27 protein-coding genes and 1 pseudogene are annotated in these 42,923 nt (G+C 61.5%); 13 read left to right on the forward strand and 15 right to left on the reverse strand.

What is annotated here, in order from left to right; all coding sequences use genetic code 11:
* Nucleotides 1-130: pseudogene (locus tag AOG28_RS18780) on the reverse strand (type I glyceraldehyde-3-phosphate dehydrogenase); the annotation flags it as partial.
* Here AOG28_RS18780 and AOG28_RS16615 point away from each other — a divergent pair.
* From AOG28_RS16615 to chrA, 4 genes are all read left to right on the forward strand, one after another.
* A complete protein-coding gene (locus AOG28_RS16615; protein WP_326998980.1) occupies nt 83-535 on the forward strand; it encodes a metalloregulator ArsR/SmtB family transcription factor in 453 nt (150 codons plus the stop codon). The pseudogene AOG28_RS18780 and the gene AOG28_RS16615 sit on opposite strands and share 48 nt — an antisense overlap.
* A gap of 114 nt (nt 536-649) precedes the next feature.
* Complete coding sequence (locus AOG28_RS16620; protein ID WP_054557265.1) at nt 650-1,699, forward strand: ArsJ-associated glyceraldehyde-3-phosphate dehydrogenase; 1,050 nt, start codon at nt 650-652, stop codon at nt 1,697-1,699.
* A 1-nt stretch (nt 1,700) separates the two neighbouring features.
* Entirely contained in the window at nt 1,701-3,020 is a 1,320-nt protein-coding gene (gene arsJ / locus AOG28_RS16625) for an organoarsenical effux MFS transporter ArsJ (protein ID WP_054557248.1), read from the forward strand.
* A gap of 262 nt (nt 3,021-3,282) precedes the next feature.
* On the forward strand, nt 3,283-4,560 hold the full coding sequence (gene chrA, locus AOG28_RS16630; RefSeq protein WP_082388938.1) for a chromate efflux transporter: 1,278 nt from the start codon (nt 3,283-3,285) through the stop codon (nt 4,558-4,560).
* A gap of 146 nt (nt 4,561-4,706) precedes the next feature.
* On the opposite strand, the gene AOG28_RS16635 is transcribed toward chrA, so the two are convergent.
* The 7 genes from AOG28_RS16635 to AOG28_RS16665 form a co-directional block, all read right to left on the reverse strand.
* A complete protein-coding gene (locus AOG28_RS16635; RefSeq protein ID WP_054557249.1) occupies nt 4,707-5,912 on the reverse strand; it encodes a GAK system CofD-like protein in 1,206 nt (401 codons plus the stop codon).
* A gap of 188 nt (nt 5,913-6,100) precedes the next feature.
* Entirely contained in the window at nt 6,101-6,775 is a 675-nt protein-coding gene (locus AOG28_RS16640; RefSeq protein WP_043336120.1) for an HAD family hydrolase, read from the reverse strand.
* Nucleotides 6,768-7,955, reverse strand: coding sequence for an ABC transporter ATP-binding protein (locus AOG28_RS16645; protein ID WP_082388940.1), 1,188 nt, complete (start codon nt 7,953-7,955; stop codon nt 6,768-6,770). Before AOG28_RS16645 ends, AOG28_RS16640 begins: the two co-directional genes overlap by 8 nt.
* Complete coding sequence (locus AOG28_RS16650; RefSeq protein ID WP_234368161.1) at nt 7,955-8,935, reverse strand: ABC transporter permease; 981 nt, start codon at nt 8,933-8,935, stop codon at nt 7,955-7,957. Before AOG28_RS16650 ends, AOG28_RS16645 begins: the two co-directional genes overlap by 1 nt.
* Entirely contained in the window at nt 8,919-9,767 is an 849-nt protein-coding gene (locus tag AOG28_RS16655; RefSeq protein ID WP_054557250.1) for an ABC transporter permease, read from the reverse strand. Before AOG28_RS16655 ends, AOG28_RS16650 begins: the two co-directional genes overlap by 17 nt.
* Nucleotides 9,767-10,600: an alkaline phosphatase family protein gene (locus tag AOG28_RS16660; protein ID WP_054557251.1), complete on the reverse strand. Its 834-nt coding sequence runs from the start codon at nt 10,598-10,600 to the stop codon at nt 9,767-9,769. Before AOG28_RS16660 ends, AOG28_RS16655 begins: the two co-directional genes overlap by 1 nt.
* 92 nt (nt 10,601-10,692) lie before the next feature.
* Entirely contained in the window at nt 10,693-11,781 is a 1,089-nt protein-coding gene (locus tag AOG28_RS16665) for an ABC transporter substrate-binding protein (RefSeq protein ID WP_235507071.1), read from the reverse strand.
* A 640-nt stretch (nt 11,782-12,421) separates the two neighbouring features.
* Between AOG28_RS16665 and AOG28_RS16670 the strand changes: the two genes are divergently transcribed.
* Nucleotides 12,422-13,192 (forward strand): UTRA domain-containing protein, encoded by a 771-nt coding sequence (locus AOG28_RS16670; protein ID WP_082388941.1) that lies wholly within the window; start codon nt 12,422-12,424, stop codon nt 13,190-13,192.
* Nucleotides 13,193-13,344: 152 nt separating this feature from the next.
* Here the strand turns inward: AOG28_RS16670 and AOG28_RS16675 are convergent, their stop codons facing one another.
* Complete coding sequence (locus AOG28_RS16675) at nt 13,345-13,902, reverse strand: LabA-like NYN domain-containing protein (protein ID WP_082388942.1); 558 nt, start codon at nt 13,900-13,902, stop codon at nt 13,345-13,347.
* 205 nt (nt 13,903-14,107) lie between these two features.
* Nucleotides 14,108-14,296, reverse strand: a complete 189-nt coding sequence (locus tag AOG28_RS17935; protein ID WP_082388943.1) for a hypothetical protein — start codon at nt 14,294-14,296, stop codon at nt 14,108-14,110.
* 330 nt (nt 14,297-14,626) lie between these two features.
* On the opposite strand from AOG28_RS17935, the gene AOG28_RS16680 reads away from it, so the two are divergent.
* The 5 genes from AOG28_RS16680 (at nt 14,627) to AOG28_RS16705 (ending at nt 19,326) form a co-directional block, all read left to right on the forward strand.
* Nucleotides 14,627-15,712, forward strand: coding sequence for an NAD(P)-dependent alcohol dehydrogenase (locus AOG28_RS16680; protein ID WP_052384834.1), 1,086 nt, complete (start codon nt 14,627-14,629; stop codon nt 15,710-15,712).
* Nucleotides 15,713-15,860: 148 nt separating this feature from the next.
* Entirely contained in the window at nt 15,861-16,724 is an 864-nt protein-coding gene (locus AOG28_RS16685) for a PA4780 family RIO1-like protein kinase (protein ID WP_054557253.1), read from the forward strand.
* A gap of 523 nt (nt 16,725-17,247) precedes the next feature.
* Entirely contained in the window at nt 17,248-18,264 is a 1,017-nt protein-coding gene (locus tag AOG28_RS16695; RefSeq protein ID WP_054557255.1) for a substrate-binding domain-containing protein, read from the forward strand.
* A 285-nt stretch (nt 18,265-18,549) separates the two neighbouring features.
* A complete protein-coding gene (locus AOG28_RS16700) occupies nt 18,550-18,963 on the forward strand; it encodes an arsenate reductase/protein-tyrosine-phosphatase family protein (RefSeq protein WP_054557256.1) in 414 nt (137 codons plus the stop codon).
* A gap of 27 nt (nt 18,964-18,990) precedes the next feature.
* Entirely contained in the window at nt 18,991-19,326 is a 336-nt protein-coding gene (locus AOG28_RS16705; protein ID WP_279833316.1) for a metalloregulator ArsR/SmtB family transcription factor, read from the forward strand.
* Between the two features lie 89 nt (nt 19,327-19,415).
* Here the strand turns inward: AOG28_RS16705 and AOG28_RS16710 are convergent, their stop codons facing one another.
* The 4 genes from AOG28_RS16710 to AOG28_RS16725 form a co-directional block, all read right to left on the reverse strand.
* Nucleotides 19,416-19,916 (reverse strand): DUF1456 family protein, encoded by a 501-nt coding sequence (locus tag AOG28_RS16710; RefSeq protein ID WP_054557257.1) that lies wholly within the window; start codon nt 19,914-19,916, stop codon nt 19,416-19,418.
* Nucleotides 19,917-20,032: 116 nt separating this feature from the next.
* The gene (locus tag AOG28_RS16715; protein WP_054557258.1) at nt 20,033-20,797 is read right to left on the reverse strand and encodes a YiiX/YebB-like N1pC/P60 family cysteine hydrolase; all 765 of its coding nucleotides are present in this window, start codon (nt 20,795-20,797) and stop codon (nt 20,033-20,035) included.
* Nucleotides 20,798-20,885: 88 nt separating this feature from the next.
* Nucleotides 20,886-21,992 carry an endonuclease/exonuclease/phosphatase family protein gene (locus AOG28_RS16720; protein ID WP_054557259.1) on the reverse strand — a complete coding sequence of 369 codons (1,107 nt, stop codon included), beginning with the start codon at nt 21,990-21,992 and terminating at the stop codon, nt 20,886-20,888.
* 95 nt (nt 21,993-22,087) lie between these two features.
* Nucleotides 22,088-23,017, reverse strand: coding sequence for a DMT family transporter (locus AOG28_RS16725; protein ID WP_054557260.1), 930 nt, complete (start codon nt 23,015-23,017; stop codon nt 22,088-22,090).
* 395 nt (nt 23,018-23,412) lie between these two features.
* Here AOG28_RS16725 and AOG28_RS16735 point away from each other — a divergent pair, with 395 nt between their 5' ends.
* The gene (locus AOG28_RS16735) at nt 23,413-24,279 is read left to right on the forward strand and encodes a cation diffusion facilitator family transporter (protein WP_235507072.1); all 867 of its coding nucleotides are present in this window, start codon (nt 23,413-23,415) and stop codon (nt 24,277-24,279) included.
* A gap of 241 nt (nt 24,280-24,520) precedes the next feature.
* Here AOG28_RS16735 and AOG28_RS16740 read toward each other — a convergent pair whose 3' ends face one another.
* Nucleotides 24,521-25,903, reverse strand: coding sequence for an NAD-dependent succinate-semialdehyde dehydrogenase (locus tag AOG28_RS16740; RefSeq protein ID WP_054557262.1), 1,383 nt, complete (start codon nt 25,901-25,903; stop codon nt 24,521-24,523).
* Between the two features lie 362 nt (nt 25,904-26,265).
* Between AOG28_RS16740 and AOG28_RS16745 the strand changes: the two genes are divergently transcribed.
* Complete coding sequence (locus tag AOG28_RS16745; RefSeq protein WP_054557263.1) at nt 26,266-26,706, forward strand: arsenate reductase/protein-tyrosine-phosphatase family protein; 441 nt, start codon at nt 26,266-26,268, stop codon at nt 26,704-26,706.
* Between the two features lie 285 nt (nt 26,707-26,991).
* A partial coding sequence (locus AOG28_RS18360) for a VCBS domain-containing protein (RefSeq protein WP_054557264.1) occupies nt 26,992-42,923 on the forward strand: 15,932 nt, incomplete at its 3' end.

A 42,923-nucleotide genomic window follows, 5' to 3' on the forward strand; every position in this document is an offset into this window, starting at 1 on the left:
GGCTTGAGAATGCCGTGCGCTGACCATCGAGGGTGATGGAATCCGCGTCGCTGGTGATACCGGCGCCCGGCGACCACTGGCCATGCACGGAATCGAATTCCAGCAGATGAGCGAAGGTCGCGGCATCGCCATGAAACCGTCAACCAATGACGTTATTGATGGAGTGGGAGACATGGCGGCCTGCCTGACACCATTGCAGGTCTTCAAGTGTCTTGCCGAGGACACTCGCCTGACCGTCGTGCAGCTGTTGGCGCAGATGGAAGAGTTGTGTGTCTGTGAACTTATCTGGCTGCTGGAGCAGCGCGCCATGCCCATCTCCCAACCCAAGGTCTCGCGGCATCTCGCCCAGCTGAGAGATGCTGGCCTGCTGACCAGTCAGCGGCGTGGCCAGTGGGTGCACTACCGCCTGGCACCTGACCTGCCGGCCTGGTGCCATCAGATTCTCGCGACTCTCTGTCAGGCCAACGCCCGCGAGGTGTCGCGCTGGGTGGCGTGGCTGGAGACGATGCCCAACCGCCCTGTGCGCTGCTGCTGAGCGCACAGGCCGTAGAACGTTAGCCGAATCTTTTCGAACACTCTCAAGGAAATGCCCATGTGTCCTGCTCATAGCGCTCCGTCCTATTCCTCGTCCATCAGCGTGCCGGAGGGCATGCCGGCCCTGCGCGTCGGTATCAACGGCTTCGGGCGCATCGGCCGTCTCGCCCTGCGCGCGCTGTGGAAGCTGCGCGAGGATATCGCGCTGGACGTGGTACGTATCAATGACCCGGGTGGCGATGCCGCGACCTTCGCTCATCTGCTGGAATTCGATTCCGTGCATGGCCAGTGGTCGCCGGGCGCCGGTATCACCAGCGACGCGGATTCCATCACCCTCGATGGTCAGCGCACGGCATTCTCAAGCCAGCGTGAGATCGGTGATACCGACTGGTCGGGCTGCGATGTGGTGATCGAGGCCTCCGGCAAGAAGAAGAGCACCGAGGTGCTGAACGCCTATCTCGAGCAGGGCGTCGCGCGGGTCGTGGTCTCCGCGCCGGTCAAGGAAGAGGGCGTGCTCAACATCGTCATGGGCGTCAACGACCACCTCTACAACGCCGACGAGCATCGCATCGTGACGGCGGCCAGCTGCACCACCAACTGCCTGGCGCCGGTGATCAAGGTGATTCAGGAGCAGTTCGGCATTCGTCATGGTTCCATGACCACCGTGCACGACATCACCAATACCCAGACGATTCTGGATGCGCCGCACAAGGACCTGCGCCGCGCGCGGGCCTGCGGCATGAGCCTGATTCCGACGACGACCGGCTCCGCCAAGGCGATCAGCGCCATCTTCCCGGAGCTGGAAGGCCGCTTGAACGGCCACGCCATTCGCGTGCCGCTGGCCAATGCCTCCCTGACTGACATGGTGTTCGAGCTCAACCGCGAAGTGACGGTGGAAGAGGTCAATCAGGCGCTGCAGAGCGCGGCGGAAGGTGAACTGGCCGGCGTGCTGGGCTACGAGACACGTCCGCTGGTGTCGATCGATTTCCGTACCGATTCCCGCTCCAGCATCATCGATGCGCCCTCGACCATGGTCGTCGCGGGCACCCAGCTCAAGCTGTACGCCTGGTATGACAATGAGTGGGGGTATGCCAACCGCACCGCAGAGCTGGCGCTGAAAGTGGGCCTGGGTGATCTGGCCGACGCCAGCACACAGGAGCGCTGAAATGCTTGCCCGCCTGCGAGAGCTGCCCCATGAGGTGCGCCAGTACCTGCTGGTGACGGGGAATTACTGGGCCTTCACGCTGACGGATGGGGCACTGCGCATGCTGGTGGTGCTGCATTTCCATTCACTGGGCTATTCGGCGCTGGATATCGCGCTGCTGTTCCTGTTCTACGAGGCCTTTGGTGTCGTCACCAACCTGGTCGGCGGCTGGCTGGGGGCAAGGCTCGGACTCAATCGCACCATGAATGCCGGGCTTGCGATGCAGCTGGTGGCACTCGGCATGCTGTTGGTGCCGGAGCCCATGCTGACGGTGGTCTGGGTGATGATCGCCCAGGCGCTGTCGGGTATCGCCAAGGACCTCAACAAGATGAGCGCCAAGAGCGCCATCAAGGTGCTGGTGCCGAAGGGGCAGCAGGCGGCGCAGTCGCAGAGCGCACTGTATCGCTGGGTCGCGCTGCTGACCGGTTCCAAGAATGCCCTCAAGGGCCTGGGCTTCTTCCTCGGTGGCGCGGCGCTCAGTCTCATCGGCTTCCAGGGCACGGTATTGGCCATGTGGCTCATGCTGGCCGTGGTGCTGGTGCTGTCACTGCGCAAGCTCTCGGCATCGCTGGGGCAGAGCAAGGCCAGCCGCAAGCCGGCGTTTCGTGAGATGTTCTCGACCTCGCGGGCGGTCAATGTGCTGTCGGCGGCGCGCATGTGCCTGTTCGCAGCACGTGATGTCTGGTTCGTGGTCGCCTTGCCGGTCTATCTGGCCGAGGTACATGGCTGGAACTTCTGGACGGTCGGTATCCTGATGGCTGCGTGGGTGATCGGTTATGGCGGGGTGCAGACCCAGGCCCCGCACATCACCGGGCCGATCGCGCGTCGCTTGAGCGGTGATGCGGGCGTGCGCTGGATGACCGTGCTGCTGGCCGGCGTGCTGGCGCTGTTGCCCGCGCTGATGGCGAGCATGTCGCTGGATGCCGAGCTGGGTGGCGACAGCAGTGCGGCCATCCTGCTGGGGCTGGCACCCCTTGAGTGGTTAATCATCGGTCTGCTGGTGTTCGGCGTCATCTTCGCCGTCAATTCCAGCTGGCATAGCTACCTGATCGTGCGCTTCGCGCGCAGTGAAGGCGTGTCGATGGATGTCGGCTTCTATTACATGGCCAACGCCATGGGGCGTCTGCTGGGCACGTTGCTGTCCGGTTGGCTCTATCAGGCCTATGGTCTGGAAGCCTGCCTGTGGTGGTCGGCGGCACTGGTGGCGGCGAGCGCGGTGATGGCCATCGCATTGCCCTCGGACACGCAGCATGCCTCCACTCAGGAGACGTCGGCCAACTGAAGCCTTCGCCGGGCATCTGACGCCTAAGCCCTTATGCAGGAAGCCCTCATGTAGGAAGCCCGTCCCAACCATGGGGCGGGCTTCCTGTCATCTGGCGGCGATAGTCTGGTGGGTGATGCAAGGGGCGAGAATCAGGACATTGCGCATTCACCTGATGTCACCGTAGCGTCAGCAAGTGAAAATTCTTTCGTATAGCTCTCACATAAGCCCCTCGCTGGATTCCTGATCGTTATCCTTTCCTTTCCGCTCCAAGAGAAACGTCATGTCACATCCGGATGAAACTGCAAGGCGTGAGCGCGACCACGCGACGCCTGATGCTGCGCTTTCAAGCGACAAGGCGCGGCGCAGTGAAGTGCTGCGCACCTTCCTCACCTTGGGGCTGACCAGCTTCGGCGGCCCGATTGCTCACCTGGGATACTTCCACGATGAGCTGGTACGCAGGCGAGGCTGGTTGAGTGACAAGGCCTACGCCGAGCTGGTCGCGCTCTGTCAGTTTCTGCCGGGTCCGGCCAGCAGCCAGGTCGGTTTCGCACTGGGCATGGTGCGTGGCGGTGGCGTGATGGGCGGGATACTGGCATGGATCGGCTTCACCTTGCCGTCTGCGCTGGCGTTGCTGGTATTGGCGCTGGTGGCGGGCAGCCTCGAAGGGCCGCTGGCCACTGGGGTGATCCACGGCTTGGAGCTGGTGGCGGTGGCCGTCGTCGCCCAGGCGATCTGGGGCATGGCGCGCAAGCTGTGCCCGGATTTGCGGCGTACCTGTCTGGCGCTGTTGGCCATGCTGGGCCTGGCGCTGGCACAGAGCGCCTGGACGCAAGTCGCCTGGGCGCAGGTCGGGGTGATCGCGATGGGCGCAGTGCTCGGCAGCCTGCTGTGTCGTGATGACAAGGCGGCATCCGTGCGCCAGCAAGCCCAGGCCGCGGGGCTGTCACTGCCGGTCTCGACGCGCCTGGCGCGCTACTGCCTGATCGCGTTCTTCGTGCTGTTGATCGGCCTGCCGCTGGTGGCCTCCGGCAGCCTGGTCGATATCTTCTACCGTGCCGGGGCGCTGGTGTTCGGGGGTGGGCATGTGGTGCTGCCGCTGCTGGAGGCCTCCACCGTCGAGGCGGGCCAGATCGCGGCCGATACCTTCCTCACCGGCTATGGCGCCGCCCAGGCAGTGCCGGGGCCGCTGTTTACCTTTGCCGCCTGGCTGGGGGCCGGCATGGCGCAGGTGGGCGGCGGTTCGGCATTGCTCGGTGCCGTCATTGCGCTGTTGAGCATCTTCCTGCCGGGGATTCTGCTGCTGATCGGTGTGGCGCCTTTGTGGGGGCGTCTGCGCGCCCGCGCCGGGGCGCGCGCTGCGCTCGCCGGTGCCAATGCAGCCGTGGTGGGCGTGCTGGGCATGGCGCTCTATGACCCGCTGTGGACCACCAGCGTGCTGAGCCGCACGGACCTGGTGATCGCTCTGGCCGCCTTCATCGCTCTGACGCGTTTCTCGCTGGCACCCTGGAAGCTGGTGCTGGGGATGGTGATTCTCGGCGCGGTGCGTGGCGTGATCTAAGCCCCGACGTCGTATCTGACAAAAGAACGCCCCCGTCTGCTGTTGGCAGGCGGGGGCGTTCTTGTTCTGCAGAGCAGTTCATGCAGAGCAGTTCATGCAGAGCAACTCATGCCGAACATTTCATGTCGAGCGGCTCGCGGTTGGCATCACACCAGCGACAGCAGCGCGGTGACCAGCAGCTCGTTGTCGTAGTAGGGCGCGCTCTGCTCGCTGATCAGGCGGGTGTCGATCACGGTGATGCCCATGCGCTCGAGCGCCTCGATGCAGGGGCCGCCAGGGTAGTCACCGCGCTGGCTGTCGAGAAGCACGATGTTGAGCAGGTTCTCGGTGGGACAGTCTTCCATGCTACCGGTGAGGTCAGCACACAGGGTGTCGAGCAATACGCTGACCAGCTCATCCATGCGCTTGCCGGTCTGCTCCGGGTCCGGGCAGCAGTTGGGGATGTAGACCTTGGGGCAGGGGTTGGCCAGCACCGCGCGCCCGACGCCCTTGGGCAGCAGATTGGCGAGCACGCTGGAGTAGAAGCTGCCGGGAGGGAAGCAGATCAGTTCGGCCGACTCGATCAACTGGCGATTGTTGGCGTGCAGCTCCGGTACCACGGGGACATGGTGGTCGCCCTCTGCCGCGGCCAGACGCATGCGCGCGATGGGTGAATCGAGAGGGGCGACTTCCTTGCCGGTGATGCGGTGCTGGCCAATGATCTCGCGGCCATCTTCCAGCGTTACCGCCAGATGGCAATCGGCATTGACCACGGCGCGCACCGTGCCGCGCACGTGCACCAGCTTGGAGAACAGGAAGATGATCTGATCCAGCTGCTGGTGATGGTTCAGATAGCCACCGGCAATGATCAGATTGCCGATGCTGGCGCCGCGCAGATCGAAGCCTTCCGGCATGGCGTCGATGAGAAAGCCCAGCTGATGGCAGATCAGGGTGCGCATCGGTTCCGCGACCGCCATGGTCAACGGATGACGTCCGGCCGCCAGTTCGCGCAGCGTGGCGTGCAGCATCTCCGGACGCGCTTCACGCGGCAGGCGGTGGGTAAACAGGCGATAGATATCGGGATGGCCCAGGACGCTGTCATCGGCCAGCGCCATCAGGCGAGAACGCAGATCGCCGATGGCGGGCATCGAGAAGGCGTCGCGCAGTTTGGCCGAGCTGCCACCGGAGTCGAACGGCGTCACCAGATGGATGCTGTGGTGGGTATAGCGGGTCAGGGTGCGCGAGACCCCGGTCAGCGCGGTACCGCCACTGAAGAACAGCACGCGCGGGCCGACTTCGGGGGCTTTCAGATAGCGCCTGACGCGCATGGGATCGGGTACGCGTGCGGTCCGACTGACCCTGACCTTGGCCATTGCATGGCTTCCTTTATGCTTGCATTTTTGGCATAGAGTGCCTTTTTTTATGCCCAGCGTCGCCTATTATGGATTTTCTCTCAATTCCAGCGCAGGAACTCTCGACTCCAGTTCAGTCTCTCAATTCCAGCCCAGCGTCTCTTGTTGCCAGCGTCTCTTGTTGCCAGCCTGGTTTCACCCGGTTTCCTTCATTGCCAGCGTAGTGTCTGCCAAGCGCGCTGTTGCGCCAGGCTGGCGAGGGTCGGATCCGGATGGACGGCGAAGGGGTGATCGACGAATTCCAGCAAGGCCAGATCATTGCGTGAATCCGAATAGCCCCAGCTGGGCAGCCCGGCGCTGTGGCTGGCGTGTTGCTGCTGCCACGCCTTGAGTGCCGCGAGCTTGCCCTCGCGGAAGGTGCGAATGCCACAGGCCCGCCCGTTGTAATAGCTTTGCTCGGTTTCAAGGGCCGTGGCCAGGGCCGCGTCCAGCGCCAGGCGCTCGGCGAGGGGGGCGACCAGATGCGCCGTCGAGGCCGAGATGATCACGACCTGATGATTCTGCGCGCGGTGCCAGTGGATTCGCTCCAGCCCCTCACGATACAGGCGCGGCATCAGCTCGGCATCGAGAAAGCGTGCCACCTCGGCATCGACCTCACTGACGGCGCGCCCTGCCAGCGGGGCCAGCAGGTGGGTCAGGTGGACCTCCATGTCGAGTTGACCGGCCGCGTAGTCCAGCATCTGTTGTGCCCAGATCGCGCGATATTCCTCGCCATCGGCGATCCAGCCCTTTGCGATCAACCAGTCGGTCCAAAGCCCCGTGGCATCGCCCTCGAGCAAGGTGTCGTCAAGATCGAAGATGGCAAGCCCTGTGATGTCATCCATGGGACACCTGCGACGTGGCGGCGGTCTCGTTACCGCCCAGCGCCTGAACTTCATCCAGATCGGCGTGCAGCACCACGCGCAGATGGCGCGGCAATAACTGCCGAGCGCTGCGATTGAGGACATCGACATTCAGGCGCAGCCCCTGACAATCCACCTCGTAGCGCACGATATTGCCGAGCAGCTGGTGGCGGCGGATCACGCCCGGGCAGCCGGGGCCGGCATTGTCCGGCAAGGGCTGGGTCGGGAAGTTGGCATATTCATCCTGCTGTCCCTGGGGGCTGGTATCCGGTTGCAGATACAGCGCTTCCGGGCGCAGTGCCACGCGCGGGCTGTCGCTTTCGTAGCCGAGCAGCGGGCGCGCCACCTCGCGACCGATCAGGTTGTAATGCCCCATGAAGCCTGCCGCCGTGGCATCCACCGGGCGGGTATACAGCGACTCGGCATTGCCCTGTTGCAGGATGCGCCCCTGATGCATCAGGAAGATGCGGTCCGACAGCAGCAGCGCCTCCTCCTGATCGTGGGTCACGAACAGGGTGGTCAGGCCGAGGCTCTTCTGAATGTCGCGGATCTGATCACGCAGATGGCGACGGATACGTGCATCGAGTGCCGACAGCGGCTCATCCAGCAGCAGGATCTGCGGCTCGACCACCAGCGCGCGTGCCAGTGCCACGCGCTGACGCTGGCCCCCGGACAGTTGATGCGGGAAGCGCTGCGCCTGATCGGTCAGCTCCACCAGTCTGAGCACCTCGCTGACACGCCGCTCGCGTTCTTCCGGGCGCACCTTCTTCATGCGTAGCCCGAAGGCCACGTTGTCCGCCACGCGCATGTTGGGGAACAGCGCATAGTGCTGGAAGACCATGCCGATGCCGCGACGCTGCGGCGGCAGTGGCGTGATGTCGTGACCATCGACGATGATCTGGCCGGCATCGACATCATTGAGCCCAGCAATGGCGCGCAGCAGGGTCGACTTGCCGCAGCCGGAGGGGCCGAGCAGGGTGATGAATTCCCCGCGCGCGATCTCGGCATCTATCTCGGCGAATACCTGGGTCTTGCCGAAGCTCTTGGCCAGGCCATTGAGCTTGAGGTAGTGCTGGTCGGCGGCGCGTTCGCGCAGGGCGCTGGTCAGAAGGCCGCCGGCGCTCTGGCTATCGAATGTGGTGGCGGTGTCGATGGCAAGCATCAGCGGTCCCCTCGGGATGCGGAGTCTGACGACTGGTGGTGGGTGTGGCGCGGCTCGGATTCGGCGCTCGGCACCGGGCCGGGCAAGCCGTCGGTCATGGTGGTGGCCAGCGCCTCGTCGGGGTCATCTGCGGGCATCTCTTGCTCGGCGGGCTGACGATTGCCGAGCCAGGTCAGGATCAGCGTGAATACGAACAGGGTGATGACCAAGGCGCTGGTGAAGTGGCCGCTGGCGCCGCGGATATTGTTCAGATAGACCTGCAGGGTCTCGAAGCGGGTGCCGACCAGCATGTTGGCGAACACGAATTCGCCAGCCAGGAACGAGAAGGCCAGGAAGACGGCAATCTGGATGCCGACGCGAATATTGGGCAGTACGACCAGGAAGAACGCCTTGAGCGGACTCGCCCCCAGCAATTGAGCGGCCTCCATCAGGGACGCCACGTCCAGTGCGCGCAGGCTGTTGGCCAGGGCGCGGTACATGAAGGGCAGCACGATGGTGAAGTAGGTGGGGATCAGGATCCACGGCGTGCCGACGATGGCCAGCGGGCCACCCGCATAGAGCTGCAGCAGGCCGACCGATGACACGATGGGTGGCACGGCGAAGGGCAGCAGGATCAGCCCATTCATCACGCTGTCCAGGCGCGGATAGCGTGTGTGGGCGAGAAACACCACCGGCACGATCAGTAGCAACGACAGTGCCAGCGCGCCGACGGCGACCAGCAGCGAGCGCCCGAACGCCGCCAGAAAACGCGGTGTGGTCCAGAGCTCCAGAAACCATTTCACGGTCAGGGCATCGGGGGTCAGGCTCGCGCCCCAGCGTGTCGCCAGGGCGTAGAACAGCGTCGCGATCAGCGGCAGTGCCAGCAGTGCGAAGACACTGGTGACGATGAAGGTGTAGATATTCACGCGGCGCAGGCGCGCCATCAGGCTGGGCAGTAAGGGCTTGCCGTGGCGATAGGGCAGTTCAGCGGGAAGTGACATGGTAGCTCCTGCGCATGAGCCATTGCTGAATCAGCGTGACGATGACGAGGATGACGACCAGCACCAGGGCCAGCGCGCTGGCCAGTTCCGGCTGCAGGAACAGGTCGCCGGAGACCAGATTGGCGATGCGGATGGTCATCAGGTTGTAGCTGGTATTCACCAGCGCATAGACGGTGGCGTAGGCGCCCATGGCATTGGCGAACAGCACGGTGAGCGTGCCCGCCAGTGACGGCCACAGCACCGGCAGGCCGATGTGCTGCCAGTAGGCGAGGCGATTGGCGCCCAGCAGGCTGGCGGCTTCACGCCACTCCGTCTTCAGGGTGCTGAAGGCGGGATACAGCAACAGGATGCCCAGCGGAATCTGGAACCAGGTGTAGATGACGATCAGGCCGGTGCGCGAGTAGAGATTGAAGTCCTCGAGCAGACCGAAGCGCTCCAGCATCAGGGTCAGCATGCCGTTGGCGCCCATCAGGATGATAAAGGCGAAGGCCAGCGGGACACCGGCGAAGTTGCTGGTCATGTTGGTGAAGGCGATCATCATGCGCGTCAGGCGCGGGCCACAGCGGTGCATGCTGTGACAGGTCACGGCGGCGATCGCCAACCCCAGCACACTGGACATGAAGGAGATCTCGAGGCTGCGCCAGATGGCCTGTCGAAAGAAGGCCGAGGAGGCGATCTCGTGAAAGTTGGCCAGCCCCCAGCCCGTGGGGGTCTTGAAGGCGCTGATCATCACCCACACCAGCGGCGCGATCTGGAAGGCGCCGAAGATCAGCGCAAACGGCAGTAGCCACATGACGGGGCTGGTCAGGCGGCGCTTGAAGGCGGCAGACATCACTCGAGGCCTCGCGTGGCAGCATGACTCGCCAGCAGCGACGGATTGCTCGCCTTGCTGTGCTCAAGCCCCAGCAGTGTGGCCAGGGTGCCGCAGAGCTCGCGTTGCTTGAGGTTCGTCGCGGCGCCGTTGGCGAAGGCGCTGCCGAAGGTCCACAGCGGCACGCGACGCTCCTCTTCCAGCAGGCCGGAGTGAGAGCGGTCGGCATTCATGCCGTGATCGGCAGTGACCATCACCTGATAGCCGGCCTCCAGCCATGCCGGCAGGTAGTCGGCCAGGGCGATGTCGGCATGCCGTGCGGCATTGCGATACTGCGGTGTGTCGCCGCCATGACGATGGCCGGCATCGTCGATGTTCATGCTATGCACCAGCAGGAAATCCGGGTCGTGACGCAGGCGCAGCATTTCGGCGTCACTGAACAGATGGTCATCCGGATAATGATCCTGCCAGTAGAAGATGCCCGCCTGGATGGCGGATTCCGGATTGTCGAGCCAGCGATGGCGGGCCGGCACGAAGGGGGCCGCGACATAGAGTTCACTGACCCAATGATAGGCGGCGGCAGCCGTGCGCTTGCCCTGCTGGCTGGCAAGGTCGAACAGGCTGATGCCGCGTGAGCGACGCACGATACCGTTGTTGACGATACCTGAGTCGACAGGCAGGTCGCCGGTCAGCAGGCATTCATAGAGCGGGCGCGACATGGCCGGCAGCTCGCAGTCCAGTGATTGATACTGGCCACGGCCGGCCTCGACCAGGGCACTCAGATAGCCCATGGCATGATGACCCACGGCGTGGTTGAGGCCGTCGAGCACGACAAGAATGACACGCTGAGACATGGTGACTCCGTGAAGCTCAAGACGGCACCGCAAAGGCGATGCCGTCTGTCAGGATGGTGCGCGCTCTGCTCGCGTGAAGCAGAGGCCGGGGATCACTGCTGGTGGATCAGTACCTGGGACTGCCACTGACGCGGCAGCTGTTTGGCACTGGCTTCCCAACCCGAGAAGTCCTGTACCGGACGAGCATTGGCGTACTGCTCGTTGGGCAGCAGCTTGGCGGCGATATCCTCGGGCAGGGTGAGGTGCTCGGCGCGGATCGGACGGGCATAGCCCTTGGCCAGATTCAGCTGACCGGCATCGGAGAGGATGTACTCACGGGCCAGCTTGGCGGCATTCGGGTGCGCGGCATGCTTGTTGATGATGGTGGCGTAGCCGGAGGTGACGGAGGCATCAGACGGGATGACGACCTCGAAGGTGTCGCGGTTGATCTGATCGCGATAGTTCAGGGCATTGAAGTCCCACAGCAGGGCGACTTCGACTTCGCCTTTCTCAAGGTTGGCGATGCTCGGCTCTGCCAGTGACAGACGGCCCTGGCGCGCCAGTTCCGCGAAGACTTCCAGGCCCGGTGTCAGATCGGATTCCTTGCCGCCATTGGCGAAGGCTGCGGCCAGAATGGCGTTGTTGGCCTGGGAAGCCTTGCCCACCGCGCCGACGGACACCTTGTAATCACCCTCGGCGAGATCGGCGAAGGAGGTCGGGCGCTCATCTTCACTGACCAGCGTCTTGTTGATCATGAAGGAAATGGTGCCGGTGTAGCCCAGTACCCAGTGGCCATCCTTGTCTTTGGCCCACTCCGGGATCTGCTCCCAGGTCGTGGTCTTGTAGGCTTGGGTCACGCCTTGCTGCACCGCGATCGGACCGAAGGCGAAGCCCACGTCACCGATATCGGCGGTGGCGTTCTCACCCTCGGCCTTAAACTTGGCGACTTCCTCGGCGGAGCTCATGTCGGTATCGCTATGCGCGATGGAATACTTCGACTCGAGGTCTGCCCAGGTGTCCTTCCAGTTGGCCCAGCTGTCCGGCATGCCGACGCTATCGACACGGCCTTCGGACTGAGCGGCCTCGAGAAGGTCAGCCGGCATGTCGGCGGCACTGACGGAGGCACTGCCCAACAGGGCGGCCATGCAGGTGGAAACCAGCAGGCCGGTGGAGCGGGATGAGGTAGTGGCAATCGACTTCAAGGAGATTTCCCCAGTAGGTGATGAACATTCGCTGCGCAGAAGGTAAGGCGTGACGGGCATCAGGCATCCTGTCGACACGCTGAGAGCACGTCCGGGTGCTCAGGTCATTGCTCAGGCCAGTTCTCGGATCTTTGATCAGACCAGTGCTCTGCCAAGTGCTCAGGCAAGTGTCGAGACAGCTGAGCTGTGTGGTCTAGTTCAGTTCGAAAGGCGCGATCGACTCTAGCGCTCGCCTGTGACAGTTGCGTGTCGTCAACATGTCGTTGTCATGGCATGGGGTGGCGGCTCTGCCTCTGCCTCCTTCATACCTTCTCCGTGCCTTCTCCGCGCCTTGCCGCGGGCTTCAGTCCTCGCTATCTTCCACAGCCATAAGTGTGCAAGGCATGGGCGTGCAAGGCATGAGCCAGCGTGTGATGACTGGCCTGTCGTGGCAGCCAGACCTGCGCTGTCACCGAGTTGTCACGCCAATGCCACTATTCTCCTCATGCGTGTCTCGAAAAGTCGCACTGAGCTTTGCGGGGCATCTGAACTAGACCACAGAAATCGCTTCGCTCTGACCCTTTCCATCCTGGACGCCCTGGATGTCATGCAAGTGACTCGCCAGAAATTGCTGTCTTTCGTTATCTTTCAGGAACTTCGCATGCCTTCATCTTCGCTTGAGCCCCAGAGTGACGCCGCTTCATCGGCAACTCCTGACGCGGATGTCCCCGTGGCAGGGCTCAAGAGCAGGCTGCTGAACCATCTTGAGGCAGCGCCGCTGCGCGCTTCACAGCGCCTGCCCTCCGAGCGCGAGATGATCGAACGCTTTGCCACGACGCGGGTCACCCTGCGCGACACCCTGCTGCAGCTGGAGGCGGAGGGGCGTATCTATCGCGAGAATCGGCGGGGCTGGTTCGTCTCGCCGCCACGACTGCGCTATGACTTGCTGGCGTGCCTGCCATTTCGCGACATGGTCGAGTCACAGCAGCGGGTGGCCAGCACCGAGGTACTGGCGGCAGGAGAAGTCGCTGCCAACGCGGTGATCGCGCGGCGGCTGGGGATTGCGGAGGGCTCAGTGGTCTATCGCATCACTCGCGTGCGGCGTATCGATGGACGGCGCGTGCTGCATGTCTGCCATCACCTGCGACGTGACTGCTTCCCGGGCATCCTCGATTTCGACCTCGGAGCCCACTCCCTGACCGATCTCTATCGGCACGAATACGCCATTCGTGTCAGCCGCGTCAGCTTCGAGCTGGCTTCCACGGTGTTCGACGCTGAGGCCGCCGCCGCGCTGAACGCCGCGCAGGGCAGCCCCGCGCAGCGCATCACTCGCATCAACTTCGATCAGAATGGCCGCGCGGTGGACTGTGATGATGAACACTGGCGCCACGATGCCATCGAATTGACGCTGAGTGCCGCACCACAGAGCTAGTTGGCAAGTTCGCGGTAAAGCCTGAATGCCTGGCAAGCCGTTGGTGGCCCAGACGAAAACACCCGCACATCCTCTTGTTTAGTGGAGGGCGTGCGGGTGTTTCTTGTGCGACAGACAGGATTCGAGCGCGGTTGAGACGCGATCGATCGGTATCAGCGCATCAGCAGGCTTGCATCGACTTCGCGGAAGTGATGGGCGCTTTTCATCAGGGCGAGGGCGGTGAGGGCTTCGACGCCATAGACGCGGGTGGTGATGGCGTGGCGGGTGGCGACATGGTCCAGCAGCAGGGCGAAGTCGCCATCGCCAGAGGCGAGGATGATCTCATCGACCTCGGGGGCGGCTTCCATCACGTCGATGGTGATGCCGACATCCCAGTCGCCCTTGGCCGAGCCGTCGCCGCGTTGGATGAAGGGCTTGAGTTTGACCTCGAAGCCTATCTCGCGCAGGCGCTGCTGGAATTGCTGCTGCTTGGGGTCGCCACGGTCGATCGCGTAGGCGTAGGCATGCTGAATCGAGCCGAGGCGCTCGAGCTCTGCCCACAGGCGGCGATAATCGAACTGCCGACCGAAGGTATCGCGGGTGGTGTAGTAGATGTTCTGCACATCAATGAAGACGGCCAGGCGTGTGCGTGCCCCATCCGCGTCGCGAGTGCCATGCTCGCTGTGCTGGCGGGAGTCGAGGGAGCTGTCGCGCGAAGTAGAGGCTGGCATGGGTGTCGCCGTGGCGGGAGGGGCAAGGGCAGGCAAGAGGTGATTTTCCTCTCCCCAGAAAGAAGCCGGCCGCTACCTGATGATGCAGGGCAGCGGCTGGAGGTCTAGCGATGAACAACGCTCTCACCGGTCAGTAACTCGATGGCAGACGCCAGTTGAGAGAGGCGAGCAGCGCGTTCGGGCACCAAGGCTTGATGGGCAAGCCTCAGATCTTGGCAGCAGGGTTTGACGGCTTGGTCGGCTTGACGCCAATGACCTGGCCGCTGACACCGGATTCAATCACATCCACCTTGCCACCACGGTCCAGGAAGGCCTGCATCTGAGCTTCAATCGAGGCTGAGGTTTCGACAGCAGCCGGTGCTTTTTTCTTTGCAGCAGTACGAGTATTCGCCATGCGGGACTCCGTTCCAAGACGTGAGGGGTGAAGATGCATGATAACACAGTGGCAACTTTGCTGCTTGATGGCGTCAATTTGGAATCAGAAGCAAGATGTTTTGCGTCGCTTTCCCTTGTGTCTGCAAGCCTCGCGCAGCTTGGTGGGGCGCTGTTGCGATCTGACCAACACAGTGATGCAGAGCAGCCAAGCCATTGAAAAGTCGGGCTGTCGGCAAGAAGTCAGTGGGCATGATCGCGATTGCCGCATGGCATGCGAATCCTTTTACGGGCGCTGAATCATCTTTGATGACCAAGCTGTCCGACGCTCAGCCAAGCAAGGAGAGACTCCATGACAAGCCCTTCCAACGGTGATTTTGACGGCCAGACTCGCGCTTATGCGGTGGCATCCGAAACGGCAGACCTGGCGCCCTGGAACTTCGAGCGTCGCCAGCCGCGACCGGATGACGTGGCCATCGAGATTCTCTACTGCGGTGTCTGTCACTCGGATCTGCACGTCGGCCGCAATGACTGGGGCTTTTCTCAGTATCCGCTGGTGCCGGGGCACGAGATCGTGGGTCGGGTGACCCAGGTGGGCAATGACGTCAGTCAGTACAAGGTGGGCGACATGGTCGGCGTCGGCTGCATGGTGGATTCCTGCCGTGAATGCAGCGCCTGTCAGAAGGGGCTCGAGCAATACTGCCTCGACGGCATGACCATGACCTACGGCAGCCCGGACCGTCACGACGGCAGCCTGACTCAGGGCGGCTATTCCGACAAGATCGTCGTTAGCGAACGCTTCGTGGTCTCCATCCCGGACAAGCTCGACCCGGCAGTGGCCGCGCCGCTGCTGTGCGCGGGTGTCACGACCTATTCGCCGCTGCGTCACTATGGCGTGAAGTCCGGCGACAAGGTCGGGGTGATCGGCATGGGCGGCCTGGGCCACATGGGCATCAAGTTCGCCAAGGCGATGGGCTGTGAAGTGACGCTCTTCACCCGCAGCGAGAGCAAGGTCGAGGAAGCGCGCGAGAATGGTGTCGATCATGTGATCGTCTCGACGGATGACGAGCAGATGGCAGCCGCCACCGAAACCTTCGACTTCCTGCTCGACACGGTGCCGGTGCCGCATGATCTCAACCCTTACCTCAATACCCTGAAGTACGACGGCACGCATATCCTCGTCGGCCTGGTGCAGGAAGTGGACCCCGCGCTGCAGGGCGGCAACCTGGTCATGAAGCGCCGTGTACTGGCGGGCTCGTTGATCGGTGGCATGCCGGAGACCCAGGAAGTGCTCGACTACTGCGCCGAGCACGACATTGGCTGCGATATCGAGATGATCGACATCGACACCATCAATGATGCCTGGAAGCGCATGCAGGAAGGCAAGGTCAAGTATCGTTTCGTGATTGACATGCAGAGCCTCAAGAACGCCCAATAAGCGCTGGCGCTGCTGCTGCCGAGGCAGTCTGTCAGTGAATGCTGAAACCCCCGCCAATGACGCATTGGCGGGGGTTTTGTCGTAAGGTATGTCACAAAATTGCTACAGGGTGATTCCCGATGTATCGCAAAACGCGTATAAGAACGCGATGAAAACGCCAAAGAGAATCCAGCCGCTCATAGATGACGGTCTGGTCGATGAAGTGCTCCGCCCCTTGATGAGTGGCAAGGAAGCCTCGGTTTACGTCGTGCGCTGCGGAGAAGAGATTCGCTGTGCCAAGGTCTACAAGGATGCTGCCCAGCGCAGCTTCAAGCAGGCTGTGCTGTATCAGGAAGGCCGCAAGGTACGTAACAGTCGCCGTCAACGGGCGATGGAGAAGGGCTCCGGCTTCGGACGCAACCAGCAGGAGGCCGCCTGGCAGAATGCCGAGGTTGATGCGCTGTATCGTCTGGCCGATGCCGGTGTGCGCGTGCCGCAGCCGTTCGGCTGCTTTGATGGCGTGCTGCTGATGGAGCTGGTCACCGATGACGACGGCAATGTGGCACCGCGCCTGAATGATGTCTCGATGTCCGCCGAGCAGGCGCGGGAAGACCATGCGCTGATGATGCAGTACATCGTGCGCATGCTGCATGCCGGCCTGGTGCATGGTGACCTGTCCGAGTTCAACGTGCTGGTCGATGACTATGGCCCGGTGATCATTGATCTGCCGCAGGCAGTCGATGCCGCGGCCAACAACAATGCCAAGAGCATGTTGGCGCGTGATGTCGCCAATATCACCGCCTACTACGCGATGTTCGCGCCTGAACTGGCACAGACACGCTATGCCGACGAGATCTGGGCATTGTTCGAGGCCGGCGACATGGACCCGGATGTCGAGCTGACAGGCCTTTATGAGGACGACGCCGAAGCGCCGGACGTGGATGCGCTGCTCGAGAACATCATGGCGGCCATGGAAGAAGAGCAGGAGCGCAAGGCGCGCCAGAAGAGTGCCGAAGAGGGCGATGATGACTAGCAGGAACCTTTAGCTGCTAACTGCTGGCCGCTAGCCGCTAGCCGCTAGCCGCTTGCCAGGCCTTGGGCTCCCGCCAGAAGCGCAGAGGAAGGGCTCGCCAGTGGCAAGCGAGTGATGCCCTGTCACGCACGCTGCCGTGTCGATGGCCTGATCTTCCCACGAGTGACTGGGGAGGTCAGGCCATTTCTGTTGGGGCCTTGTCTCGGCCGAAGGTAAAGCAGAGAGGCGACAGGAGAAGGAGAAGGAGAAGGAGAAGGAGAAGGGATAGAGAGGCAAGGCAGCCCGCGACAGGATACTCAGCGGAGATGTCACGCGACTGCAATAAAATGATGCTCATATATGCCAATGCGTATTTGTCGACATGCCTGTCATCGAGATACGTGTTCAGCATGCCGAGGGGGATTCTCATCACTGGCATGTGGCGATTGGCAAAGTGTCGCGCCAATCGGGGCGGCGGAGTCGTGAGGGATTCCGCCACCAAATATATGCTTATTCATATAGATGAATGCATCGGAGCACCGCAATGAATCGCCCTCTCAAGCAGCTCGCTTTCGTGATCGCCTCTGCGGCTATCGTGTCCAGTGCACAAGCACGTGACCAGGTTCGCATCGTCGGTTCCAGCACCGTCTATCCCTTCTCGAGCTATGTGGCGGAAGAATTCGGTGTCACCACGGATCATCCTACTCCGGTCATCGAGGCCACGGGTTCCGGTGGCGGCATGAAGCTCTTCTGTGAAGGTGCCGGCAGCAACACCCCGGATATCACCAACGCCTCGCGCCGCATGAAAGCCTCCGAATTCGAGCGCTGTCAGGAAAATGGCGTGACCGACATCACCGAAGCCTTCATCGGTTATGACGGCATCGCCTTCGCGCAGTCCAACACCAACGACCCTGCCGCCTTCACGCTGGAGCAGATCGCACTGGCGGTTGCAGCCCAGGTGCCGGTCGATGACAAGCTGGTGGCCAACCCCTATACCCGCTGGAACCAGATCGATTCCAGCCTGCCGGACCGCAAGATCACCATCTATGGGCCGCCCAGCACTTCCGGTACGCGCGATTCCTTTGAGGAGCTGGTGCTGGAAGCCGCCACCGAAGAGATGGACGGCTATGGCGGCGAAGGCTACTCCAAGGTACGCAACGATGGCGTCTTCGTGCCGGCCGGCGAGAACGACAACCTGATCGTGCAGAAGCTGTCGGAAGACACCGAGGCCTTCGGCGTCTTCGGTTATTCCTTCCTCGAGGAGAACGAAGACTCGCTGAGCGGCGCGACCATCGACGGCATCGCCCCGTCTCCCGAGGCCATCTCGGAAGAGACCTACCCGGTCGCACGTACCATGTTCTTCTACATCAAGAATCAGCATGCGGACGAAGCGCCGGTCATGTATGACTACGCGGATCTGTTCATGAGCGAGAAGATGGTCGGCAACCTGGGCTATCTGAAAGGCATCGGCCTGATTCCGGCGCACGAAGAAGCGCGCAAGGCGGCGCGTCAAGCCGTCGTCGACAGGAAGACCCTGACGCTTTCGGACCTGCAGGGCTGATGACGTGAGCCACGCGGTGCGGCGGTCGAGTGCATCGTGAACGTAGCGAGTGGCGGTCTTCGCGGGCTGGCGTGGTGTGCCTGGCAGTTGCCGGTCACTGCGCTGGCCCGTTCGCGTCTGTTGCAGGGTCTGTTGCAGGTGTTGTTACAGGGTTTGTTGCAGAAAGTGATCTGAAGGTGGGGCGCCGAGGCCTGAAAGGCTACTGACATCAGTTTGTTATACAAGCGCGGTACTTCTGATATGCGACCCTATGGTAAGGTAAAATTGCAGCTCTGGAGATGAGTCATGTCCAAACAGCGAGTGCTTTTTCTGTGCAATGCCAATTCTGCCCGCTCCCTGATGGGAGAGGCATTGCTGCGTAACATGGCGGGGGACGAGTTTGACGCCTTCAGTGCCGGTGTCGCGCCTGATGCCCCGCAACAGCATGCGTTGGGCGCTCTGGCGCGCGCCGGGGTGGATAATTCAGGTCTGGCGAGCGAGTCGATCGATCGCTACCGCTCTCAGTCCTTCGATTCCGTCATTGTATTGTGTCAGAAGGCGCAGCAGCAGTGCCGCCAGTGGGATGGCCAGACCGATGAGCTGTTGTTCTGGGATATCGAAGACCCGCGCAATGAGGATACTGCGGTGTCCTATGGGCGCGCCTTGAACGAAATTCGCACGCGCTTGCAGCTGTGGTTGGCGGCACGCTCACATCATTGAATCAGGTGGAATTCTGCATTGTCTCTTCTGACCCCGACACGTCTTTTCAAATGCCTCAGCGACGATACACGCCTTGTGCTGATGTTGCTTATCCATGCAGAAGGCGAGCTTTGCGTTTGCGAGATGACTTACGTGTTGCAGGAGTCGCAGCCCAAGGTGTCACGGCATCTGGCCCAGTTGCGCAATTGTGGTCTGCTGCTGGATCGCCGCCAGGGACAATGGGTCTACTACCGTCTGATGCCTGACCTGCCGTCCTGGGTATTGCCGGCGCTGGTCGCGGCGGCGGAAGGAAGTCAGCACCGCATGGCACCGTTGCTGGCGCGCCTGGCCACCATGGAGGGGCGCCCCAACCGCGAATGCTGAGCCGCTGTTGGTACCGCCATTGCCGTCATACAACAACGCCGCCCCGGTTTCCGGGGCGGCGTTGTTGTTGAGAGCACACCAGGGTCTGATCAGACCGGATCGACGGCGTGCTGCTCGGTCTCGGGGTCATGGCGACGATGGCGCAGCTCGATGCCCTTGAGCAGGTTGCGCAGGATCTGGTCCTTGCACTCGCGGTAGTGGCGATGATCGGGCTTGCGGAAGAAGGCAGACAGCTCGGACTTGGTGATCAGTTCGAAACCGGCCAATGCCAGCAGCTCGAGCATGTCGTCATCCTTGAGCTCGAAGGCGATCTTGAGCTTGCGCAGAATCACGTTGTTGTCGAGACGCTTTTCAGGCGCTGGCTGGGCGCCTTCGCGCTTGCCGCGACGCACGTTGATCAGGCCATTGAGGAACCTGGCCAGGTCGATGTCCTTGATGCGCTGCTGAGCCTCATCATCATCGCGCTTGAGCCAATCGCTGATCTGGGCGCGTGAGACCTCGTGGTCCGCGGCAGCGAAGGTGTTGATCATGTCGGTGTCGGAGAGATTCAGCGCGTAGCGCAGGCGACGGATGATGTCGTTATTGGTCACGGGCGTGGTTCCGGTCGTGAAGAGTGTCAAAGGGCGGCAGGCGGCTCAGTCGGCACAGCAGAACTGATGCCCAGGTGCCGGCCAGCATGGCCGTGGATGGCGCGCAGCATACCAGATCAGGCGGGCGGTTCGCTCCACTGCAGGCGATGGGGATCGAATCCGGCGCACAGGGTCGGCTTGATGATCTCGAAGTAGGGCGAGATATCGAAGTCGCAGGGCGCAAACAGGCTGTGATGGCGGATATGCAGCAACTCCTGATAGCAGTGCAGGCATGCCGGGTCGCTGGAGGGCAGGACGTCACTGTCTGGCAGGATGGGGTAGCGCACGGCCTGGAAGGCTTCGGCGATCAGCGATGAGCAGATCGCGCGGGTAGGGTCGCCGCTGCCCAGTGCCAGCATGCGGCGTCGATAGCGGCTTGGCACCGGTGGTGTGCGAATCAGATAGCGAGCCAGATCGACGATGTTGCGCAGGTCATATTGATGGCCCAGCCGCGCCTCGGCATGGGCGATCAACGCGCTGATCTCCTCCTCCGTGAGTCCGACCGGGCGGCAGATGCGCGTGTGCTGATGCCAGTAATGGTTGAGGGGGACGCGGCGCACCCCGGCGGTGACGTCCGCTTCCAACAGGCAGTCGCCCCTGACCGGGCGACCTCTGCTGTCCAGCGGCGTGCGCACGCAGAGCGCGGCGTGAGACCAGGTCGACTGGGTGAGGTAGCGAATGGCGGTGCTGATACGCGAGGAGCCCTCGACCAGCAGGACATCGCCGCGCCGCAGGGTGGCAGCCAGCTTTTCCGGTGATGACGTGGCGCGATGCGCCAGTAGCTTGCCCGGCGCCGTGAGATGACGCGCCAGCCGCGTGCCCAGCCAGTCGAGTCCTCGCATGCCCGCCCTCCCGTATGGCTCAAGCCTCATCAGCCAGTCTGGGACCTTTTGGAGAATTCAGCCAAATGCCATCTCAGGCATGTCGTTTTCAGCGACCCGGCTTCGGCACGTCCTGCTGGCTGACATTCTCGTCGTTGGCGGTCTCGCTGGCCTCGGCCTGATCGTCGGCGTCCGGCTCCGGGGCATCGAGTGTCTCGTCGGTGTCCTGGGCGGGCGTCAGCGCCAGTTCGGTGAGCAGTGGGAAGTGATCGGAGCCGAAGGCTTCCATGCGCGCCACGCGCACCACACTGAAATGCTCGCTATGGAAGAGGTGATCCAGCGGCCAGCGCAGCAGGGGAATGTTGGCATGGAAGGTATTGAACATGCCGCGGCCGACGCGGGGGTCCAGCAGGCCGGATAGCTTGCGGAACAGGCGCGTGGTGCGAGACCAGGCCACGTCGTTGAGGTCACCGGTGACGATCACCGGTTGCTGGCTGTCGGCGACGCTGCGCGCCACGATGATCAGCTCGGCATCCCGCTCGGATGACTCGTCATTCTCGGTCGGGCTAGGCGGCGCCGGGTGCAGGAAGTGCACCCGCACGCGATCACCGCTGGCCAGCTCCAGTTGCGCATGCATCGACGGCACATCCTCTTCGACCAGGTAGTCGATGCTGGCGTCATGCAGTGGCAGGCGTGAATAGACATGCATGCCATAGAGGTTGTCCAGCGGGCATTTGAGGGTGTGGGTATAGCCGTATTGCTCGCTATCCGCCTCGAGCACGTCGAGCCGCTGCTGCCACCAGTCATCGGATTCCAGCGTCACCAGCACGTCGGGCTGTTCGCGTTCGACGATGGCCAGCAGCTTGTCACTGTCGTGATTGCTGGTCAGGACATTGGCGGTGAGCAGGCGGACCTGACGCTGCCGGTCGTGCTGTCTGGTACGCGCGGACTCGCAGGGAAAGAGGCGGGTATAGGGCACGATCCAGTGTGCCTGATAGACAAGCCCGGCCACGGCGATCACGGCCAGTGATACCCTGAGCCCGATGGCAAGCTCGGCCACCGCGAGGTCGGCGATCAACAGCATCGCCCACAATGCGGCCAGCTGCAGACGGGGGAAATCCATGATGCGCACCGACCAATGGCGAATACGCGTCAGTGGCAGCAGGGTGAAGGCTGCCATCAGCAGCGTCAGTACGCCGAGTAGCGTGGGAATCATGGTGGCTCCGGTGGCAGAGAATGGGGCGGGAAGTTGAACGCTCAAGTGTCAGACATGGTGGCGACATGCCTGACACTCAAGTCAGGACGCTGTTCTCACGAGGCAACCCGCCGCTGACGCCACAGGCGTGAGATCCACTGCCAGCGATTGATCAACAGGGCGGTGAAGATGAGGCCGCAGCCGGTCATCTGGATCAGGGTCATGCGCTCACCGAACCAGGCGGCCGACATCAGGGCGGCCCAGACCGCTTCCAGCATCAGGATGACCGAGGCGTGGCTGGGCGTGGTCAGGCCCTGTGCGTAGATCTGCAGGAAGAAACGCAGCGTGCTGGCGATCAGGGTGCTGGCCAGGAACCAGCTCAGGATGTCGAGACTGATGCCGGCGGGCCAGCTCTCGCTGAGCGCCGAGAGTATCAGGCAGGTGACGCCGGTGGTCATCAGCTGGATGGCCGTCAGCGGCAGGGCCGGGATATTGCGCACCAGGCGTGAATTGAAGTTGAACACCAGTGCGAACAGGCAGGCGGCGCCGAAGATGAGCCACTGGGCGGGCTCGATGGTGAAGCCATCGGTCGCGCCGGGTTGTCCCATGCCGAGCAGGGCGAAGCCGAGCAGGGCGGTGGGCAGTGCGATCCAGGTGCTCAGCGGCGGCCTGTCCTTGAACAGCAGTCGTGCGAGTACCGGCACCATCAGGATGCCGAAGCTGTTGATGAAGGCGATCACGCCCAGCTGATCAGACAGTGCGACCCCTAGCGACCAGCAGGCCATGGCGCCCCCGAACAGGACACCGACGCCGCTGGCGCGCAGCTTGCGCGCGGTGGACAGCTGTCCCAGTGAGCGCGCATCGAAGATGGCCAGAATGAGCCCCGCAAGCAGGAAGCGACTGCCGATGAACAGCAGAGGGGGCATGCCGGCCATTGCCTCCTTGGAGAATATCCAGCCTGCGGCGGCGATGATGGTGACCAGCAGGAGCAGCAGATCGGCCTTGAAAGGCGAGCGGGAGGGGGTCGTCTCGGAGGAGAGGCTCATGGGGAAGGCGGGAATCCTTTATTCGTTGCTTCGCAAGTGATAACTATCCTATCAAGCTGGCGCAGTGGCTGCTGGCCTTTATCGGAACGCGAAAATCCGCCAATGCGTCTTAAAGCCGCGCGACTTTCGACGTTACGCTGCGCATCATGCAGACACGTTTCTTTTTTCATTGGATGGCCGGAGGTTGAATGGCATCGACACCGCAAGATGAGGTTCGCGAACCCTCGCATGAGCCTTCCGGGCAGCACGCTCACGATCATTCTCATGGCTCTGACCCTTCAGGCAGGCACTCGCATGGCCATTCACACGGCCACTCATATGAACATTCACACGGCCATTCGCACAGCCACTCACATGATCATTCACACGGGCACCACCATGATCACGCGCCTGAGGTGACAGCCGACAGCGAGCGACGCGTCAAGCTGGCCATGTATCTGACGGGCGGCTTCATGCTGGCGGAGGTGGTCGGCGGGCTGGTCGCGGGCTCACTGGCCCTCTTGGCGGATGCCGGGCACATGCTCAGTGATACCGTGTCGCTGGCATTGGCCTGGGGCGCGTTTCGCCTCGGGCATCGGGCGGCGACCCGCAAGCTGACCTTCGGCTATGCGCGCTTTCAGGTGCTGGCCGCATTCGTCAATGGCCTGACCCTGCTGGTGATCGGGGCGGCGATCGTGGTGGCCGCCATCAAGCGGCTCTGGCTGCCCTCCGAAGTACTGGCGGGGCCGATGCTGGCCATCGCCGTACTTGGGCTGGTCGTCAATATCGCGGCATTTCGTATCCTGCATCAGGGCGACCAGGACAACCTCAATCTGCGCGGCGCGGTATTGCACGTAATGGGGGACCTGCTCGGCTCGGTGGCGGCCATTGTCGCCTCGCTGATCATCATGACCACTGGCTGGAATCAGGCTGACCCGCTGTTGTCAGTGCTCGCGGCGGTACTGATATTGCGCGGCGCCTGGTCGTTGGTGAAGCGTTCGGCGCACACCTTGCTGGAAGGCACGCCTGAGCAGCTCGATCACGCCGATATCCAGGCGGGCGTCCTGGCGCTTGAAGGCGTGGAGAGCGTACATGACCTGCATCTTTGGGGGCTGACGCCACAATCACCGATTGCCAGTCTGCATGTCGTCGTGGCCGCCACCAGCGTGCCCGGCGATGTGCTGGAGCGTGTTCAGGCCTATCTGCGCGACGGCCATGACATCTCGCACGTCACGGTTCAGCTGGAAGGCGAGGCATGCCCGCAGGGCTGCGTGACGCGCTGATGTGATAGTGCGATCAGCGCGCTGATTGAGGGAGGGAATATCGCAAGGCAGAGCTTGCGAACCCTTGATGCAAAACGCCCCGCAGAGAAGCGGGGCGTTGTTCGTTGCAGCGAAGGGTCTGGAGCGCATCATCCGCTGCAGTTTCTTCAGCTATTCAGCTATTCAGCTATCAGCGTCGCTGGCGTCGCGATACGCCTTGACGCGCAACGAGTCTGTGCTCAGCGGCTCAGTGTTCAACGACTCAGTGTTCAGCGACATAGACGGTGCGGATGTTCATGAAGGCACCGAAGCCATACTCGCTCTGCTCACGGCCATAGCCACTGCCTTTGATGCCACCGAAGGGCAGCTGGGCGAAGGGCGTGGTCGGGCGGTTGACGAAGCTCATGCCGGCCTGCAGCTGACGAGAGACGCGTTCACCCCGTTCGTCGTCCTTGGCCACCACGGTGCTGCCCAGGCCATAGGGGCAGTCGTTAGCAAGCTCGATGGCATGTGCTTCGTTGTCGGCGACCACCACGGAGGCGACCGGACCGAACAGTTCTTCATTGAAGGCCGGATTGCCCTGGGTGACATTGGTCAGCACCGTCGGCGGATACCAGGCGCCGTCACGATCCGGAATCTCACCACCGCATTCAAGCTTGGCGCCTGCCTTGATGGCGCGCTGGACCTGGTCATGCAGGTCATCGCGCAGGTCCTTGCGAGACATCGGGCCGATATCGACCCCTTCGCTCATTGGGTCATCCATGCGCATGTCCTTGACCTTCTCGATCAGGCGCTTGGAGAAGTCTTCGGCGAGGGACTTGTCGACGATCAGGCGCTTGGACGCGGCGCAGCTCTGGCCGGTGTTGTCGAAACGCCCGGCGATGGCGAGATCCACCGCACGCTCGATGTCGGCATCATCCAGCACGATCAGCGGGTCGATACCACCCAGTTCCAGCACACTTGGCTTGAGCGCCGCGCCTGCCTGCTCGGCGACCTTGCGACCCGCCTCTTCACTGCCTGTCAGGGTGACGCCCTGCACGACAGGATCATTGATGATGTCTTCGATCATCTCCGAGCCCACCGGCAACCAGGTGAAGATACCCTCTTCGAAGTCGGCCTTGTGGAACAGCTGAGTGATCAGATCGGCACAGCCCGGGACATTGGAGGCGTGCTTCATCAGGCAGACATTGCCGCCCGCCAGGGCCGGAGCCGCGAAACGGATGACCTGATAGAGCGGATAGTTCCACGGCATCACGCCGAGGACGGCGCCGATGGGGTCCTTGACGATCTTGGCACGCACGGCGCCGTCGACATCACGCTGCTCGGTTTCCATCAGCTTGGGCAGGTTGTCGGCATAGAAGCGCGCGATGCTGGAGGAAATCTGCGTCTCGCTGATGCCCTGATCATAGGGCTTGCCCATCTCATGGGCGATCTGCGTGGCGATTTCCTTCTGATGCTCATCGATCAGGTCCGCCAGAACGGTGAGACGCTGCGCACGATCCTGCACGGTGGTCTGGCTGAAGCTCGAGTACGCCTTGCGCGTCTGCTCCAGTTTCTGCTGAACCTCTTCCTTGCTCAGCGTGGCGTATTCCTTGAGAACCCTGTCATTGGCCGGATTGGACGCGGTCAGTGTCTTGTTGCTCATCTTGCCTCCCTGGTGGGTGCTGGTTCAGCAAGTGACTGAATGGGGATCGCGAGGGGTCGAGATCGGCCCTTGAGTCAGTCACTTCATTGGCTACACATCAGGACTTGGAGATATTGCCTGAGGTCTTCAAGGGGCAGGGGGCTATTGCGTCGGGTCACCTCAGTGTTGCCATATGAGCACGCTGCTGGCCCTTGAAAAGCCAAAGGTGTCATCAGTGCTCGATCGCGAAGCGGTCGAATGTGAACCTGCCGAACAGGCTGCCAGCATGCGACAATGGGCGTCTGACGTCCGTGCGGGGCCAAGCTTGCCGCGCGCCGGGCCATCAACATGAGTGCAAGCGTCACAAGGAAGAGGAAGTCAGCGTGTTCAACAATATTCTGGTGGTGTGTACCGGCAATATCTGTCGCAGTCCGGTCGGCGAGTCACTGCTGAAGCAGGCGTTGCCTGACAAGACAGTGCACTCGGCGGGCGTGGGCGCACTGGTCGATCACCCAGTCGAGCCCACGGCAGCACGCTTCGCCGTCGAGTCAGGGCTCGAGGTAGATGAGCATCGTGCGCGCCAGGTGTCGGTCGAGATGCTGACGGCTGCAGACCTGATTCTGGTCATGAGCGATGGCCATCGCCGCGCCATCAATCAGATGGCACCGCAGGTCAGTGGCAAGACGATGCTGTTCGGTCGCTGGCTGGCGGGCGGCCAGGGGGAAGAGATCCCTGATCCCTATCGCAAGAGCGAAGAGGCCTTCCGCCATGCGCACCAGAAGCTGGTGGAAGCGGCTGCGCTGTGGGTCAAGAAACTGATGTAACCGATATCTAGCATTTGACTAAGTTTTAACAAGTTGCTGTATAGCTTTGACGAAGAGATTGATTGCCATGCAATCAGTCTCTTTTTTTGTAGTTATCTAATTGATCGTGTATTAATAAAGTAGTTTTTTAGTATGCAAGTATCTGTCTTTTCTTGGCTCTCCCTGCGGCCCATCTGCGCTGGGTGGAATAAGCGTGAATTTTTGTCAAATTTGATCTTGTGTAGGTCGTAACGTATCTTTGTGTAACTATAGGTTTCGTTAAAATTACAATGGTGCCCTCTCCCCATGCGCGAACTCGATCTCCAGGCTCTTGAGCCCCGTCTGCTGTTGGATGCCGCTGCTGCCGTGACCATTGCCGAGGGCGCCGATAGCAACGGCGACACGGTGTCGGCCACCAATACTGGTGCTTCGCTGTCGGGTACCGAAGATACGCAATTCTCGCTTTCGAGCCTGAGTGTCACGGACAGTGGCAACGTGGATGATGAGGGCAACGCCACGGATGAGTACTCGCTGACACTGAATCTGGATCAGGCAGCCGCCGATGCCGGAGCGGAGTTCAGTAGCGGCGGCAGCAGCGCGACCCTGACGGGCACAGCCCAGGAGATCACCGATGAGCTTGCCGGGCTCGTGGTCACCCCGGGGGACGATTACACCGCCGATATCACCTTGAGCCTGAGCCTCACCGAAACCACAGACGGGGTGGTGGATACCGACCGAGGCAGCCTCGATTTCGTTGCCACTCTGACGCCTGTCAACGATGACCCGGTGTTCGGGGACAGCGGCGCGACGGTCACCGAGGCGGGAACCTTCACCTTCTCCATTGAAGCCTTGGGTCTGAGTGATCCGGATGTCGTCAGTGGCGAGCAGGATACCGACCAGCTGATCATCGAGATCGACAGCCTGCCGACGGGTGGCTCGCTGACGTTCAATGGATCTCCGGTGGCTATTGGCTCAAGTTTCGATGCAGACCAGCTCAGCAAGCTGGTCTATACCCATGGCGGCAGCGATGTGGCCGTCGGAGACAGTGACAGCTTCGCCATCACGGTGGTGGATGGCGCGGGTGGTGAGGCCTCCAATACCCTCAATATCGAGTTGATCCCTGACAACGCCGCGCCGACCGTCACGGGCGACCCGCAGCAGTTCGAGGGCGAAAATACCTCGCTGGGCCTGAGTTACACCGATGAAGAATCCGGGCATGCCGATGCGGCGGCCAATGCAACGGTGGAAATCACGGATCTGGGCAATCTCTCGGAGCGTGGCACCCTCTATCTGGATCTCAACCAGGACGGTATCGCAGACACTGATGAGATCATCTCCGACACGTCGGATGCGGCTGCCAGTTTCACGGCAGACAAGCTCCAGTATCTGTCCTTCGCCCATGATGGGGACGAGCCGATTGTCGATGACTTGCCCAGTTTCACCATCAAGGTGACCGACGCCGGTGGCGGTGAAGGGGCGGGGAATGAGCTTTCCAGTGAGCGTACCGTCGAGATCAGCATCCTCGAGAATGACGATGACCCGACGCTGACGCCCACCACAGAGGTGCTGGACGCTACTGATGGAACGGTCCTGATTGATGCATCTGCCCTGAACGCGATAGACCCGGACAGCACCGATGATCAGCTGAGCTACAAGATCGACACCTTGCCGAGCTTTGGTGAGATCCAGATTCTCAATGGGACTGAATGGGTCAAGCTGCCGGTGGGTGGCACCTTCTCGCAGGCGCAGGTCACGGCGGGCGAAGTCCGCTATCAACAGACCCTCGTGGATGGCACTGGAGGCACGGCGGACGACTTCACCTTCACGTTGGTGGATTCCGAATTCAAGGCATTTGAAGAGGCAGGAGACGCAGGGACCTGGGGCGGGGCGGATTCACCGACTGTCGGTACGCTGAATTTCCTGATTGACAATGTGGCCGGTGGCCCCGGGGAGCAGCAACAGGAAACCATCTACGCCGAGCAAGTGAACAATACCGGCGTCATCGTGAGCGAAAGCACGTCCGATCCTGCTTCCTCCGCGGTGGTCATCACAGACGATATGCTCAAGTATGGCGCCGAGCTGGACGGCTACGTGCTGCCTGCGACCCAGATCGTCTATACCGTGACGAACATACCGACCAACGGAACGCTATTCCTGGATGGTCAGCCGATTTCCGACTTCGGCAGCTTCACCCAGGAAGACATCGATAACGGGCTGGTCACCTTCCTGCACGATGGCAGCGAAGATCATGAGTCCAGCTTCACGTTCACCATCCTGCCGACGGACATCGACAAGGATCCGGACACGCTCGACCCCATTACCGATGTCTTCACCATCGACGCAACACCCGTCAATGATGCCCCCGTCGCAGGTAACTCGAGTGTCAATCTGCTCGAGCAGACCGATACGACCGACGGGATTGTTCGTATCACCAATCTGGTGATGTCGGATGTGGATGGCAGTCTGGAGAATCTGGGCGGCGAAGGGGAAAGTGATGACCTCTGGTTCCAGATCACCAGCACCGAGCTTAGCGGTGGATCACTCGAAGTCTGGGATGGCGACAGCTGGGAGGCAGCCTCCACCGATGTCTGGTACTCCCAGGCGATTCTGACCGCGCAGGCGGATGGTCAGACAGGGGGATTGCGCTACGTTCACGACGGTGGTGAAAGTGTCGACTCCCTGAACGATAGCTTCACTTTCATCGTGCGCGATGATCTGACAGCGCCGTCAGATTCCTTCGCGACGGATTCTTCTACTCCGGTAGACAATGGGAACGATACCAGTGTCGTCTCCAATGTCGGCAACGTCACTATCGAAGTAACGCCCTTCAATGATGCCCCTCTGATTCCGCTGACCTCCGATGCTGCGGATCAGACGGTCATTGATGCCCTGGATCAGTCGTCCACTTCCGCCAACAACGTACTGACCCTTGGGGAAGGGGAATCGGCAGTCATCGACAATAGCCTGCTGCAGGCCGTGGACAGCGACAACACCACGCGTCAGTCGACCTTCGTGATCACGAGCCTGCCGGAAAACGGCACTCTGACGGTGAGTGGCAAGGTTCTGCGCGTCGGTAGTTCCTTCACCCAGGCCGACATCGACAGTGGGGCACTGTCCTATGAGCATGATGGCGGGGAAATCCACTCTGATGCTTTCACCTTTACTGTCAGTGATGGCCCGCTGACGACCGACGTTGCGACGTTCAGCATTGATATCACCCCATTGGATGATTCGCCGGAAATCACGGCAATCCAGCCAGAAGAGCCAGAAAAAAGACTGATCCCGGCTTCCACAGCACTTTCAGCATTGGACCTTGGTGATGCCTTTGTCATTGGTGATGTCGATATTGTGGATCTCGACTCCAGTTCGGGTGTTGATGCTGGCGAGACGGATAGCATCACGGTATCTCTTTCGCTGAAGGATGAGACGGGAGCTACTGTTCCTTTTACTACCGCAATATTGACTACAGATGCGTCGGTAACCACGGACGCCACTTTCAGCACTCAGGCAACGGAAAACCTGTCGGCTGACACTCTGGTGCTTGAAGGCACGCTGGAGGGTGTGCAGGCACTACTGGAAAACCTGCAAGTCCAGATGGTGCTGGCCGGCGAGGCCGGTGACTTCGATGCACGTTGGACGGTGGAAGCCGTAGTAGATGATCGTCTGGACGATGGCTCCTTGAATGGCGGCGACGCCAACGAGGGAGGGGTGACGATTGGTGATGAGTTCAATACCGCCACCGCGAGCATCGAACTGTGGGTTTCCACCGAGAACGATGCTCCTGTTGTCACGTTGCCGGATACCGACTCTCTGACTGTCACGGAAGATGGCGGCTATCAGGATATCGGCACCATCACGGTGACGGACGCTGACAGCTTCGATACCGATATCACCGTCGTACTGAGCGTTCCAAATGGCACGCTGCAGATCAGTGATGCCGGTGATGCGGACATCAGTGGTGACGGTACTGCAAGTATAGAGTTGGTAGGCACTCAGGAAGAGCTTGCGACGGCATTGGCAAATGTACAGTACCAACCGGATGCCAATGACAATGGTGCCGTCGAGCTGACCATCACGGCGACGGATACTGACTTGCACGGGACCGGTACCGCCATTGAAACTGTCGTGAAGGAAGACATCACCGTGACAGCGGTCAATGACCAGCCGGTCTTGACGGTGCCCGGCACGACCTTCGTGATCAATAACAATGGTTCTCAGACGATTGCCATCACTGGTGTATCGGTCGCGGATGTCAATGATGTTGGCCAGAGTGTCTATCAGGATGTACAGACCATCACGGTCAGTGTTGATGGCGGTGGTGCTGCCGGTACTCTGAGCATGGCGGGTGCCACCGCCAGTAATGGTGATACGCAAGTCACGCTGACAGGCACCCTGGCGCAGATCAATACTGCTCTGGGAACACTCGAGTTTACCGCGATAAATGTCGATGCCGATGATACAGCCACGCTGAATATCGTATTCGATGATGATGCCAATGGTGATCAGACATTCGATGTTCTGACAGCCCTGACCGCCACTGCAGCTATCAATATCAACATCTCTGCGGCCAATGATGCGCCGACAATATCCGCACCTTCAGGGACTACCACGCTGGTCGAAGATGGCAGTCTCACGCTGTCAGCGCTCGGGGTGACGCTTGATGATGCCGATGATTTCGGAGCCAATAATCTGTCGCTGACATTGACCGTGGATCACGGCACCTTCAGCAATGGCAGCAGCACCATCACCTTTACTGGGACTGTCGCTCAACTGCAATCTGCATTGGATGCTGAAACCTATTCGCCTGACACCCATTTCTATGGTCAGGACAGCCTCAGCATCGAGTTCAACGATGGCGGCAATACCGGTGTCGGTGGAAACCAGATCACGACGCGAACCATTGCGTTGACCGTCACCCCGGTCAATGACCGTCCGCTTGCCGCCGGTACAGCGGAAACAGTGGTCTCCGTTGTAGAAGACACCGCGGCAGATGATATCGCCGGCACGGATCTCTATACGCTGCTGGTCGATCAGTATGATGACACCACCGATGATCAGACCGATGAGAATGGCAATACCGATGCCACCACCGAGACTGATCTCACCTATGTTGCCATCGTCGGGAATACGTCTACCGATGCGCAAGGGGAGTGGGAATACAGCACTGACGGTGGTAGCACCTGGGAGCAGATCCCAGGCAATCTGCGTAACAATAATGCCCTCATATTGCCTGCTGATGCCGACATTCGCTTTGTTCCTGCCGACGACTTCAATGGTGAGCCTGGTGCTCTGACCGTACGTCTGGGTGATGACAGCGCAGCACTGGTTACCAGTACCGATGCCGATGATCTTCGTAATCTGAATCAAACTGCCAATGGTGACCGCGATCTGGCGACTGGCGTCTGGTCAAGCCGCACCATTGCCATCAACACCAGCATCACTGCCTTGAATGATGCCCCGACGACACCTGATGACAGTGTCACTCTCGCGGCCATCAATGAAGACGATACCGATCCGGCTGGCGCCACCGTCGCAGAGCTGGTGGGCGATAACTTCGACGATACTGTTGATCAGATCGATGAGAATGGCCTGAATGGCAGTTCTGCCAATGTGTTGGCAGGTATCGCCATCACCTCCAACCCCTCCGATGACAGCGAGGGGACCTGGCAGTACTCCACTGACGGCGGCGATAGCTGGATCGATGTCCCTGCTGATGTCAGTGACAGCAATGCATTGGTGCTGTCGACGACTGACTCAGTGCGCTTCCTGCCGGCGGAGAACTACCACGGTGATCCGGCTGGCCTGACCTACGTCGTGGCGGATGACAGTAGCGGAGCCGTGACGTCTGAAACCACCGTGGATGTCTCCACCTTTGACGAGACCGGTATCTGGTCAAGCGTGGCCGATGCCGACACCCTCAACACGACGGTCAATGCGATCAATGATGCGCCGGTGCTCACCGGCAGCACGGCTGCGCAAGCCTTCCCGATTTCAGCTGTCGAGGCTGGCGGTGAAGGCACCGGAACCAACGAAGTTTCGCTGGTAGCCGGGGCCTCGCTCTCAGATGTCGACACTGCACTGGTCGGTGACAACTTCGGTGGTGGCACCATCACGGTTTCCATCGATGCCGCGACGGCTGCCGATGTGTTTGCCGTTGATGACTCTCTGGCGGGCTTCGCCGGTGCTTCTCTTGCAGACGGCACCCTGACGGTGACGCTGGACTCCGGCGCGACGGCAGCCCAGGTCTCGGCGCTGATTGACTCGCTGACCTATCAGAACACCAGCGATGACCCGGACACCGATACGCGTGCCTACACCGTAGTCGTCAATGACGGCAACAACGACGGTCTGGCCGAAATCGATGGTGTCGGGCTGGATAGCAATGTCCTGACCGGCTATCTGCAAGTCGTGGATACCAATGACAGCCCTGTCGCGAATGATGATGCCGATGCCACCGACGAAGGCGTGGCGCTGACCACCGCTGACACCCCCAATCTGTTCGACAACGATACGGATCTGGATACCCCCACTGATGACTTCACCATCACCCAGGTGAATGGCAATGCTGGCGGGGTAGGCTCAGCTGTTTCGGGCAGCGAGGGCGGCTCCTTCACGGTCAATTCCGATGGCACCTGGAGCTTTGATCCGGGCGCTGATTTCGACGGCCTCACCAATGGTGAGAGCGCGGTTACCACCATTACCTACCAGGTCAGTGATGGCGAGGGCGGCGTCTCGACCGCCACCGTCAGCGTGACCGTCAATGGTCTCAATGACACCCCGACGCTGACCCCGGATACCGGTAATGTCATCGAAGATACCAATGTCACCTCCGACAATCTGACCACCAGCGGTACGCTTGACGCGGGCACTGGCGGCGACACCGGGGAAGACAAGTTCACGGCTGATACAGTCACGGGCTCCTATGGGGCGCTGGTGGTCGATGCCGATGGCAACTGGTCCTACAGTGCCGACAATACTCAGGATGTCATTCAGCAGCTCAATCAGGGCGCCACGCTGACGGATACCCTGACGGTCACCAATGCTGATGGTGTCACCCAGACCACCGTCAGCATCACCCTCACCGGTGTCAATGACGCGCCGGTCGCTGTCGCCGATACCGGCGAGACTGCGGAAAACCTCGATCTGAGCGTCGCGGCTGCGGATGGCGTACTGGCCAATGACACGGATATCGATACCGGCTCCACCAAGGCGGTAAGCCAGGTGGCTGGCGCGGGGACGGGCGTTGGGGCAGCGGTCGCCATGGCAGGGGGCGGTACTGTCACCATTGCCGCGGATGGCAGCTATGTCTTCGCGCCGGGGACTGACTTCGATTATCTCGCCGAGGGCGCGTCTGCCACGACCACCGTTGCCTATACGGTCATTGATGATAATGGCGCCGAGTCGAGCAATACGCTGACGATTACCGTGACCGGCACCAATGATGCGCCGACCGTGGTGGAGACCCAGGCTGCTCAAGACAGCGTCGATGGTCAGGCCATCGCGCCCTTTGATGTGGTGGATCTGTTCGCGGATGCCGATGACGGTGCGGTGCTGACCTACTCGGCAACGGGCCTGCCTGACGGGCTGAACATCAATCCGGATACCGGTGAGATCAGTGGCACGCTGACCAGTGTTGCCTCCCAGGGCGGTAGCGGGGGCGTTCACACCGTCACGCTGACGGCGACGGATGAAAACAATGCGCCTGTCACCACGACTTTCACGTGGACCGTGGCCAATGTGGACCCGGTCGCGCAGGACAATAGCGACGATATCTCTGAAGGACTTGCCACTGATTCCGTCAGCACGACCGCCGGCAATGTCATTTCTGACGCCGGTACCGACAGTGATGGTGGCAATGACAACGATGCCATCGTCGTCAGCGGAGTCGGGGCGGGCGCCAATCAGGCCACGGATGTTGCGGCCGGTACGCCGGTCGAAGGTGACTACGGCAGCGTGACCATCGCCGAGGATGGTAGCTACACCTATACGCTCGATAACACCGATTCCGTCATCCAGGCGCTGGATGTCGGCGACAGTCTCACCGACACCTTCACCTACGAGATTTCCGATGGCCAGGGTGGCACCGATACAGCGCTGCTGACGATCACCATCAATGGCACCAACGATGCTCCGGTCGCGACCGATGATGCCTCAACCACTGATGAAGACACTGAGCTGGCCACGGCCGACACGACCAATGTGCTGAACAATGACATTGATGTGGACGCTGACTCCGCGCTTGTCGTCAGTCAGGTCAATGGCAGTGGTGCGAATGTCGGTCAGCCGGTTACCGGCACTGAGGGTGGTGATTTCACCCTGAATGCTGACGGCAGCTGGAGTTTCGATCCCAGCGGCGATTTCGAAGCGCTGAAGGGCGGCGAAAGCGCTGTCACCACCCTGACATATCAGGTCAGCGATGGCCTGGGCGGTGTCTCCACCGCCACGGTCAGCGTGACCATCAATGGCGTTGACGATGTGCCGACTCTGACGCCGGCCACTGGCGACGTCACGGAAGACACTGCGGTCAATGGTGAGGGAGACCTCGTGGCTGCCGGCACTCTGGCGGCAGGTAGCGGCGGTGATGCAGGCGAAGACAAGTTCACCGCCGCTACCCTCACCGGGGAGTATGGCGAGCTGACGGTCGATGCCGACGGCAATTGGGCCTATAGCGCAGACAATGCGCAAGATGCCGTGCAGCAGCTCAACCAGGGCGTTGAGCTGACCGATACCTTCACGGTCACCAACGCCGATGGCGAGACCACCACGACGGTCACTATCACCCTCACCGGCGTGAACGATGCGCCGGTGGCCGAAGCGGATACCGGCACCACGGCCGAAAATGCCAACCTGGTGGTGGACGCCGTCGAGGGTGTGCTCAGCAATGACACCGATATCGACATAGGCTCTACAAGCGTCGTCAGTCAGGTCGCGGGCACCACCGCCGGCGTGGATGCCGCGGTCGACATGACCGGGGGCGGCAGCATCACCATCGCCGAGGATGGCAGCTACACCTTCGCGCCGGGGACCGATTTCGACACCCTGGCTGTCGGCGAGAGCGCCACCACCACCATCGCCTACACGGTGCAGGATGATAACGGTGCCGAATCCAGCAGCACCTTGACCATCACCGTGACTGGCACCAATGACGCACCGACCGTCGTCGCGACCCAGGGTAACCAGGCCCATGAAGATGGCGAGGCGATCACCGAGTTCTCGGTGGCCGACCTGTTCGATGATGTCGATAACGGTGCCGAGCTCACCTACACCGCCGCACAGTTGCCGGACGGCCTGAACCTGGACCCGCAGACGGGTGTCATCAGCGGCACCTTGAGCAGCGATGCCTCTCAGGGCGGTACTGAGGGTGATGGGGTACATACCGTCGTGCTCACTGCGGACGATGGCAACGGCGGGGTGATCACCACATCCTTCACCTGGACCGTGGCCAACGTGGTGCCGGTGGCAGAGGACAACCGCGATTCTCTCGATGAAGGCGTGACAGACACCAGCGTCAGCCAGGCTCAGGGGAACGTGATCAACGACGCCGGCACGGACAGTGATGGCGGCAACGACAACGATGACATCTTCGTCAGCGGTGTCGGGTTCGGCGAGAACGTCGCCACTGGGTCTGCAGCTGATACCGAGGTGTCCGGCACCTATGGCGCCGTCGTGATCGAAGCGGACGGCAGCTACACCTATACGCTGGACAACAGCAACGCAGCGGTTCAGGCGCTGGATATCGGCGACAGTCTGGTCGAGACCTTCACCTACGAGATCTCCGATGGCCAGGGTGGCGTTGCGACTGCTCTGCTGACACTCACCATCAACGGCACCAATGATGCCCCGGTATTGGTGGACAACGCTCAACCTGTCGAGCAGAACGATGCGGATGGCGATGAAGTGACGCCGGTGGATGTCTCCACCGCCTTCGCGGATGTCGATGGCGATGCCGTGCTGACCTATAGCGCGGCGAACCTGCCGGACGGTCTGACCATCGATCCGGATACCGGTGTGATCAGTGGAACGCTGACCAGCGATGCCTCCCAGGGCGGCACCGATGGCGCACATTCCGTGACGGTCACGGCGACCGATGATCAGAACGCGACCGTCACCACCACCTTCGTGTGGAATGTGGACAACGTGGCTCCGGTGGCGCAGGACAACATCGCGAGTATGTCGGAAGGGCTCGACACTACCAGCACCAGTGCGACAGGCGGCAATGTCCTGACTGACGCAGCGCTGGATGCCAGTGTCGATGCAGACGGAGGAAATGATACCGATACCCTGAGTGTCAGCGGTGTCGGGGCGGGTCAGAGCGTGGTGGACGCGGCGACAACTGCCGAGGGCAACTACGGCAGTATCTCTCTCGATAGTGCCGGCGATTACGACTACACCCTCGATAACACCAATCCGGACGTTCAGGCACTGGCAGTGGGGGAAAGTGTCACCGAGACCTTCACCTACGCGATTTCCGATGGCCAGGGAGGCTCGGATACCGCCGAGCTGACCATCACCATCAACGGAACCAACGATGCGCCGGCCATCACGATTGCGGCCGGTGACAGCATCAGCGCCGCGCTTTCAGAGTCGGATAGCGGCTTGAGCGCGGATGGCACCCTGACGGTCACCGATGTCGATACCTCCGACAGCGTGACGCCCACAGTCGAGGCGGTGGTCGCCGACGGGGACGTCAATGGCCTGTCGGATGCCGCTCTGCTTGCGATGTTCAGCGTGGATGGTGGCGCCATCATCGACGGCACTGCCAACGACGGCACCCTGAATTGGGGCTTCGACAGCAGCGCGCTTCCCGAAGCCTTTGATCATCTCGAGCAGGGGGAAGTGCTGACCCTGACGTACCAGGTCGATGTCGCTGATGGTAACGGCGGCACCGACACACAGGACATCACGCTGACCATTACCGGCACCAATGATACACCGGTGTTGGTCGCAGGCGCTCAGCCGCAAGATCAGTCTGACAATGACGGCGATGCGATCACGCCGTTCAGCGTCGCGGATGCCTTCTCTGACGTCGACAACGAGGCAGTGTTGAGCTTCGAGGCTGACAATCTGCCCCCGGGCCTGGTGATCGATGCCGACACCGGCGAGATCAGCGGTACTCTGTCACCGGATGCCTCCATCGGCGGAGACGACGGTGTCTATACCGTCACCCTGACGGCCACGGATGAAAACGGTGCCGAGGTCACGACGACCTTCACCTGGAGCGTGGCCAACGTCGACCCGCAAGCCGAGAACGATGCTGCCTTCGTGACGGAAGGGCTTGACGCCGGTGACAGCAGTGACGTCAGTGGCAATGTGCTTGCCGCTGCGGGTGCCGGTGTCAATGACCAGGCAGACAGTGATGGCGGCAACGACTCGGATGCGCTCGTCGTCAGTGGCCTGGCCTTCGGGGCGGTCCCGAGCGCCTTCACCGCCGCCGGCAGTGACGTCGAGGGCAATTATGGCGCCGTCACCATCAATGAAGACGGCACCTATACCTATGTCCTGAACAATGCCCATGAAGATGTCCAGGCATTGGCAGAGGGCGAGGTGCTCAGCGAAACCTTCACCTACCAGATCTCCGATGGTCAGGGCGGCACGGATACCGCACTGCTCACCATCACCATCAATGGCAGCAATGATGCTCCGGTCATCGCGATTGAAGGCGATGACAGCGCGGCCGAAACGCTGACCGAGACTGACGACACGCTTGCCACTGCTGGCACGCTGTCCGTCAGCGATCTGGATACCTCGGATAGCGTCACGCCCAGTATTGATTCCGTGACCGCCACAGGAGACACCGACGGCCTGAGCAATGCCGAGCTGCTGGGCATGCTCTCCGTCGATGCCGACGCGATCATAGATAGTGCCAACAACGACGGCACCCTGAATTGGACCTTCGACAGCAACAGTGTCGCCGGTGAGGCGTTTGACCATCTCGCCGTCGGCGAAAGCCTGGTGCTCGGCTACACCGTGGTCGTCACCGACAGCCAGGGCGCGACCGCCGAGCAGGTCGTCTCGATCACCATCAACGGCACCAACGATGCACCTGTCATTGCTGTTGAAGGCGACGACAGCGACAGCGCCGACCTGACCGAGACCAACGCACCGCTGTCCGCCGACGGCACCCTGTCCGTCAGTGATCTGGACACCACCGACGAAGTCACCCCGAGCGTCACCGCAGTGAACTCCACTGGTGACACCGACGGCCTGAGCAATGCCGAGCTGCTGGGCATGCTCTCCGTCGATGCCGACGCCATCATTGACGGTGTCAGCAACGACGGCACCCTGAACTGGACCTTCGACAGCGCGAACCTGCCGGAAGCGTTTGATCATCTGGCACTGGATGAGACGCTGGTGCTGGATTACACCGTGCAGGTGACTGACAGCGAGGGAGCGACAGCGGAGCAGGTGGTGACCATCACCATCACCGGTACCAATGATGCACCGGTACTGGTTGCCGGCGAGCAGCCCGCTGATCAGACCGACAATGATGGCGACCCCATCACGCCGTTCAGTGTCGCGGATGCCTTCACGGACATCGACAATGATGCCGTGCTGAGTTTCTCGGCTGACAACCTGCCGGACGGGATCGAGATTGATCCGACCAGCGGTGAAATCAGTGGCACCTTGTCGCCGGATGCCTCCATCGGCGGTGACAACGATGACGGCACCTACACCGTCATCCTGACCGCGACCGACGAGAATGGCGCCACTGTCACCACATCCTTCACCTGGACCGTGGCCAACGTCGCGCCCGAGGCCTTCGACAACGTGGCGGATCTCGAAGAAGGTGTCGCCACCGGCGATACCAGCACTGCCACCGGCAATGTCCTCGATGATGCGCAACCGGATGCCGACACCGATGGCGGCAATGACAGCGATGCTCTGATCGTCAGTGGTATCGGTGCTGGCACCAACGCCGGTACGGCAAGTGCGGTCGATACTGACGTGACCGGCACCTATGGCAGCATCACCGTCGCGGAAGATGGCAGCTACACCTACACCCTGGACAACACCAATCCTGACGTTCAGGCACTGGCCGTCGGGGAAAGCCTCAACGAGACCTTTACCTATCAGATCTCCGATGGGCAGGGGGGTGTCGATACGGCACTGCTCACCATCACCATCAACAGCACCAATGATGCGCCTGTCATCGACATTGATGGCGATGACAGCGCGGCTGCGATTCTGACCGAAACAGATGCAACCCTGAGTGCCGCCGGAACCTTGTCGGTCAGTGATATCGACAGCACCGACGACGTCACCCCGAGCGTCACCGCCGTGACTGCGACTGGTGATACCGATGGCCTGACCAACGCCGAGCTGCTGGGTATGCTCTCCGTCGATGCCGACGCGATCATCGATGATGCCAGCACCGAGGGTACGCTGAACTGGGAGTTCGACAGCAGCAGTGTCGAGGGCGAAGCCTTCGATCATCTGGCGGTGGGCGAAAGCCTGGTGCTCGACTACACCGTCGTCGTCACCGACAGCCAGGGCGCGACTGCCGAACAGGTCGTCTCGATCACCATCAACGGCACCAATGACACGCCTGTCATTGCCATCGAAGGCGATGACAGCGCGGCGGAAGCTCTCACGGAAACCGATGCACAGCTGACCACCGCTGGCACACTCTCCGTCAGCGATCTGGATACCACCGACGAAGTGACGCCGAGCGTCACGGCCGTGAATGCCACCGGCGACACCGACGGCCTGAGCAATGCCGAGCTGCTGGGCATGCTCTCCGTCGATGCCGACGCGATCATCGATGGTGCCAACAATGACGGCACCCTGAACTGGACCTTCGACAGCAACAGTGTCGCCGGTGAAGCCTTCGATCATCTGGCGGTGGGCGAGAGCCTGGTGCTCGACTACACCGTGGTCGTCACTGACAGCCAGGGCGTGACCGCCGAGCAGGTCGTCCAGATCACCATCAACGGCACCAATGATGTCCCGGTCATTGCCATCGAAGGCGACGACAGCGCCGCCGAGTCACTGACCGAGACTGACGCGCCGCTCACTACCGCCGGTACGCTCTCCGTCAGCGATCTGGATACCACCGACGAAGTGACGCCGAGCGTCACCGCCGTGAACGCCACCGGCGACACCGATGGCCTGAGCAATGCCGAGCTGCTGGGCATGCTCTCCGTCGATGCGGACGCGATCATCGACGGTGTCAGCAACGACGGCACTCTGAACTGGACCTTCGACAGCGACAGTGTCGCCGGTGAAGCCTTCGATCACCTCGCAGTGGGCGAAAGCCTGGTGCTCGACTACACCGTGGTTGTCACCGATAGCCAGGACGCCACTGCCGAGCAGGTCGTCTCGATCACCATCAACGGCACCAATGATGTCCCGGTCATTGCCATCGAAGGTGACGACAGCGCCGCCGAGTCACTGACAGAAACCGATGCACCGCTGTCCACCGCTGGCACGCTCTCCGTCAGCGATCTGGATACCACCGACGAAGTCACGCCGAGTGTCACGGCCGTAGCCGCCACCGGCGACACCGATGGCCTGAGCAATGCCGAGCTGTTGGGCATGCTCTCCGTCGATGCCGACGCCATCATCGACGGTGTCAGCAACGACGGCACCCTGAACTGGACCTTCGACAGCAACAGTGTCGCCGGTGAAGCCTTCGATCATCTGGCAGTGGGTGAGAGCCTGGTGCTCGACTACACCGTGGTCGTCACCGACAGCCAGGGCGCCACTGCCGAACAGGTCGTCCAGATCACCATCAACGGCACCAACGATGCGCCTGTCATTGCCATTGAAGGCGACGACAGCGCGGCGGAATCTCTCACGGAAACCGACGCGCCGCTGTCGACCACCGGTACGCTCTCCGTCAGCGATCTGGACACCACCGACGAAGTGACGCCGAGCGTCACCGCCGTGAACGCCACCGGCGACACCGACGGCCTGAGCAATGCCGAGCTGCTGGGCATGCTCTCCGTCGATGCCGACGCGATCATCGATGGTGCCAACAATGACGGCACTCTGAACTGGACCTTCGACAGCAACAGCGTCGAAGGCGAGGCGTTTGACCACCTCGCCGTTGGCGAGAGCCTGGTGCTGGATTACACCGTGGTCGTCACCGACAGCCAGGGCGCCACTGCCGAGCAGGTCGTCTCGATCACCATCAACGGCACCAACGATGCGCCGGTCATTGCCATCGAAGGCGACGACAGCGCCGCCGAGTCACTGACAGAAACCGATGCACCGCTGTCCACCGCCGGCACGCTCTCCATCATCGATCTGGACACCACCGACGAAGTCACTCCGAGCGTCACCGCAGTGAACGCCACTGGTGACACCGATGGCCTGAGCAATGCCGAGCTGCTGGGCATGCTCTCCGTCGATGCCGACGCTATCATCGACGGTATCAGCAACGACGGTACCCTGAATTGGACCTTCGACAGTTCCAGCGTCGCCGGTGAAGCCTTCGATCATCTGGCGGTGGGCGAGAGCCTGGTGCTCGACTACACCGTGGTCGTCACTGACAGCCAGGGCGCCACTGCCGAGCAGGTCGTCTCGATCACCATCAACGGCACCAATGATGCCCCGGTGCTGGTGGATGGGGCACAACCGGTTGATCAAAACGGTAACGATGGTGACCCCATCACGCCGTTCAGCGTCACTGATGCCTTCACCGACGTCGACAACGGCGCAGAGCTGAGCTTCTCGGCTGACAATCTGCCGGACGGCCTGGTGATCGACCCGACCACCGGCGAGATCAGCGGCACGCTGTCCCCGGATGCTTCCACCGGCGGTGACAACAATGACGGCATCTACACCGTCACGCTGACTGGTACTGACGAGAATGGCTTGGATGTCACCACGACCTTCACCTGGACCGTGGCCAACGTCGCACCCGAGGCCTTCGACAACACTGCCGAGCTGGATGAGTGTGTCGCCACCGGCGACACCAGCACCACGACCGGCAACGTGCTCAGCGATGCGCAGCCCGATACCGACACCGATGGTGGCAACGACACGGATGCGCTGATCGTCAGTGGCATCGGTGCGGGCGCCAATGCCGGCACTGACACCGCCGCGGGTACGCCGGTCACCGGTACCTACGGCAGCGTCACCATCGCCGAAGATGGCAGCTACACCTACGCGCTGGACAACAGCAACGCGGCGGTGCAGGCGCTGGCCGAAGGCGAGGTGATCACCGAGACCTTCACCTACGAGATCTCTGATGGCCAGGGCGGCACCGACATGGCGCTGCTCACCGTCACCAT

The organism is Cobetia sp. UCD-24C, assembly GCF_001306765.1.
Classification (GTDB): Bacteria; Pseudomonadota; Gammaproteobacteria; order Pseudomonadales; family Halomonadaceae; genus Cobetia; species Cobetia amphilecti.

Excerpts from the sequence above, each read along its gene's own strand:
- AOG28_RS16650 (WP_234368161.1), bottom strand. The coding sequence starts at position 8,935 with ATGTCACTTCCCGCTGAACTGCCCTATCGCCACGGCAAGCCCTTACTG.
- AOG28_RS16740 (WP_054557262.1), bottom strand. The coding sequence starts at position 25,903 with ATGAGCAACAAGACACTGACCGCGTCCAATCCGGCCAATGACAGGGTT.
- AOG28_RS16725 (WP_054557260.1), bottom strand. The coding sequence starts at position 23,017 with ATGAGCCTCTCCTCCGAGACGACCCCCTCCCGCTCGCCTTTCAAGGCC.
- AOG28_RS16635 (WP_054557249.1), bottom strand. The coding sequence starts at position 5,912 with ATGGCCAAGGTCAGGGTCAGTCGGACCGCACGCGTACCCGATCCCATG.
- AOG28_RS16615 (WP_326998980.1), top strand. The coding sequence starts at position 83 with ATGCACGGAATCGAATTCCAGCAGATGAGCGAAGGTCGCGGCATCGCC.
- AOG28_RS16685 (WP_054557253.1), top strand. The coding sequence starts at position 15,861 with ATGAAAACGCCAAAGAGAATCCAGCCGCTCATAGATGACGGTCTGGTC.
- AOG28_RS16660 (WP_054557251.1), bottom strand. The coding sequence starts at position 10,600 with ATGTCTCAGCGTGTCATTCTTGTCGTGCTCGACGGCCTCAACCACGCC.
- AOG28_RS17935 (WP_082388943.1), bottom strand. The coding sequence starts at position 14,296 with ATGGCGAATACTCGTACTGCTGCAAAGAAAAAAGCACCGGCTGCTGTC.
- AOG28_RS16700 (WP_054557256.1), top strand. The coding sequence starts at position 18,550 with ATGTCCAAACAGCGAGTGCTTTTTCTGTGCAATGCCAATTCTGCCCGC.
- arsJ (WP_054557248.1), top strand. The coding sequence starts at position 1,701 with ATGCTTGCCCGCCTGCGAGAGCTGCCCCATGAGGTGCGCCAGTACCTG.
- AOG28_RS16670 (WP_082388941.1), top strand. The coding sequence starts at position 12,422 with ATGCCTTCATCTTCGCTTGAGCCCCAGAGTGACGCCGCTTCATCGGCA.
- AOG28_RS16645 (WP_082388940.1), bottom strand. The coding sequence starts at position 7,955 with ATGCTTGCCATCGACACCGCCACCACATTCGATAGCCAGAGCGCCGGC.
- AOG28_RS16640 (WP_043336120.1), bottom strand. The coding sequence starts at position 6,775 with ATGGATGACATCACAGGGCTTGCCATCTTCGATCTTGACGACACCTTG.
- chrA (WP_082388938.1), top strand. The coding sequence starts at position 3,283 with ATGTCACATCCGGATGAAACTGCAAGGCGTGAGCGCGACCACGCGACG.
- AOG28_RS16715 (WP_054557258.1), bottom strand. The coding sequence starts at position 20,797 with ATGCGAGGACTCGACTGGCTGGGCACGCGGCTGGCGCGTCATCTCACG.
- AOG28_RS16720 (WP_054557259.1), bottom strand. The coding sequence starts at position 21,992 with ATGATTCCCACGCTACTCGGCGTACTGACGCTGCTGATGGCAGCCTTC.
- AOG28_RS16680 (WP_052384834.1), top strand. The coding sequence starts at position 14,627 with ATGACAAGCCCTTCCAACGGTGATTTTGACGGCCAGACTCGCGCTTAT.
- AOG28_RS16620 (WP_054557265.1), top strand. The coding sequence starts at position 650 with ATGCCGGCCCTGCGCGTCGGTATCAACGGCTTCGGGCGCATCGGCCGT.
- AOG28_RS16655 (WP_054557250.1), bottom strand. The coding sequence starts at position 9,767 with ATGTCTGCCGCCTTCAAGCGCCGCCTGACCAGCCCCGTCATGTGGCTA.
- AOG28_RS16695 (WP_054557255.1), top strand. The coding sequence starts at position 17,248 with ATGAATCGCCCTCTCAAGCAGCTCGCTTTCGTGATCGCCTCTGCGGCT.
- AOG28_RS16675 (WP_082388942.1), bottom strand. The coding sequence starts at position 13,902 with ATGCCAGCCTCTACTTCGCGCGACAGCTCCCTCGACTCCCGCCAGCAC.